The 56,959-nt window shown below is 64.1% G+C and carries 51 protein-coding genes and 1 tRNA gene (2 of these 52 cut by a window edge); 31 read left to right on the forward strand and 21 right to left on the reverse strand.

The genetic code is table 11. From position 1 onward, the window contains the following. The 5 genes in view from ACTXGA_RS02175 to ACTXGA_RS02195 are tightly spaced (at most 50 nt apart) and all read left to right on the forward strand, a layout consistent with a single transcriptional unit that may run on beyond the window. Positions 1-66, forward strand: partial view of an OmpA family protein gene (locus tag ACTXGA_RS02175; protein WP_443391470.1) — the 3' portion only. The gene continues 420 nt to the left of window position 1, outside the view; the window shows 66 of its 486 coding nt (coding positions 421-486); the start codon falls outside the window, past its left edge; it ends in the stop codon at positions 64-66. Beyond that, entirely contained in the window at positions 63-749 is a 687-nt protein-coding gene (locus ACTXGA_RS02180; protein WP_443391471.1) for a hypothetical protein, read from the forward strand. Before ACTXGA_RS02175 ends, ACTXGA_RS02180 begins: the two co-directional genes overlap by 4 nt. A 50-nt stretch (positions 750-799) precedes the next feature. Continuing rightward, a complete protein-coding gene (locus ACTXGA_RS02185; protein WP_443391472.1) occupies positions 800-2,473 on the forward strand; it encodes an ABC transporter substrate-binding protein in 1,674 nt (557 codons plus the stop codon). Positions 2,474-2,484: 11 nt separating this feature from the next. Then, the gene (locus ACTXGA_RS02190; RefSeq protein WP_443391473.1) at positions 2,485-3,240 is read left to right on the forward strand and encodes a VWA domain-containing protein; all 756 of its coding nucleotides are present in this window, start codon (positions 2,485-2,487) and stop codon (positions 3,238-3,240) included. A gap of 3 nt (positions 3,241-3,243) precedes the next feature. Then, the gene (locus tag ACTXGA_RS02195; RefSeq protein WP_443391474.1) at positions 3,244-3,855 is read left to right on the forward strand and encodes a hypothetical protein; all 612 of its coding nucleotides are present in this window, start codon (positions 3,244-3,246) and stop codon (positions 3,853-3,855) included. A 6-nt stretch (positions 3,856-3,861) separates the two neighbouring features. Here ACTXGA_RS02195 and ACTXGA_RS02200 read toward each other — a convergent pair whose 3' ends face one another. Next, complete coding sequence (locus tag ACTXGA_RS02200; protein ID WP_443391475.1) at positions 3,862-5,280, reverse strand: RtcB family protein; 1,419 nt, start codon at positions 5,278-5,280, stop codon at positions 3,862-3,864. A gap of 566 nt (positions 5,281-5,846) precedes the next feature. Continuing rightward, positions 5,847-7,403, reverse strand: a complete 1,557-nt coding sequence (locus tag ACTXGA_RS02205; protein ID WP_443391476.1) for a vWA domain-containing protein — start codon at positions 7,401-7,403, stop codon at positions 5,847-5,849. 175 nt (positions 7,404-7,578) lie between these two features. Between ACTXGA_RS02205 and rtcR the strand changes: the two genes are divergently transcribed. After that, a complete protein-coding gene (gene rtcR, locus ACTXGA_RS02210) occupies positions 7,579-9,165 on the forward strand; it encodes an RNA repair transcriptional activator RtcR (protein ID WP_443391477.1) in 1,587 nt (528 codons plus the stop codon). 70 nt (positions 9,166-9,235) lie between these two features. On the opposite strand, the gene ACTXGA_RS02215 is transcribed toward rtcR, so the two are convergent. Genes ACTXGA_RS02215 through ACTXGA_RS02230 form a run of 4 tightly spaced genes read right to left on the reverse strand, consistent with a single transcriptional unit; the run spans position 9,236 to position 13,404 of the window. After that, positions 9,236-10,078, reverse strand: a complete 843-nt coding sequence (locus ACTXGA_RS02215) for a glycosyltransferase family 2 protein (RefSeq protein ID WP_443391478.1) — start codon at positions 10,076-10,078, stop codon at positions 9,236-9,238. Positions 10,079-10,091: 13 nt separating this feature from the next. After that, the gene (locus ACTXGA_RS02220; protein ID WP_443391479.1) at positions 10,092-10,586 is read right to left on the reverse strand and encodes a hypothetical protein; all 495 of its coding nucleotides are present in this window, start codon (positions 10,584-10,586) and stop codon (positions 10,092-10,094) included. Next, a complete protein-coding gene (locus tag ACTXGA_RS02225; RefSeq protein ID WP_443391480.1) occupies positions 10,580-11,851 on the reverse strand; it encodes a nitric oxide synthase oxygenase in 1,272 nt (423 codons plus the stop codon). The genes ACTXGA_RS02220 and ACTXGA_RS02225 overlap by 7 nt, the downstream gene beginning before the upstream one ends. Beyond that, on the reverse strand, positions 11,851-13,404 hold the full coding sequence (locus ACTXGA_RS02230) for a B12-binding domain-containing radical SAM protein (RefSeq protein ID WP_443391481.1): 1,554 nt from the start codon (positions 13,402-13,404) through the stop codon (positions 11,851-11,853). Before ACTXGA_RS02230 ends, ACTXGA_RS02225 begins: the two co-directional genes overlap by 1 nt. Positions 13,405-13,871: 467 nt before the next feature. Here ACTXGA_RS02230 and ACTXGA_RS02235 point away from each other — a divergent pair, with 467 nt between their 5' ends. Continuing rightward, entirely contained in the window at positions 13,872-14,876 is a 1,005-nt protein-coding gene (locus ACTXGA_RS02235; RefSeq protein ID WP_443391482.1) for a glycosyltransferase family 2 protein, read from the forward strand. A 257-nt stretch (positions 14,877-15,133) separates the two neighbouring features. Here the strand turns inward: ACTXGA_RS02235 and ACTXGA_RS02240 are convergent. Beyond that, positions 15,134-15,220: transfer RNA gene (locus ACTXGA_RS02240), tRNA-Leu, on the reverse strand. A 98-nt stretch (positions 15,221-15,318) separates the two neighbouring features. Between ACTXGA_RS02240 and lipB the strand changes: the two genes are divergently transcribed. After that, positions 15,319-16,161 carry a lipoyl(octanoyl) transferase LipB gene (gene lipB, locus ACTXGA_RS02245; protein ID WP_443391581.1) on the forward strand — a complete coding sequence of 281 codons (843 nt, stop codon included), beginning with the start codon at positions 15,319-15,321 and terminating at the stop codon, positions 16,159-16,161. 175 nt (positions 16,162-16,336) lie between these two features. Here the strand turns inward: lipB and ACTXGA_RS02250 are convergent, their stop codons facing one another. Then, positions 16,337-16,543: a hypothetical protein gene (locus tag ACTXGA_RS02250; protein WP_443391483.1), complete on the reverse strand. Its 207-nt coding sequence runs from the start codon at positions 16,541-16,543 to the stop codon at positions 16,337-16,339. Between the two features lie 231 nt (positions 16,544-16,774). Here ACTXGA_RS02250 and ACTXGA_RS02255 point away from each other — a divergent pair, with 231 nt between their 5' ends. Continuing rightward, a complete protein-coding gene (locus tag ACTXGA_RS02255) occupies positions 16,775-17,359 on the forward strand; it encodes a rhodanese-like domain-containing protein (protein ID WP_443391484.1) in 585 nt (194 codons plus the stop codon). Between the two features lie 81 nt (positions 17,360-17,440). On the opposite strand, the gene ACTXGA_RS02260 is transcribed toward ACTXGA_RS02255, so the two are convergent. Next, positions 17,441-17,647: a DUF1127 domain-containing protein gene (locus tag ACTXGA_RS02260; RefSeq protein WP_443391485.1), complete on the reverse strand. Its 207-nt coding sequence runs from the start codon at positions 17,645-17,647 to the stop codon at positions 17,441-17,443. A 352-nt stretch (positions 17,648-17,999) separates the two neighbouring features. Here ACTXGA_RS02260 and ctaD point away from each other — a divergent pair, with 352 nt between their 5' ends. After that, the gene (gene ctaD / locus ACTXGA_RS02265; RefSeq protein ID WP_443391486.1) at positions 18,000-19,673 is read left to right on the forward strand and encodes a cytochrome c oxidase subunit I; all 1,674 of its coding nucleotides are present in this window, start codon (positions 18,000-18,002) and stop codon (positions 19,671-19,673) included. Between the two features lie 73 nt (positions 19,674-19,746). Further along, positions 19,747-20,307 carry a hypothetical protein gene (locus ACTXGA_RS02270; protein ID WP_443391487.1) on the forward strand — a complete coding sequence of 187 codons (561 nt, stop codon included), beginning with the start codon at positions 19,747-19,749 and terminating at the stop codon, positions 20,305-20,307. A 46-nt stretch (positions 20,308-20,353) separates the two neighbouring features. Here the strand turns inward: ACTXGA_RS02270 and ACTXGA_RS02275 are convergent, their stop codons facing one another. Beyond that, complete coding sequence (locus tag ACTXGA_RS02275; protein ID WP_443391488.1) at positions 20,354-21,970, reverse strand: hypothetical protein; 1,617 nt, start codon at positions 21,968-21,970, stop codon at positions 20,354-20,356. Positions 21,971-22,148: 178 nt separating this feature from the next. On the opposite strand from ACTXGA_RS02275, the gene ACTXGA_RS02280 reads away from it, so the two are divergent. Both ACTXGA_RS02280 and ACTXGA_RS02285 read left to right on the forward strand, forming a co-directional pair. Next, positions 22,149-22,643 (forward strand): DUF2244 domain-containing protein, encoded by a 495-nt coding sequence (locus ACTXGA_RS02280; protein ID WP_443391489.1) that lies wholly within the window; start codon positions 22,149-22,151, stop codon positions 22,641-22,643. Between the two features lie 13 nt (positions 22,644-22,656). Next, positions 22,657-23,601: a hypothetical protein gene (locus tag ACTXGA_RS02285; RefSeq protein ID WP_443391490.1), complete on the forward strand. Its 945-nt coding sequence runs from the start codon at positions 22,657-22,659 to the stop codon at positions 23,599-23,601. A gap of 141 nt (positions 23,602-23,742) precedes the next feature. On the opposite strand, the gene ACTXGA_RS02290 is transcribed toward ACTXGA_RS02285, so the two are convergent. Then, positions 23,743-24,204, reverse strand: coding sequence for a GatB/YqeY domain-containing protein (locus ACTXGA_RS02290; RefSeq protein WP_443391491.1), 462 nt, complete (start codon positions 24,202-24,204; stop codon positions 23,743-23,745). Positions 24,205-24,388: 184 nt separating this feature from the next. On the opposite strand from ACTXGA_RS02290, the gene carA reads away from it, so the two are divergent. Then, the gene (gene carA, locus ACTXGA_RS02295) at positions 24,389-25,540 is read left to right on the forward strand and encodes a glutamine-hydrolyzing carbamoyl-phosphate synthase small subunit (protein ID WP_443391492.1); all 1,152 of its coding nucleotides are present in this window, start codon (positions 24,389-24,391) and stop codon (positions 25,538-25,540) included. 135 nt (positions 25,541-25,675) lie between these two features. Next, entirely contained in the window at positions 25,676-27,562 is a 1,887-nt protein-coding gene (locus ACTXGA_RS02300; RefSeq protein WP_443391493.1) for a glycosyltransferase family 2 protein, read from the forward strand. A gap of 113 nt (positions 27,563-27,675) precedes the next feature. On the opposite strand, the gene ACTXGA_RS02305 is transcribed toward ACTXGA_RS02300, so the two are convergent. Next, positions 27,676-28,326: a GntR family transcriptional regulator gene (locus ACTXGA_RS02305; protein WP_443391494.1), complete on the reverse strand. Its 651-nt coding sequence runs from the start codon at positions 28,324-28,326 to the stop codon at positions 27,676-27,678. A 102-nt stretch (positions 28,327-28,428) separates the two neighbouring features. Here ACTXGA_RS02305 and ACTXGA_RS02310 point away from each other — a divergent pair, with 102 nt between their 5' ends. The 3 genes from ACTXGA_RS02310 (at position 28,429) to ACTXGA_RS02320 (ending at position 30,664) form a co-directional block, all read left to right on the forward strand. Next, positions 28,429-29,085: a pyrimidine 5'-nucleotidase gene (locus ACTXGA_RS02310; protein ID WP_443391495.1), complete on the forward strand. Its 657-nt coding sequence runs from the start codon at positions 28,429-28,431 to the stop codon at positions 29,083-29,085. Positions 29,086-29,209: 124 nt separating this feature from the next. Next, positions 29,210-29,416: a hypothetical protein gene (locus tag ACTXGA_RS02315; protein WP_443391496.1), complete on the forward strand. Its 207-nt coding sequence runs from the start codon at positions 29,210-29,212 to the stop codon at positions 29,414-29,416. A 54-nt stretch (positions 29,417-29,470) separates the two neighbouring features. Next, a complete protein-coding gene (locus tag ACTXGA_RS02320; RefSeq protein WP_443391497.1) occupies positions 29,471-30,664 on the forward strand; it encodes a UbiH/UbiF family hydroxylase in 1,194 nt (397 codons plus the stop codon). A gap of 164 nt (positions 30,665-30,828) precedes the next feature. Here the strand turns inward: ACTXGA_RS02320 and ACTXGA_RS02325 are convergent, their stop codons facing one another. The 4 genes from ACTXGA_RS02325 to ACTXGA_RS02340 all read right to left on the reverse strand — a co-directional run bounded on the left by ACTXGA_RS02325 (position 30,829) and on the right by ACTXGA_RS02340 (position 33,504). After that, a complete protein-coding gene (locus tag ACTXGA_RS02325; RefSeq protein ID WP_443391498.1) occupies positions 30,829-31,953 on the reverse strand; it encodes an aminotransferase class V-fold PLP-dependent enzyme in 1,125 nt (374 codons plus the stop codon). Between the two features lie 131 nt (positions 31,954-32,084). Beyond that, positions 32,085-32,429, reverse strand: a complete 345-nt coding sequence (locus ACTXGA_RS02330) for a hypothetical protein (protein WP_443391499.1) — start codon at positions 32,427-32,429, stop codon at positions 32,085-32,087. 164 nt (positions 32,430-32,593) lie between these two features. After that, the gene (locus ACTXGA_RS02335) at positions 32,594-33,052 is read right to left on the reverse strand and encodes an Lrp/AsnC family transcriptional regulator (RefSeq protein WP_443391501.1); all 459 of its coding nucleotides are present in this window, start codon (positions 33,050-33,052) and stop codon (positions 32,594-32,596) included. Further along, positions 33,049-33,504 carry an Lrp/AsnC family transcriptional regulator gene (locus tag ACTXGA_RS02340; RefSeq protein WP_443391502.1) on the reverse strand — a complete coding sequence of 152 codons (456 nt, stop codon included), beginning with the start codon at positions 33,502-33,504 and terminating at the stop codon, positions 33,049-33,051. Before ACTXGA_RS02340 ends, ACTXGA_RS02335 begins: the two co-directional genes overlap by 4 nt. A 136-nt stretch (positions 33,505-33,640) precedes the next feature. Between ACTXGA_RS02340 and ilvC the strand changes: the two genes are divergently transcribed. The 4 genes from ilvC (at position 33,641) to ACTXGA_RS02360 (ending at position 39,772) form a co-directional block, all read left to right on the forward strand. After that, positions 33,641-34,663, forward strand: a complete 1,023-nt coding sequence (gene ilvC, locus ACTXGA_RS02345) for a ketol-acid reductoisomerase (protein ID WP_443391503.1) — start codon at positions 33,641-33,643, stop codon at positions 34,661-34,663. Between the two features lie 392 nt (positions 34,664-35,055). Then, positions 35,056-36,462: a calcium-binding protein gene (locus ACTXGA_RS02350; RefSeq protein WP_443391504.1), complete on the forward strand. Its 1,407-nt coding sequence runs from the start codon at positions 35,056-35,058 to the stop codon at positions 36,460-36,462. Between the two features lie 156 nt (positions 36,463-36,618). Further along, positions 36,619-38,184 (forward strand): calcium-binding protein, encoded by a 1,566-nt coding sequence (locus ACTXGA_RS02355; protein ID WP_443391505.1) that lies wholly within the window; start codon positions 36,619-36,621, stop codon positions 38,182-38,184. A gap of 181 nt (positions 38,185-38,365) precedes the next feature. Further along, the gene (locus tag ACTXGA_RS02360; protein ID WP_443391506.1) at positions 38,366-39,772 is read left to right on the forward strand and encodes a calcium-binding protein; all 1,407 of its coding nucleotides are present in this window, start codon (positions 38,366-38,368) and stop codon (positions 39,770-39,772) included. Between the two features lie 489 nt (positions 39,773-40,261). On the opposite strand, the gene ACTXGA_RS02365 is transcribed toward ACTXGA_RS02360, so the two are convergent. Continuing rightward, positions 40,262-42,064: a serine protease gene (locus tag ACTXGA_RS02365; protein ID WP_443391508.1), complete on the reverse strand. Its 1,803-nt coding sequence runs from the start codon at positions 42,062-42,064 to the stop codon at positions 40,262-40,264. Positions 42,065-42,246: 182 nt separating this feature from the next. Here ACTXGA_RS02365 and ACTXGA_RS02370 point away from each other — a divergent pair, with 182 nt between their 5' ends. From ACTXGA_RS02370 to ACTXGA_RS02405, 8 genes are all read left to right on the forward strand, one after another. Then, positions 42,247-43,176, forward strand: coding sequence for a glycine--tRNA ligase subunit alpha (locus ACTXGA_RS02370; protein ID WP_443391509.1), 930 nt, complete (start codon positions 42,247-42,249; stop codon positions 43,174-43,176). Between the two features lie 148 nt (positions 43,177-43,324). Further along, positions 43,325-43,840 carry a DUF6446 family protein gene (locus tag ACTXGA_RS02375; protein ID WP_443391511.1) on the forward strand — a complete coding sequence of 172 codons (516 nt, stop codon included), beginning with the start codon at positions 43,325-43,327 and terminating at the stop codon, positions 43,838-43,840. Between the two features lie 83 nt (positions 43,841-43,923). Beyond that, positions 43,924-44,781: a DUF1206 domain-containing protein gene (locus ACTXGA_RS02380; protein ID WP_443391512.1), complete on the forward strand. Its 858-nt coding sequence runs from the start codon at positions 43,924-43,926 to the stop codon at positions 44,779-44,781. 185 nt (positions 44,782-44,966) lie between these two features. Further along, positions 44,967-47,189, forward strand: a complete 2,223-nt coding sequence (gene glyS / locus ACTXGA_RS02385; RefSeq protein ID WP_443391513.1) for a glycine--tRNA ligase subunit beta — start codon at positions 44,967-44,969, stop codon at positions 47,187-47,189. 97 nt (positions 47,190-47,286) lie between these two features. Continuing rightward, positions 47,287-47,736 carry an MAPEG family protein gene (locus ACTXGA_RS02390; protein ID WP_443391514.1) on the forward strand — a complete coding sequence of 150 codons (450 nt, stop codon included), beginning with the start codon at positions 47,287-47,289 and terminating at the stop codon, positions 47,734-47,736. An 11-nt stretch (positions 47,737-47,747) separates the two neighbouring features. After that, positions 47,748-48,359, forward strand: a complete 612-nt coding sequence (locus ACTXGA_RS02395) for a VOC family protein (RefSeq protein WP_443391515.1) — start codon at positions 47,748-47,750, stop codon at positions 48,357-48,359. Positions 48,360-48,440: 81 nt separating this feature from the next. Further along, complete coding sequence (locus ACTXGA_RS02400) at positions 48,441-49,124, forward strand: TerB family tellurite resistance protein (RefSeq protein ID WP_443391516.1); 684 nt, start codon at positions 48,441-48,443, stop codon at positions 49,122-49,124. A gap of 8 nt (positions 49,125-49,132) precedes the next feature. Further along, complete coding sequence (locus ACTXGA_RS02405) at positions 49,133-50,143, forward strand: endonuclease/exonuclease/phosphatase family protein (protein ID WP_443391517.1); 1,011 nt, start codon at positions 49,133-49,135, stop codon at positions 50,141-50,143. Positions 50,144-50,383: 240 nt separating this feature from the next. Here the strand turns inward: ACTXGA_RS02405 and ACTXGA_RS02410 are convergent, their stop codons facing one another. Then, complete coding sequence (locus tag ACTXGA_RS02410) at positions 50,384-51,766, reverse strand: tetratricopeptide repeat protein (RefSeq protein WP_443391518.1); 1,383 nt, start codon at positions 51,764-51,766, stop codon at positions 50,384-50,386. A 121-nt stretch (positions 51,767-51,887) separates the two neighbouring features. After that, positions 51,888-53,525: a hypothetical protein gene (locus tag ACTXGA_RS02415; RefSeq protein WP_443391519.1), complete on the reverse strand. Its 1,638-nt coding sequence runs from the start codon at positions 53,523-53,525 to the stop codon at positions 51,888-51,890. Between the two features lie 302 nt (positions 53,526-53,827). Between ACTXGA_RS02415 and ACTXGA_RS02420 the strand changes: the two genes are divergently transcribed. Beyond that, positions 53,828-54,217, forward strand: coding sequence for a hypothetical protein (locus ACTXGA_RS02420; protein ID WP_443391520.1), 390 nt, complete (start codon positions 53,828-53,830; stop codon positions 54,215-54,217). Between the two features lie 12 nt (positions 54,218-54,229). Here ACTXGA_RS02420 and ACTXGA_RS02425 read toward each other — a convergent pair whose 3' ends face one another. Continuing rightward, positions 54,230-55,777 carry a Ppx/GppA family phosphatase gene (locus ACTXGA_RS02425; RefSeq protein WP_443391521.1) on the reverse strand — a complete coding sequence of 516 codons (1,548 nt, stop codon included), beginning with the start codon at positions 55,775-55,777 and terminating at the stop codon, positions 54,230-54,232. Between the two features lie 114 nt (positions 55,778-55,891). After that, positions 55,892-56,959, reverse strand: the 3' portion of a protein-coding gene (locus ACTXGA_RS02430) for a flagellin N-terminal helical domain-containing protein (RefSeq protein WP_443391522.1). 231 nt of this gene lie beyond the right edge of the window; only the last 1,068 of its 1,299 coding nucleotides appear in the window; its start codon lies off the right edge, out of view; the stop codon is at positions 55,892-55,894.

The raw sequence follows: 56,959 nt of genomic DNA on the forward strand, positions 1-56,959 counted from the left end.
GAAAGCGACCGTGCCTATCAGGCAGGCCTCGCCCGGGTGACGCTGGATTGGCAGGTGCGCCCATGAGCGTCTACGAGACCGCCGCCAGCGGGCGCAACGTCTCATCCCGCGCGCCGCTGTTGCCGACGCTGCTGATCCTTGGTGCGGTGCTGGTCGCCGGGCTGGTCTATCTGACCTTTGTGCGCCTGCCGATCTGGTTTCCCTATTCGCATGTGATCGTGGCCTTCGTGCTGGGCCTGCTGCTGTCACTGGGGCTGTTGAATCTCCTGCCTTCGCAAAGACTGCATTCGGAGGCCACGCTGCTGCGCCACGCCTTTGACCAGTTGCACGGGGCGCAATCGGGCCGCCATGCCACCGCGCTGGCCACGGTGATCGAAACCCATGACCGCGCCCGCCGCGTTCGCGCCATTGCCCCCGGCACGCAGGAGGACATCCAGACCCTGCTGATGCAGACCGCCGACCGTTTCGATGCTCTGGCCAAAAGCCTGTTCTACGCGCCGCAGGAACTGCCCCGCGTGCAGACCGTGCTGTCGCGCTCGGAACTGGTGGTGGAGGCGATCGAAACCCACGGCGCCCTGCGCGCCCGCGCCGGTGATGGCAAGGATGTCGAGGCCAGCCGCGCCCACCTGCGTTCCAGCATCGAAAGCCTGCATGCCGCGCTGGACAGCGTCGAGGCCCGCGCCATCACCTCTTTGCTTGAAAAGGTTGAGGTGGCATCATCCACGGCAGAGACCCTTTTGCGCCGCTGAGCGCCCTGAATTTACGGGACCCGTTCCCCGACCAAGACGAAGGACTTGTTATGAAAGCACTCATTCGATCCGCAGCGCTGATGCTGACCGTGGTGATCGGTGCCACGCCCGCGCTGGCCGAAACCGGCGACCCGCTGGCCGAGGTCATCTCCAGCCCGGTCCGGGATTGTTCTGGCGGCACGGCGCAGAAAATGCCCCTGATCGCATGGGGCGCGGACGGCGTCGTCGTCCATGCCAACGGCCAGTCGCTGTCACCGAAATCCGGTCTCCTGCGGGACGCCGGCTGGGAGCTTTCGCTGTCGGTCAAGGACAACTTTGCCGGACAGGTCGAGGATTACCTTGCCTGCGACACGCCCTTCCTGCGCGGCACGCTGGGGATGCTGATGGCCGCCGCCCCGGTGACAGAGGCCGACCCGCGCACCGAACAGATCGTCTTTTTCAAACACAGCTGGTCCGCAGGTGACGGAATCGTGGCCGCCGACGGCATTCAGCGGCCCTCGGACCTCAATGGCAAGCGCATCGCCATTCAGGCCTATGGCCCGCATGTCGATTTTGTCGGCCGCGTGCTGTCGGACGCGGGCCTCAGCTTTGACGACGTCACGGTTGTCTGGGCCGAGGGCCTGACCGGCGACGGCGACACACCCGCCAACCTGTTTGCCGACGGCAAGGCAGACGCCGCCGCCGTCATCCTGCCCGATGCGCGCTTTCTGACCTCTGACGGCACCGTGGGCACAGGCGCCGAAGGGTCGGTCAAGGGATCGACCATCCTGATCTCGACGCTGGAGGCGACATCGGTTGTGTCGGACTACATCGCGGTGCGCGCAGACTACTTCGACGCCCATCAGGACGAGATTGCAAAACTGGTCAACGTGCTGTTCCGCGCCGAGGAACAGATGCGCGCCTTCATGGCCGAAGAAGGCAATTCCGACCGCGCCGCAATGGCGCAACTGATGGCCGATGAATTCCTTGGCGGCCTGCCGCAGGAAGAGGGTGTGTTCCTCTGGATGGATGCCATCACCGACGGCTGGTCGGGCAATGCCCGCCACTTTGCCGACGCATCTGACCCGCGCCGCTACTCGGTGCTCAGCACCGAGGTCGCCACCTCGTTGCGGGGCGCGGGCATGATCGGATTCCCCTATGAACTGACCACCGCAGAGTGGGATTACACCACGCTGACCGATGGGCTGAACAACCTCGACGACCGTCAGGTTGCCGCCTTCAATCCCGAAAAGGCCGCGCAGGCCGTCAACCGCCTGCGCCGCACCGGGCAGCTGGACGCCAATACCAAGATCGACTTTCAGGTCTATTTCGAGCCGGACACCCCGGATTTCCCGATGGACCTCTATGCTGATGATTTCGAAGAGATCCTGCGCCTTGCCTCTACCTATTCCGGCGCGATCATCACCGTCGAGGGCCACGCCGATCCGCTGCACTTTCTGCGGCGCCAAAAGGATGGCGCCGCCAAGTCCGAATTGCGTGGCATCCGCACCTCGACTCAGAACCTGTCGCTGCAACGCGCCATCGCCGTGGTCGACGCGCTGGAACGATACGCCGGCGAAAATGGCATCCGGGTGATCCGCGATCAGTTCATCGTCGATGGTGTCGGCATCTCCAGCCCGGCCTTCAACCCGCCAACCACGGAATCCGAATGGCGGCAGAACATGCGCGTGGTGTTCCGCGTGCTGACTGCGCAGGCCGAAGCCACAACCTTTGACCCGCTCTGAGGGGGGCTGACATGGGAAAAGCCAAGAATGCAGCTTTCGCCGTCGCGGGCATCATAGCCGTCAGCGCCTTTATGGTGGCGCAGAACATGGGTGGCGACGACACCTATGTCGCCTCCAGCGCGGACATGGGAGAGGTGGACTGGGCGGCGATTTCCGTCTGGCCGCCGCTGATCGAGGTGCCGGATGTGGAAAGCATCCCGGACCCCGACCGCATCTTTACCATGATCGTGCTGGATGATTCCGGGTCCATGGGATCGGATCTGGAACAGGCCAAGGCCGCCGTGATGCAGACCATCAAGATGATGGACCCGCAGGACCGTGTCGGCGTGCTGGCGCTGAACGCGGGGCTGGTGCTGCCGATGACCTCGGTAGAGGACGCCAGCCTGACCCTGTCCAACAGCCTGCTGCCACTGCGCCCCACCGGCAGCACGCCGCTTGGCCCCGCCCTGTCGGCGGCGCGTGACTTCCTGTCGGCGGAGGCCGCGCGCGCGCGCTCTTTCGGGACCTACCGGATCATCGTCACCACTGACGGTGCGGCGGATGATGCGGACCGCCTGATCGCAGAGGTCAAGGAAACCGTGAACAACACGCCCATACAGGTCGCCACCATCGGCATCGGCATCGGGCGGCGGCACGTTCTGAACGCCGAGGGCAGCACCAGCTATGTCGCCGTCGATGACGTCAGCAAGCTGGGCGAGGCGTTGCAGGCCGTGGCGGCGGAAAACGCCAGCTTTCAGCCGATCACGGCCTTCGAAGGGGACAAGTAGGACATGGGCCGCGCGCTGCTGGAATGGGACGAATGGAACCCCGGGCTCGACACCGACGACATGACCCTGGCCCAGGTGCTGGCCACCCTGCCCGCGGCCGATGCCGAGGATGTGCCGGAGATCATCCGCAAGTACGAAAACCCCGAAAGCCCGGACGCCCTGCCCGGCGCGATCAGCCTTGCCCGGCATGACTGCATTCATGTGATCCTTGGCCGTGGGCTGCACGTGCAGGATGAGGCCTTTGTCATCGGGGCCACCATGGGTGCGGCCTCTGACATCACAGATGAGGCGGTGGATACCTTCATCCACGTCTCGACAACGCTGTATCCCAAGGTCTGGCAGTTCAAAGCCGAACACATCCCCAGTTACCGGCTGGGGGTGGGGTTTTCCGTCGACAACCTGCCGAACAAGGATCTGCACCTGATCCCCTTCGAGCACGAGCCCTGGCAATCCATGACCGTGCGCGCCATCCGCAAGGAGTTGGGCATCGTCAAGGAAGAGCTGCGCGCCTATTTCCGCAAGGCAGAGCTGCTGGTGCCCGGCACCCGCGCCTCACGTCGGCTGGACACCTCGGCCCACCGGCGCGACCAGTCGCTGCGCCCCAACGAGGACTGAAGCGGCTCAGCGCCGCTTCTTGCCTTTCTTCTTCCAGAACGGCGGCACGTCGCCCGCCATGATGCAGCCATAGGGATCGATGTAATCCTCGATCTCGGCCAGCCCGTACTTGCCGATCTGCGCCACCACGCTCTCCGCGTCCTTGTAGCTGGACGGCAGTTCGGAGGCGTCCACACCGCCCGCGTGGAACCGGATGTCCAGCCCCTCGGTTTCGGCCTCCAGCATCTGCTCGGGCGTGACCGATCCCATGCGCCGGATGTGTTCAGAGCGCGAAAAGTTGCGCCCTGCCCCATGCGGACTGAACCCAAGGCCATGCCCCGCATCCTTGCCCCGCGCCACCAGAACCGGCTGCGACATGTTCAGCGGGATCAGCGTCAGGCCGCTGGCATCCGGCGCATAGTCACCCCAGGCCGGGGTCGCGCCCTTGCCGTGATAATACAGGTCGCCCCGCTTGAAGACGAAGTTGTGCTCATTCCAGAACCGGTCGCCCACATCCGCCCGCGCCGCCGCAACGGCGGCATCATGGATGCAGCTATGGTTCGCCTTGGTCCAGTCGCGGATCACCTGCAGGGCCGCCCAATAGTCGCGCCCCTCTTCCGTATCCGCCGGGATCCAGGCGTTCTGTTTCAGCGTATCGGGCGACAGTTCCTTGCGATAGCGTTCCGCCACGGCCATCCCGGTCTTGTACAGCACCGCCCCCGGCCCACGAGAGCCGTGATGCGTGACAATCGCCGTGCGCCCGGTCTTGCGCGAGCGTCCGACAAACAGGAAATGGTTGCCGTCGCCCTGTGTGCCCATGTGCTCTTCGGCCATGCGCAGCGACTTCGGGTTGTTCAGGAACGGGTTGGCGTGAAACCCCTCCATGAGGTCGGCAGACACCTCGATCCGGTCCCCCGCGCGGCGCCCGCCCGGCCCGAAATGCGTGACCGACTGCGCCGCGTCCAGCACCGCCTTGGGGTCCGCATCGCCCAGATCGGTGATCATGACGGAACAACAGATATCCGCCGAATGCATCCCCGGATGGATCGCGTTGCGCGCGGCGGCCACTCCGCCCACCGGGATCGTGCCCACCGGCCCCGCCGGACAGGCGTCCGGCATGATGGCCCCGGCCTCTATCGTCGGCGTGCGCATCAGCGCGCGCATGGTTTCGCGCACCTTGGCAACGTTGTCCTCCTCATCCGGGTGGGCGACGTCGATGTTTTCCTCGAATGTCAGTTCTCCCGGAGCGCGAAGGTCCAGCGTCACGGGCTCTGGCGGGATATCCCCCTCCAGTTCCTGCCGGATGCGCACAAGGCCAAAGCCCTCGGCGCGCATCGCGTTGGCCTTTTCCAGCAGCGTCGGAAACTGCTTGCCCGGGCGGTGCCCCCATTCCTTGAGGTGGTCGCCGGTCACGGGGTCAAAATCTTTTGCGTCGGTCATCATCATCAATCTTCTCCTGTAAAGGGACCTGGCGACAAGGGTGAAGAAACGAACCCGGGACCTGCCCCGCAGAACCGAAGTCCCGCGTTTGCCATATGGGCACCGGCAAGGAGGGGAATCGAACCCGCTCGGTTACCCCGGAAGTGTGGAGCCATGTAGTTCCTTCGGCATTCGCCAGGGTCTGTGCTTTCGTTCAAGGTCAGGAGGACAAGGGGGTGCGAGGGTTGTAATTTTGAGTAACAAGGAGCCCCGCAGGCATTCCTCCCGCAAATTGGTCGGGGATGGGGGGAAGCCCCCTCATCCCCAAGGGTGTCCCGGCGACAAATGGGTGGTGAAACAAGACCTGCTCTACCTGACTGAGCTACGCGGCCATATGGTTGGCGGCCACGACGGGATTCGAACCCGCGACCTGGGCGTTAACAGCGCTGTAGTTCCACCGGCATTCGCCGGGACAAAATTCCTTTCCTGTCAATTCCAAGGTGGGTCAGGCGGACAACTGAATGACGAGACAGCGACATTATCCAAAAATGTAGTCCCGTCGGCATTCCGCCTGACCCTTTGTTATCGATGCGTCAGATCTCGATCTTCTCGATCTCGCGCACCCAGTTTTCGGCACCTGTCCGGCCCTTTGCAAAATCCGCGATCCGGTCAAAGACCGCGTCCGAGAACCCGCCGATGTTCAACACGTCCTCACGTGTCTGCGCCTGCGTCGTGCCGTAAGGCGCGATGTCGATGCAGACCAGTTTGGCCTTCGGGTTGCGCCGTTTCAGCGCCTCCCATTCCGCCATCATCGCGGTCGACTGACGCCCGGTCCCGGCATCGACCCAGGACTGGTTATCAGACACGAAAACCACCAGGTCCGGTGCCGCGCGGCGCTGATTCAGCAACCTCAGCGGCGCAGAACAGTTGGTCCCGCCCCCGGCCAGCTTGCACAGGCGTTCCGCGTTGGTCAGGACCGTGTCGCGCGGGTTTAGACGCGTTTCGCGCACCTGCACCTCGAACGGCAGAACCTGGCACTTGCGGTTCACCCGCATGAAGGCCGCCGCGACCAGCGCGGCCACATCCACGTGACGCACGGCAGAGCTTGCGCCCTTGCGATACCCCGTCACCGGCCACGTCATCGACGCAGAGACGTCCGGGCAGATCACCACCTCTCCGGCCACCTTCGGCACATTGCGCACTGCCCGTTCCATGGCGTCATGCAACGCATCCACGATCTCGCGCGGCAACTCCGGGGCCACGTTCTGCGCCGCCACCATCATCTGGTAGGGAAAGGCGCGGGCCTTGGAGATTGCGACCGGGTCACGCAACAGCGCGGCCACATGATCCACCGTCTCCGCCTCGGCAAAGACGCCGTGACGCAGGAAGGTGTTCAGGTTCTGACGCACCATCTGCCAGGAACCGGTGCGCGCCATGCGCGCCCAGTGATCCGTGGTCAGCGGCAATTGCGTCAGCATCTGGAACGGCACATCCGGCAGCGGACCATCACGGCCTGCGTCAAAGGTCATCCAGTCCCGAACCGTCTCCGGCAACAGGGCCACATCGCAGGGACGCCCGATGATCCAGGCAAACAGCGCCTCGCGGCGCGCATCCGCCGGTTTCGGGTGAACCATCCTGATCACATCCGCCAGCGACGGATCGTTGCCGATATTGGCGCTCAGGATCGCCCGGTCCGAGGCCGCGTTCAGCCAGTTCTGCACCATCGCCTTCGGCGCAGACCCCAGCGACTTGCGCCCGGTCTGGCCCGAACGGACAATCTGCACGAAGGTCCGCAGCATCTTGCCATGCGTGATCACCCGGCCAAAGACCGCCCGGAACAGCGCCGGATCGCGCCGCGCCAGCACGGCCAGCAGCACCGCCGGCATGTCCTTCATGTACCCCTTCTGGCGGGCATAAACCGCCGTTTGGGCAAGGAACTCCGGTTCGACCTTGTCGGCCAGATCGATCACGCGGGTCAGTTCATCCTGCGCCGACTGGTAGAACATGCCGCCGATCGTGCCGGTGGCCGCCAGTTGCGCGAAGGCATGGGCATCGGTGTAGGCAAAGGCCGGCGCGCCTTCGGCGTTCCGCGTGGTTGCCTTGGGCAGCAACCGGCCCCGCATCGATGCAAACACGGATTTGTTTGCCATTGCTCTGTTCCTTCATTGTTGGTGAGGATGTTTTGCCATGACAAAGGGAGGCACCCGAAAGAAATCGAAAACCGGCGCAAGTAGCTGAAATAAGTGAACAATATGCGATCTTGCGCAAAGCTTTACCTGAATATACGATACATCATTATCGTAATTTATCACTTTGGATAGCCACTTGAAAAACGTCGTCCTCGGCTTCCTCGGAACGCAGCTCGACATGGGCAAGAATCGCCGTTGGAAGCCCACGGTCAGCCTTGTCACGCACGATGGTTTCGCGGTCGACCGGCTGGAGATCCTCTATGACATGCGGTTTCAGCGTCTGGCCGGGCACGTCCAGAAAGAGGTGCAGGCCGCGCGCCCCGAAACAGAGGTGCTGCTGCGCAATCTGGACCTGTCCAACCCCTGGGACTTTCAGGAGGTCTATGGAAAGCTCTTCGACTTTGCCCGCGGCTACGGCTTTGACGAGGACCGCGAACGCTATCACGTCCATCTGACTACCGGCACGCATGTGGCCCAGATCTGCTGGTTCCTGCTGACCGAAAGCCGTCACCTCCCCGCCCGCCTGCTGCAGACCGGCCCTCCCGGACCGGAAGAAACGCAGGCCCGGATGGACGTCATCGACCTCGACCTCAGCCGATACAACGCGCTGCAGCAACGGTTCGATCAGCTGTCGCGCGAATACAGCGACCAGTTGAAAGGCGGGATCGAGACCGCCAACCCCGCCTATAACGCGCTGATCGACCGCATCGAGTTGGTGGCCAGCAACTCGGACGAACCGATCCTGCTGCTGGGGGAAACCGGCACCGGCAAGACGCAACTGGCCGAACGCATCCACACGCTGAAACTGGACCGCCGCCGGGTGAAGGGCCGCATCGTCCACGTCAACTGCGCCACCCTGCGCGGGCAGGATGCGCTTGCCACGCTCTACGGTCAGCGGCGCAGTTTCACAGGACAGGCAGGCACCGAACGCAGCGGCCTCTTGCGCGAGGCGGACGGCGGCGTGCTGTTTCTGGACGAACTGGACGAGCTGGGCCCCAACGAACAAAGCATCCTGTTGCACGCGATCGAAACCGGGCGGTTCTACCCGCTGGGATCGGACCATGAGGTCAGCAGCCGGTTTCAGATCATCGCGGGCGCCAACCGCGACCTGCGCGCGCTGACGGCAGAGGGAAAATTCCGCCCCGACCTGCTCGCGCGCCTGAACATGTGGAGCTTTCGCCTGCCCGCCCTGCGCGACCGGCGTGAGGATATCGAGGCCAACCTGATCTTTGAACTGGCCCGCGCGGAAAAGGATCTGGGCATCCGTGTCGGTTTCAACACCGATGCGCGCGACACCTACCTGCGCTTTGCCCGCGACCCCGCCACCCCATGGCCCGGCAATTTCCGCGATTTCGGCGGCTCGATCCGCCGCATGTGCGTGCTGGCCCCGCGCGGCCGGATCACGGCGGCGATGGTCGATGAAGAAATCGCTGCCCTGCGGGACGACTGGATGCGCGCGCAATCGGACCATGACCTGCGGCTGGTCAGCGACGTGCTGGGGGATGCCGCGCAAGAGATCGACCCCTTCGACCTCGTGCAACTGGCGCATGCCATCCGCACCTGCCGTAATGCCAGCAGCCTCAGCGCCGCCGGACGCACCCTGTTCGCGGTCTCCCGCAGCAGACGCACCACGACAAACGACGCCGACCGCCTGCGCAAATACCTCGCCAAATTCGGGTTGGACTGGGACAGCGTCTCTGCCGCGCCAATGCCCCCGCGCTGACCAGGTCAGACAGCGCGGAAACAGTTTTGCATGCCCCGGCCCTCAAACCTCGCCAAAACCCGAAACCGTATCAGGCATTGCCCGTATCAACCGCCCTGTCCGGCACCCAGGTCGATAGGCCCGCATCCGTCCGTGCCGTTCGAGCGAGAAGCCGCGCTGCGACAAAGGCCCAGGCGCCCGGCGCTGTTCCCGGTCGCAGCATCTGGTGCAGCAAGTCCGAGCGTTGCCGATCTGGCCTTGGCGGGCTGAGACCAAGGTGGGCCAGTTCGGCCTCCCCCTTCAGCCAGCGCGCGCGCATTCTGACCCAGCCTGCAAACGTCCTTGGCATGCCGATGGTCGCCGAGGCCTCGTGGACAATCAATTTGCGTCCGCTTGGCACGGTGGCAGAGATAAAAATATCGTCGCCGGTGATTTCGGGCCAGCGGTCCCACAGGCCGCGCGCCGCAGCGGACAGACCGATCGCATTCGAGAAAGCCGTCGTTTGCGCATGCGGCAAGGACATCCAGCAGGCACCGATCCGCGCAGACAAGGGCGATGCCCCGGTTATGTCAAAGCGCAGCCTTGGCGCCACAAGATCAGCCACGCCGGAAAAGAGCGGCTGCATCAGATGGGCAAGATCGCCCGGGTTCATCCATGTATCCGCGTCGAGATAAAGGCGCGGATACAACCCGCCCATGGCATCATCTCCGGCTTGCAGGGCCGCTGTCTTCCCGGGGTGGGTTAGCTCGATCACCTCGGCCGCAGGCCCGGCAAGGCGGCGGATGATGCCGGGGCTGTTGTCGCTGCAGCCGTTGCAGACCCAGATAATCCGCGCCGGTTGTCCCTTGGTCGCGGCCAGCAGTCTGGGCACCGTCCTTGGAAGAACCGCAGCTTCGTTACGGACAGGGACGACAATGCCATAGGCGGATTTCAAGATGACTGCGCCTTCATTCTTTGGGATTGGTCAACAGAAATGCGGCGCTGGCCAGCAGCAAGAGCGCACTGAACGCCGCCATCCAGCCATCGACCACAGGCGCGATAAAGGCCGCCAGAATGATCATCGCCAGTTGCAAACCAAGGAACACCCCCTTGGTCGAGATCATCCAGCGCGCCCCAAGCAGCCTGCGCGGCCTGTTCGCAGGCAGCCACCCCTCCCATCCGCTGCCGCCGTCACCACTGTCGATAGTCAGCAGGTAATCCTTGATCTGCTTGGTGCGGATACCGTGATGACACCATTGAAGTGCCGCGCCCAGTCCGACCGCCCCATGCACGGCCGCCGCCGCCCAGACCATTCCCGGCAGTGCAAGCGAAACCGCGGCGAATGCGGTAAAGACGGGCAACGACACGATCAGCAGAAGGTTCTGCAAAAGAATGCGCAGGGCCAGTTCACGGCGCAGTACGGGCACATCCGACGATGCAATTGATGTGGCGCTTTCTACCATGGCATCCGCCTCCAGATTTTCAAGCGCCGCCTCAGGCGATCGGCCCACATCGCCGGGCGCGACTGGTAATGGTCGCCGAACCACGGCATCAGGCGCAGGCCATCGCCGCCGCGATCCCGGTAGAAGTTCGGGACCGGGTGAAAATTGCGCATCCGGAGATGGAAAACCTCGCAGGCAGAGGCGGCTTGCGGGGGCACGATCCAGCGCCAGTCAGCCGCCACCCGCCGCCCCTGGGCCTGTTCGCGCCCATGGAAGGCCATGAACTGATCGGAGGCCGTATGATGGTCGACGATCGTCACACCCGCTGCCTTGTAAGAGTGCAGCACCGCGCGGTTCAACTCGGTCAATGTCGTGTCCCGCCAAAGACCGTGCGCGTCCTTTGGAACGTTCAGGGCGCGCGCCGCCTCCGGCAGCAGGTCATGGCGCCGGACATCGGCAAAATTGCGGGATGCGATCTCGGTGCCCATGTAGAACCCGTTGAAGGGCGCACAGGGGTAATCAACCCCGCCTATGGTCAAGATCATGTTGCTGACCATCGGGACGGCGTACCACTTCAGGTCCAGCGCGGTCAGCCCGTCCTGATGCGGATGTCGTATCGCGACCTCCTGTATCGCCCCGTCCGGCAGGTGGCACAGGTGACGGCGGTCGGAACTGTCTCGCAGGATATAGGGCAACAGGTCGAACCGGCCCGGTCTCTCCGGGGGCGCCCACCCCATCGAAAGCGCGATCCGCGTGGCCTCAAGGTTCTGGCGATCCCCCAGCACCTTGCCGTCCGGCCCCTGATGGCAGGCGTATTGCGTGATCTGCGGGCTTTCGATCCAGGCCGGCGGGTACGCCCCTCCGGCAGATGCGAAGATCGAGATCGTGGACCGGACCCGGCCACCACTGAAAGCATCGCCAAGATGGCGCGAAATCTGGTCCTGAATTGCTTCGGGCCCGACCGTGTCGCGGCAATCCACGACGTCGAGGCTTTCCCAAAACAGGCGCCCGATGCAGCGCCCCGTATTGCGCCATGCCAGCCTTGCACCATAGGCCAGCTCTTCGGGGGTGTGCCAATAGCTATCCCCCCGGTTCAGCTGACGGCGGACGTCTGACCAGCGCGACTGGCGCAGCGCCTTCCCTGCCCCGCAGGCATCGTGAAATGCATTCAGAAAGGCGCGGGCTTCTTCCTTGCGCTCCATCGGCGTCAGGCGGCGCAACCGCCGTCCGAGGGGACTGGCCGATGCGGCATCGCCATAGCGGGCCCTCGACAGGAGGCGCCGCATTACATCAGCCCGTCGAACTGCCGCGCGGTGTCGCGCAGGGGACGCCGGTTGATTTCGTAGACCAGTTTCAGCGTGCGCGCCTTCGCCTTTCGATATTCCGCCGTTCGCGCATTCGGATTGCGATAGTTCGCCCTTGCGCGCCTGTGATCCATCGACGTCACGCGCAGGCCCGCATGCTCATCGGCCTTCGTGTTCACCGCGTCCCAGATCGGTGTGCCTGAATAGATGCTAAATGCGTTGAATCGCACCCTGTCCAGATAAGGGGCGTGTTCTTCGAGGAACTGCGAGGTCGCTGCCATATCGGCGGCCGTCTCTCCGGGAAAGCCCTTGAACATCGTACAGCGGACCGACAGGCCGGCGGCATGGGCGTCCCGGATGAACGCAGAGTTCCTTGCGACCGACGACCCCTTCCGCATCGCGTCCAGCAGAGGCTGGCTGCCGCTTTCCAGCCCGAAGGAGATGCGGCGCATCCCGCCTGCCGCCGCAGCCTCCAGATCGGCGCGGGACAGGCCGTTGTCCTGACGGTTGTCGACGTGCACGGTCCCGATCCATTCCGCCCCCTGCACATAGCGCCCGATGCCCTTGGCGATGCCCCGGATCATGCCCGGCCAGGAATTCAGCTTGAGATCGAGAAACAGGAAGTTCGTCGTCTCGTGCCGGCGGGCCTGTTCCTGCATTTCCAACAGCACGTTTTCAACGCTGCGCGTCCGGAAACTGCGCCCCGATACAGAGATCACGTCCGAACAGAACAGGCATTTGTCCCATTGGCAGCCCCGTCCGGTCATCATCGGCACGATGCGGCCGGGATACCGATCCCATGGGAAATCGGTGAAATCGGGCATCGGGGTCTGGTCCAAACGGTGCAGAGGTTTGGCCACGACCGACCGCCGCCCATCGGGCAGAGCCACGCCGGGAAAGGCCAGCGGATCGTTCCCACGGCACATGGCCTCGACCAGATCGGGCAGGTCGCGGTCGACCTCGGCACCGACCACCGCAGATACCCCGTCGATCCGGCGCCATGTGTCGGCGACTTCTGGCAGATTGAACATCGGGCCGCCCAGCACCACGGGCACGCTCTGTGCTCGTGCCATCTTGGCAATGGCGGCAACACTGTTGAAGTGCTGCAGATAGGCAGAGATCAGGATGGCATCGGGCTGCATCGCAAGCGCCTTGCGGATCTCGCGCAGCACCAAGGGATGCGCGCGTTCGACCCGGATGGTTTCCAGCCGCCTCAGACCATCGCGTATCTGCAGAAACGGCCTCAGGTCCGAAAGATGGATACGGCGCCGGAAATGATCGATCAGCGTTTCCTGCCGCTCGCGTTGGGTCGCCGGGACGTCATGGGCCAGCGGGCACAAGACATCCACGCGATGCCCCCGGCCACGCATCGAGGCCACCAGAAGCCCGACGGCCAAGGTGGGAAAACTGGAGAAATTGTTCAGATCAACGATCAGAACACGCAACCCAGAGGAGACTTTCACATGTGGCGTCGGAACGTAATCGCTTGTCCGCGCCGGCCGCAACACACGCAAAGGCCGGTTGAAATCCTTCATGAATTTAGCCTGTTAGCAAATGAATTGGGTTTATTCTCTATCTGCAAAACCTACCGCGTCAAGAAACGCCGTTGCGCCGTTTTGCTGGGAGAACCTGCGAACCCTATGCTGCAGGGGTTTTGACCTCCATGGGCCTGCGAAGAATTTGACTGCCACTTGACCACCACCCCTTTTGCCGGTCATTCTGACGTGCGATTACCCCGGGCGGACCGGCAAAAGCTCTATTGAAGACGCATGATTCCTGACAATATCCACCCCCTGCCCATTTGCGATCGAATGCGGCCACAAGATCCGTCGCACCGACATCCACGGCCACAATTTTATCCACCTCTGGTTGATGACCCGCTTGATTGCCGGCCTCGGGCGCATCCGGCAAAAGCTTGCTTTTTGTTGCAGTCCCGCCCCTGCGCGCCCCGGTCAGGGAGTGACGCCTCGGCCTGGATCTCGGTTCAACCCAACTGCGACTCATGACTGTGAAAAGCGCACCACGCCCGGGGCGCGGCCACGGTGATGGAGGGCAACGCAGGCCTGACCTGAGCGTGATCATCGTCAGCCACCAGACCTGCGCCCTGACGCTGCGTGCTATCGACGCCGCCCTATCCCAGAGCGGTCCCAGCCTCGAAGTGATCGTGGTCGACAATGCCTCCAGCGATGGAACTGCGGCGGCGATCACCCGCCGCTTTCCCCAGGTGCGTCTGTTCGCGCAGGACAGCAACCTGGGCTTTGCGCGGGCCAACAATCTCGCGGCCAAACAGGCTCGCGGGCATTTCCTGCTGCTGTTGAACCCCGACACAGTGGCCCAGCCGGGTGCCTTTGCCGAAATCACCGATTTCGCCCGTCAGAGACCCGAGGCGATGATCTGGGGCGGGCGCGTGCTCAGACCCGACGGAACCAACAGCCCGCGCTCCGGCGCCCGGCGTCCGACCCTGTGGTCCGTGATCGCGCAGGCGGCCGGTCTCTCCGCCCTCTGGCCCGCCTCGCCGCTCGTCAACCCCGAGGCCATGCCGGGCTGGAACCGCGACGAGATACGCGAGGTCGATATCGTGATTGGCTGTTTCCTTCTGATACGCCACGATGACTGGGGACGGCTTGGCGGGTTCGATCCAGCCTATTTCATGTTCGGCGAAGATCTCGACCTGTGCCTGCGCGCGGCCCATCTGGACGCGCGCCCGGCCATCACGCCCAGTGCCACTATCCTGCACGAGGAAGGCGCCTCGCAGCAATACGCACCCCGCGAAGTCCAGATCCTCGCCGCCCGCATCCGGTATCTGCGCCAACACCTACCGCGCTTTCAACGGGCCCCCGCCGTCTGGGCCGTCCGGCTTGGCGTCATCCTGCGGCTGGCGTGCTATTCCCTTGCGGCCCCGTTTCCCGCGCATCGGTCCAGACTGGCCCGGATGCCATACGTATGGGCCAAGCGAGAGCTGTGGTGGAGCGGCTACCCCGATCTGACAGAACCCGCCTCATCCTGAACTTCTGCGCCCGTCGCTTTCATCAGACAGGGCAGCATGGTGAACGCCGCGAGTATTTCCGGCGCGACGTACGATCTGGACCATCAAGAGGGATTCTTTTTTGTCTGGAGCGATGCGGTGAGACCGCTTTCAAGAAGCTATCCAGCGATAGAAATCGCCAGAACAATTACAGCCAGCATGTGGCAAGGAAAAGTGGGGAGAAATTAAGTCCCAAGCAACTCTTCACCACTGTATGTAAGAGAGTTCCCTCGGGAACTTGGTGCGGTCGAGAAGACTCGAACTTCCACGGGTGTTACCCCACAGCGACCTCAACGCTGCGCGTCTACCAATTCCGCCACGACCGCACTGTCCTGACTTGGTGACGCGCTCTCTACCGAAGCGGACGACGGATGTGAAGAGGAAAAACGCGCTTCTTTCCGGCTGCCGAACCTTCGCCCCTGCAATGGCCCCGGACCTTCCCAAACCCACCGCCAATCTGGCGCTTCGCGGCGAAGTCCATTATATCCACCTCGGGCCGGGACACGGCAGACGCGCACCGCCCCGCCCCTTTGCGGCGGCGCCCGGCACGGCACAGGACAGGGAGACGGGGCACCGCGCCCCGGACGCACGGATGGAATGGAAGATCAGCGACGGCCTGACCGACTACGATGAGGCGCTGGCCTTCATGGAGGCGCGCGCCGCCGCCATCGCAGAGGGCAAGGCAGAGGACTGCATCTGGCTCCTGGAGCATCCGCCGCTCTACACCGCCGGTACATCCGCCCGTCCGCAGGACCTGAAAGACCCCGACCGCTTTCCGGTCCACACCTCCAAACGCGGCGGGCAATATACCTATCACGGTCCCGGTCAGCGCGTCGTCTATGTCATGATGGACCTCAACCGGCGCGGCCGCGACGTGCGCTGCTTTGTGCAGGATCTGGAAAACTGGGTGATCGCCACCTTGGCCCAGTTCAACCTGACCGGCCATATCCGTGAGGGCCGCGTCGGCGTCTGGATTGAACGGCCCGACCGCCCGCGCCTGCCAAACGGCGCAGTGGCCGAGGACAAGATCGCCGCCATCGGCATCCGCCTGCGCAAATGGGTCAGCTTTCACGGCATCTCGATCAACGTCGAACCGGATCTCAGCCATTTCGACGGCATCGTGCCCTGCGGCATCACCGATTACGGCGTGACCTCACTGGTCGATCTCGGCCTGCCGGTGACGATGGACGATCTGGACGTGGCGCTGCGGGCGCAGTTCGATGAGGTCATGCTTTCGCCGGAACGGACCTGCGCCACCGGCACCTGAGGCCCCCCGGCCCGGAACAGCGATTCACAGCCTCTCGGCACCCCGAAACGACGTCGGGGGGCCAAGATGGCCCCCCGGGGGCCGATCAATTGCCCCGTCTTTGGTCTTAAATGCTCTGGTACTTTCAAATCGTCCCGTCCGGCGCGGCCCGTGAGGGGCGGACCGCGCCGTGTATTCAGAGTTTGCCGGAAAACACGTGCAGCAGGATGTCGTCGCGGGCGATGCCACGCGCGGCCAAGGCACTGTCCGACAGCGCCCGCAGTTCCTCGACCCGGGCCGTGCGCTGGCGATAGCGGCGGTCAAAGGGCGTGTCGAACAGGCGCGCCATACGCTGGCGCAGGGTGATGCGGCTGGAAACAAAGCTGTTGTCGAAAAAAGCCATTTTAAATTCCCCCTCCAGGTGCAGCAGATGCCCCAAACCTAGAAAAAAGCGCGGCCTCCGGACAGTCTGGTAAGCCCCACCTAGGGAATTCCCGACCTGATCGCTGGCCGCGCGCACAGGGCGGCATCCGCCGCACGATCCCACCTCCAATCCCCTTATTTTGATCGGGATCAAGGCCGGGTCCCGTCGCGTCGCGCAACCTGATTTCAGTGTTGGAGAGGAGGTTCAAAAATGAAAACGATCATGACAGCAATGGCCGCCGCCCTGCTGGCTTACCCGGCCTTTGCCGCTGATATCACATCCGGCGTCACCGCCGCAGATGTGCCGGAAAAGGAAAGGACAACGCTGGGTCTCTACCTGACCTCTCAGGAAGCCGCGGCGGCGCTTTCGGCCAATCCGGACATTGTCTTTGTCGACGTGCGCGATCCGGTCGAGGTGATGTTTGTCGGCCATCCCGATCCGGTCGATGCCGTGGTGCCCTTTCGCTTTGTGTCCTACACCTACAACGCCAAGCGCGGGGCCTACGGGATGGACCCGAATCCCGGCTTCGTCGATGAGGTGAACGCGGTGATGGAGCGACTTGGCCGCAGCCCGTCCGATCCGGTCTTTGTCAGTTGCCAGACCGGCGGTCGTACCGCGCGCGCGGTCGATGCGCTTGCCGCTGCGGGATACACACAGGTCTACGCCCTCTTCGAAGGGATCGAAGGCGACCTGAACGCTAAAACGGGCCGCAGGGACATCAATGGCTGGAAAAATGCGGGCTTGCCATGGTCGTACAAGCTGACGCCCGAGGTGGCCTGGCACCCGCCGAAATAACGCGCGGGGATCACGGCCTTACCCTATCAACCGTGCGGGCGCGGCCTTACCCGCGCCACACGGTTTCCAAAGGGGTCGGTATCAGTCCGCGCCGGAAAAGACGTGGAACAGGATATCCTCGCGGGCAATGCCACGCGCCGCCAATTCGCGGTCGGACAGTTTGCGCAGGGCTTCGATTTCACGGGTACGCTGGCGATAGCGGCGGTCGAACGGCGTGTCGAACAGGCGCGACAGGCGCTGGCCAAGGGTTGCCTTGGTGCTGGTAAAGCTGTTGTCGAAATAGGCCATCTTGGTATCCCCGTCTGGTGTCTCTTGCGGCTCTGGCAGCGAGCCGTTCGTTAGGAAAACGCTACTTGCGTGAATAGGTTCCGGTAAGTCAGGCATTCCGGACCACCGCCCGGCCCTCGCCCGGCCCATTCAGCGATATGGCAACCCGTATCCGGCGATACATGGGGAAAACACGGGCGGCGTGCTCACCTGCCTCACGCAGTGTTCAAGCCTCTGCGACAAAAAGGTTTGATCTGCGTCAAATCCTGCCATTGCCGCCCCTATGGTCACATTCTAAAACGTGAACTGAACATTGGGCGCGGGCGGATTCCCTCTCCGCGCTCTCTGCATAGGGATCAGCAGGAGGCAACCAATGGCAGACGCCGCCATTCACGGCCACGAGCATGAAGACAACCGGGGGTTCTTTACCCGCTGGTTCATGTCGACGAACCACAAGGACATCGGGATTCTCTACCTGATCGTCTCGGCTCTCGCAGGCTTCATCTCGGTGGCATTCACCGTCTACATGCGGCTCGAGCTCATGGAGCCGGGCGTGCAGTACATGTGCATGGAAGGCATGCGCATGTTCCCGACCGCGGTCGAGAACTGTACCCCCAACGGACACCTCTGGAACGTGCTCATCACCGGCCACGGCATCCTGATGATGTTCTTCGTGGTCATTCCGGCCCTGTTCGGCGGTTTTGGCAACTATTTCATGCCGTTGCAGATCGGCGCGCCGGACATGGCGTTCCCGCGGATGAACAACCTGTCGTTCTGGCTGTACGTCGCGGGCACCACTCTGGCGGTCTGCTCGGTCTTCTCTCCGGGCGGTAACGGTCAGCTTGGGTCCGGCGTGGGCTGGGTTCTGTACCCGCCGCTGTCGGTCAAAGAGGCCGGCATGTCGATGGATCTGGCGATCTTCGCGGTGCACGTTTCGGGTGCCTCGTCGATCCTTGGTGCGATCAACATGATCACCACCTTCCTGAACATGCGCACCCCGGGCATGACCCTGTTCAAGGTGCCGCTGTTCTCGTGGTCAATCTTTGTCACCTCGTGGCTGATCCTGCTGTCGCTGCCGGTTCTGGCAGGCGCCATCACCATGCTGCTGACGGACCGCAACTTCGGCACGACCTTCTTCGATCCGGCCGGTGGCGGTGACCCGATCCTCTACCAGCACATCCTGTGGTTCTTCGGTCACCCCGAAGTGTACATCGTGATCGTGCCCGGCTTTGGCATCATCAGCCACGTCATCGCGACCTTCTCGCGCAAGCCGATCTTCGGCTACCTGCCGATGGTCTGGGCGATCATCGCGATCGGCGCACTGGGCTTTGTCGTCTGGGCGCACCACATGTACACCGTGGGCATGTCGCTGTCGCAGCAGAGCTACTTCATGCTGGCAACGATGGTCATCGCGGTCCCCACAGGGGTCAAGGTGTTCAGCTGGCTGGCGACGATGTGGGGCGGCTCGATCGAGTTCAAGACACCGATGCTCTGGGCCTTCGGCTTCCTGTTCCTCTTCACCGTCGGCGGCGTGACCGGCGTGGTGCTGAGCCAGGCAGGCGTGGACCGTGCCTATCACGACACCTACTACGTGGTTGCGCACTTCCACTACGTGATGAGCCTTGGCGCCGTGTTCGCGATCTTCGCGGGGGTCTACTTCTACTTCCCCAAGATGTCCGGACGCATGTACTCGGAGTTCTGGGGCAAGATCCACTTCTGGACCATGTTCATCGGTGCGAACCTGACCTTCTTCCCGCAGCACTTCCTGGGCCGTCAGGGCATGCCGCGCCGTTACATCGACTATCCGGAGGCCTTCGCCACCTGGAACTACGTCTCGTCGATCGGCGCCATGATCTCCTTCGCTTCGTTCATCCTGTTCTTCGGCATCATCATCTACGCCGTGACACGCGGCACCCGCGTGACCGAGAACAACCCGTGGAACGAATACGCGGATACGCTGGAATGGACCCTGCCCTCGCCGCCGCCCGAACACACGTTCGAGCAGCTGCCGAAGCAGGAAGACTGGGACAAGGGCCACGCGCACTGATCCCGGCTCCACCGGAGACCAAAAAAAGGCCCCGCCATCTGCGGGGCCTTTTCACATAGGAGGGGGACCTCTCATGATCTTGTACTACGCCCTGCTATTTGCGCTCGCCATCATCCCATGTGCCCTGGCCGGCGCGCAACGCTGGCCACATGTGCTGGTGTTCTGGACCGTCGGGGTGTCGCTGGTGTTGGCCATTCTGGTGGTCATGGGCGCGCCGGTGGTCCCCCGCATGGCGGTCGCGTCCGGCCTGATTGCCCCGCAGGATCCCGAAATGCTGCAACCGGTCTTCATGCGCAACGCCATGCTGACGGTGATCGGTGCCGCGATCTACGTGGGGCTGGCACAGATGCAGGCCTTGCGGATGCCACATGCGCTGGCGCTCCTGATGCTCGGCACGCTTTACCTGTTCACGCAATACGACCTCCTCTTTCCCGGTGACACCACGATAATTGCCGACCTTCCGGTGGATGTTCAGCAAGCACTCGGCGACGATTTCGCCCAGCGCGTGGCCGAGCAGCACGCCCAGATGAAACAGGCGATCCGCATCACCAGTTTCCTTGGCATCGCAGGCTACCTCAGCCTTGCGGCCTACCAGATCTGGCTGCGCCTCACCCGCGGCCCCGCCAGAAACTGAACCGAAGGCCCTGCAACCCGCAGGGCGTTCAACCGGGCCGCCCCTGTCACTCGCGCCACTCGTAGATGTAGCGATAGCAGCCCACCTGCTGCGCTGTGGCCTTGATCTGGAACCGGGGCACGCCCTCGGCGCTTAGGCCGCCACCATATGCCTTGTCCGGCGCCACCATCAGGGCCTTGCCGCTGCTCAGGGTGGCCCCGTCCCATCGGATCTGGACCTGTCCGCTTTCCTCGCTCGGGATCACCGACACCCGCGCGGCCGTGCCATAGCCACAGACCGTGTCCGAGGTGTCGGTCTCGAAAAAGAGGCGCCCCTCCCCCCAGTCGCCGCCGAAACGCCCGCTGAGATCGGCGGAAATCTCATAGCTCTCGCCGGGGATCAGGTAGGGCGGTGGCACGGTCCAGCCGTAGCTGACGGAATAGGGCGGCCACGGATCACCACATCCGGGCTTGCTGTTGCTATAGCTGGCGCGGCCGTTCCCGATCTTGCCGGTCTCGATGTAACACTCATGCGTGTTCAGCGCGCGCAGCGTGCCGAAATGCGCCACCAGCTGCCAATGCCCGCCCGCCCCGGTAGGTGCGGTCGTGACCGGCGTCACCGGCGTGCAATCGGTGCTGCCCGGCGGGCAATCGGCAGGGGTCAGCGGCCCCTTGGGGCGGGTCAGCGCCGCACATTGCCCGCCAATGATCGGCGCGGTGTAATGTGTCAGCGCGGCCTTCTGCACCCGCGCCTTGGCCAGGTCCTGCAAGGCCATCTTCAGGTTTTCCTCGCGGGTCTTCCAGACCTCGGCGATGGTGGCCGCGCGCCGGGCATGGGCCGCCGCCTTGGCGTCGAAAAAGCCGTTCTCGATCTCGATCCGCTTCAGCACGCTGACCCGGTCCTGATCGTCGTAGTAACGGGCGTCTCCCAAAGCCTGCCGCAGCTTGTGGCGCGCCACCTCCCAATCGGACTGCGCGGTCTTCAGGTCCATCTCCAGCGCATTGTCCGCCCCGGCCAGCCGCGCCTGCGCCCACCGCTCGGTCGAAATGACCCATTCGCTGGCCCGTTCGATCTGGTGATCCAGCCGCCCCTTCGCATGCGCCAGTTGCTCCGCGTCCCACCCGGACCGCAGACTCAGGTCCACCGCCTTCTGCACCCACAGATCACGGTTCGCGCGCACCATGGCGTTGCTGGCCTCGACAAAGGCGTCGTAGGTCAGCAGCCCCTTGTTCGCCAGATCAACGCCCTGCCACAGCGTCTCGCCCCAGCCCCAGGCAAGCTGCTTCAGGACATTGCCCTCATCCGGTTGCAGCCAGACCGCGCCAAGGTTGCCCAGCAGGCCAGAGTCATAAAGCCGCCCGGCCATATCGGCGAGATCCGGCACCCGGTGGGCATCCAGAAACAGCGCCAGCCGCACCGCCTTGGTACAGTCATCGCCGCCCGCCCCCTCAACCAGCGACAGCGCCGTCTGGATATCGCGGTGCAGATAGGCATCCGTATCCGACACCAATGGCATCATGTGGCTGCCATCGCGATAGCCCATCAGGATCACCCGCAGGGCGTTCTTGTCCTGAAAGACGTCCGCTCCCGCCCCGGTTCCCGCCGCCAGAAACAGCGCCGTGACACAGGCCGCCCGCCGCCCTCCTGCGGTCAGGACCGCTTTCAGACCATCCATCTCCGTCATGGCTCCCCTCCCATTGGCTGGCATCAGTCTAACGCGCAGGCCCGGCCCGGCCTTGACCTGCCGCAAAGCGGCCCACACCACCTGCCAAGGGGGCCGCGTTGACCCGGCGCTATTCTGCTGTATATCCGCAAGGGTGATTGAATGGCCGGCGCAGGACCGGTGCTTTTCATAGGGATCAATGCCTTACCACTGGACCACGCTGCCGCGTCAGACCACGCAGGAAATCCGGCTCTGGCCGCACAACTCGCTCTCGGCCGAAGGCTTTGCGGCGATGATCCTCGGTTTTTTCCTGCTGGCCTCGATTCCGCTCTACAGCGTGATCGGGACGGCGGTGCTCTGGGGGCTCTTGCCCTTCATGCTGGCGGCCACGGCGGCGCTTTACTACGCCCTGCGGCGCAATCAGCGGGACCGGCAGATCCTCGAAGTGCTGACCGTCACGCCAGAGGTGACGCATCTGACCCGCACCAATCCCAAAGGTGACCGGCAGGACTGGGAAAGCAACACCTACTGGGTCAAGGTCTCGCTGCATGAAACGGGGGGGCCGGTGCCCTTTTATGTCACACTGAAGGGCAATGGCCGAGAGGTGGAAATCGGTGCCTTTCTCAGCGAAGATGAACGCAAGGCGCTTTACGGTGACCTGACGGACGCGGTGCGCCGCGCCGCCCAGCCCTGAGGAGACAGGCAGCATGGCCCAGGCGCCCGCAACCCCGAAATGGCACCGCGCCGCGATGCGACTGTCGGCTGCGCTCGGGCGCGACAACTGGCTGGAACGGCTGACCCCCGCCCCGTCAGAGGCCGCCGCCCTGCGCCTGCGCGACGCGCTTGGGTCCCGTGTGCCGCCGCTGCGCAAGCAGGTGGTCTTCCTCATCCCGCTGGTCGGCCCCGACAACGTGGGCGACTGGGAGGCGGTCGAGGCGCGGCTGGGCGCGACGCTGGACTGCTTTCTGGCGCAGGACGATCCGCATTGGCAGGCGGTGATCTGCTGCCAGACACGCCCCGCCCTGCCCGACGACCCGCGCATCACCTATCTGCCGTTCGAGGCCCCGGAACCGGGCAACGACAAATGGATGAAACTTGCCGCGCTGACCGAGCATCTGGACCGGATGGACCTGCCGCCCGCCTATGTCATGAGCTTCGACGCCGATGACCTGCTGCGGCAGGGCACCGTGCGCGAGATGCTGCGCCGGCAGGCGCCGGGCGGCTACCTCGTGCAATCGGGCTATGTCATGGACGATGCCACCGGGGTGATCGCGCTGGCGGATGCGCCCAGCCCGCGCCAACCCCTGCGCAAACCCTTCTGGAAGCTCTGCGGCTCTTGCGCGGCAGTGGCCCATGACCCGGACCTGCCGCAAAGCAGCGCCTTCCTGCAGGCCATGACCCAGCACGAACACCGCATGTTTCCCTACCTGGCCGCCCTCGCCGGGCGCCCTCTTTCACCGCTCTCGCAACCTTCGGTGCTCTATGTGCTGAACCATGGCGAGAATTTCGGCGCGCGCCGCGGGCGCGTCAGCTTCAAGACCCGCTTCGTCGAACGCTTCCGCATCGACGATCCCGCGATGCTGGCCGAAATCGCCGACGGCTTCCCGGCCCCGGACAGCGCCGAGGACGACCGGGCCGAAACCACCGCCTAGGCAGCCAGCGCGCCCCCTGCTTCCTTGGTCATGAAATTACCCTCGGGGGAGCCGCCGCAGGCGACGGGGGCAGCGCCCCCTCCAACCGATCCAACCCGGACAACGCTTGAGCAGATGTCCGGCGGCGCTCCCTGCGGCCCCTCAGGCCGACAGGCGGTCCTTCACGCGCGGACCAACCGCGCCGAAATCCATCTGGCCGGTGTACTTCGACTTCAGCACGCCCATCACCCGGCCCATGTCGCGGATCGAATCCGCGCCGACCTCGGCCAAGGCCGCGTCGATGGCAGCGGCCACTTCCTTGTCGCTCAGGGCGCGCGGCAGGAATTCCTCGATCACCCCGATCTCGGCCTCTTCGCGTTCGGCCAGATCCAGCCGCCCGCCCTCTTCATAGCTCTTGGCGCTCTCACGCCGTTGCTTGACCATCTTGCCAAGGATCGCCAGCACCTCGTTGTCGCCAACGCCGGTTTCGTTGCCCTCGGCGCGGGCGGCGATGTCGCGGTCCTTGATGGCGGCGTTGATCAGGCGCAAGGTGGTCAGGCGCTCCTGCGCCCGGTCCTTCATCGCCTGTTTCACCGCTGCGTTGACCTTTGCGCGCAGTTCCATGAGCTTTATCCCCTAAAGCTTGTGTCTGAACACGGGACCGTATCGCACACCGCCCTCTGTTGCAAGCGCAGCAATTTCTGCCAAGCCCATGATTTCCTTATGTTATTGTTTTTGCACGAACACTTGACCCGACCCGCGCCGCGCCTTAGGTTCCGGCCAATTTGCCGCCATCCGGAGATCTGCCATGCCTGCTGCCCACGCACGCCCGACCGCCTGCCTTGCCCTTGCCGATGGCACGCTCTTCTATGGTACCGGCTTCGGCGCCACCGGTCAGACCACGGCGGAACTCTGTTTCAACACCGCCATGACCGGCTATCAGGAGATCATGACCGATCCCTCCTACGCCGGTCAGATCGTCACCTTCACCTTCCCGCATATCGGCAACGTCGGCGTGAACCCCGACGATGATGAGACCGGCGATCCGGTCGCGGCGGGCATGGTGGTCAAATGGATGCCGACGCACAGCTCCAACTGGCGCGCGGCGCAGGAACTGGGCGACTGGCTGGCGGCCCGTGGCCGCATCGCCATCGGCGGCATCGACACCCGCCGCCTGACCCGCGCCATCCGGCAGCTGGGCGCGCCGCATGTGGCGCTGGCCCATGACCCCGATGGCAACTTCGACACCGACGCGCTGATCGCCGCCGCCCGCGCCTTTCCCGGCCTCGAAGGGCTGGACCTCGCGCTGGATGTCACCTGTCAGCAAAGCTACCGCTGGGATGAAATGCGTTGGGCCTGGCCCGAGGGCTACCAGCGCCAGACAGAGCCCAAGCACAAGGTCGTCGCCGTGGACTACGGCGCCAAGCGCAACATCCTGCGCTGCCTCGCCTCGGCAGGCTGCGACGTGACGGTTCTGCCCGCCACCGCCACATTTGATGAGGTCATGGCGCATAATCCCGATGGCATCTTTCTGTCCAACGGTCCCGGCGATCCGGCGGCCACCGGCGCCTATGCCGTGCCGATGATCCAGCGCCTGCTCAACGACACGCAGCTGCCGATCTTCGGCATCTGCCTCGGCCACCAGATGCTGGCGCTGGCGGTGGGCGCCAAGACGGTCAAGATGAACCACGGCCACCACGGCGCCAACCATCCGGTCAAGGACAACGACACCGGCAAGGTCGAGATCACCTCGATGAACCACGGTTTCGCGGTCGACAGCCAGACCCTGCCGCAGGGCGTGCTGGAAACCCATGTCTCGCTGTTCGACGGATCGAACTGCGGCATCCGCCTTGCGGATCGCCCGGTGTTCAGCGTGCAGCACCACCCAGAGGCCAGCCCGGGACCGCAGGACAGCTTTTACCTGTTCGAACGCTTTGCCGCCTCGATGGATGCCGCCTGAGGCGGAAATCGGGAAAAAAACCCGGCGTATTAACGGTTTGGAGGCACCCTGCGGGCACAATACCCGCAGGGCTTAACCCTTCATTTACCAAATCGGTGTCAACCTCTCGCTAACCAAGGTTCCGCGGGAGACCGAATGTCGGAGCATCGCCTCCATCTGGCCGAGGCGACCCTCGCCCAGGCCAAGGCCCGCAGGGGCCAACCCATCAGCCACATCCTGATGGAGGACGGCAGGGCCACGCCCTCCGCCGTCCTGCGCGCCATGGCAGAGGCAGAACGCCTTGGCCAGCCGCTGCCACGGGTCATCACCGCCGATGCCATCGCCTCGCGGCAGGACGTGCTGGAGGCGCAGGCACAACATTACGGCGCGCTGGTGCTCAACCGCGCCGACAGCCCGCCAGATCCTGCCCTGTCACAGGCCCTGCCCCCGGAGTTCTGCCTGCAACACGGGATCCTGCCGTGGATGCGGGTGGGCGACACGCTGCTGCTGGCCACCTCGCGGCCAGAGGATTTTGCGGCCCTCCTGCCCCTCCTGCCGCCGGACGTCGGCCCTGTGGTCATGGCGCTGGCGCTGGAGTCCGATATTCACGCCGAAATCTCGGCCCGCGCCGGGGCCGCGCTGGCCGAAGCGGCGGAAACATGGGTCCCGGATGAGAACAGCTGCCGGGACATGGGCACCATTACCCCCGCCCGGCGCATCATGGCGCTGGTCGCCGGGCTTGTCTTTGTCGGGCTGCTCATTCTTGCCCCACAAATGTTGTTCGCGGGCGCTCTGGCGCTGGCGCTTGGCTCGCTGATCCTGTCACAGGGGCTGAAACTGGTGGCTCTTGCCGCCCTGCCGCGCCGTCGCACGCCGCCGCCCGCGCAACTGCCCGCCGACCCGCCGCTGGTCTCGATCCTCGTGCCGCTGTTCCGCGAAGAGGATATCGCTCACACGCTGGTCGAACGGCTCTCGCGGCTCACCTACCCCAAGGCGCTGCTGGACGTGGTTCTGGTGCTGGAGGCAGAGGATGCGCTGACCCGCGCCACGCTGGCCCGCACCGATCTGCCGCCCTGGATGCGCACGGTCACCGTGCCGCCGGGGCGCGTCACCACCAAACCGCGCGCGTTGAATTACGCCCTGCGCTTCACCCGGGGCGCGATCGTGGGCATCTACGATGCCGAGGACGCCCCCGCCCCGGATCAGATCACCCGCATGGTCGAACATTTCGACCGCGCCCCGCCAGAGGTCGGCTGCCTGCAGGGGGTGCTGGACTATTACAATCCGCGCGCCAATTGGCTGTCGCGCTGTTTCACCATCGAATATGCCAGCTGGTTCCGGGTGCTGCTGCCCGGTCTTTCGCGTCTGGGCTTTGCGGTGCCGCTTGGCGGCACCACGGTGTTTTTCCGGCGCGGGGTGCTGGAAAAGGTCTGCGGCTGGGACGCCCACAACGTGACAGAGGATGCCGATCTGGGCATCCGCCTTGCGCGGCATGGCTTTCGCACCGAACTGGTGCCCACCGTCACCCGCGAAGAGGCCAACAACCGCTTCTGGCCTTGGATCAAGCAACGCTCCCGCTGGCTCAAGGGCTATGGCATCACATGGTGGGTGCATTCGCGCAGGCCGCTGCGGCTCTGGCGTGATCTGGGGCCACGGCGCTTTGTCGGCTTTCAGCTGCTGTTCCTGACCACGCTGGTGCAATTCATCTTCGCCCCGGTGCTCTGGTCCTTCTGGCTGATCCTCGCCGGTCTGCCGCATCCGCTGGACCCGGTGATGACGCCCGCCATGGTGCTGAAACTCACCGCCGTCTTCCTCAGCGCAGAGGCGATCTCCATCGTGGTCGGCCTCGCGGCGCTGGCGCGCTCTCCGCACCGGTTCCTGATGCCCTGGGTGCCGACGCTCTTTGCCTATTTCCCGCTGGGCACGGTGGCCATCTACAAGGCCCTGTGGGAGACCGTGCGCAACCCCTTCTACTGGGACAAGACACAGCACGGTCGCTCCGCCCCGGATGCCCCCGGCGCCGATGTCCCGCCCGAAAAATAGGCCCGGCTTTGGGGCCCATATCCTAACAGAACATGAACTTGCGCCTGTAAGTTATTGATTCTGCATTCCCCCTAAGCTGTCCACGCGTGGACACAGCCCAGGGAGCCACTCCGTCAGGCCGACCGATGCTCCGCATTGTCCTGCTTCAGCCGGGTGATGAAGGCCACCGAAATATGGTCCCTCAGGGCGCTATAGGCCGCCTCTTCATCGCGGGTCGAAATCGCATCCACAATCGCCTTGTGCTCGGCCAGCGCGATCTCTCCCCGCCCCTCCGCCGCCAGCGACGTCGTCGCCATCAAGGCCATCGAGCGATAGACCAGATCCAGCTGCTGCACGAGGTAGCGATTGTGCGAGGCAAGGTGGATCATCCGATGAAACCGCCGGTTCGCCCGTGCCATCGCCGGCGGATCCTTCAGCAGCGCGCGATCCTCCTCGATCATGTCATACAGGACGCGCACCTCCTCTTCGGTGGCGTGCCGCGCCGCCAGCCGCGCCGCCAGCCCCTCCAGCTCGGACCGCACCGCATACAGCTCGGCCATCTGGTTGTGATCCAAAGAGGCCACGATCAGCGACCGCCCGTCCCGCGCCAAAAGCGACTGCGTCTCCAGCCGCTGCAACGCCTCCCGGATCGGCGTGCGCGAAACGCCAAAGCGGTCCGCCAGCTCGCTCTCGACCAGCCGGTCGCCCGGACGATAGACCCCCTGGTCGATTGCCTCGAGGATCATCGTATAGGCATCTTTCTGCACCGGCTTCACCTGGGCCATCCGCCCCTCCCTTGCGTCCATCGCGCAACGATAGACGCTGGACTGTTGCAGGATCAAGCCGCAGCAATTGCCGCAGCCCCGCAGGCGGCCTAGCTAGGGCACATGACACGCAACAGCCTCGCCGACAATTTCGCCCACGTGCGCACCTGGGTCTTTGACCTGGACAACACGCTGTATTCTCCGGCCGTCCGCCTCTTCGACCAGATCGAAGTCAAGATGACCGACTACGTGATGCGTGCCACAGGCGCCCCCCGGACAGAGGCAGAGCACCTGCGCAAGAGGTATTGGGCGGACTACGGCACCACGCTTGCGGGCCTGATGACCCACCACCACGTCGACCCGGAACACTACCTCGAAGAGGTGCATGACATCTCCTTCGACGCGCTGACCCCGGACCCGCACCTGGCCGAGCTGATCGCGGAACTGCCCGGCCGCCGCATCGTCTACACCAACGGCAGCGCGCCCTACGCCGCGCAGGTCCTGCGCGCCCGCGGTCTGGCGCCGGCCTTTGACGCCGTCTACGGCGTGGAACATGCGGATTACACACCGAAACCCCGGGCCGAGGCCTTTGAACGGGTCTTTGCCCGCGACGGCGTCACCCCCAATTCCGCCGCGATGTTCGAGGACGACCCGCGCAATCTCGCCGCCCCCCATGCCATGGGCATGCGCACGGTTCACGTGGCGCCCGAACCTGCCCCCGCCCCGCATATCCACCATCACACCGACGACCTGACCGGCTTTCTGCGCGCCTTGCGTTGACCTGCCGGACAGGCGTCCCGGCGCAATTGCTTCACAAAAGATCCATCCGGCATGCGTCAATTCGCAGGTTTTCGCTGCGTCGCAGCATGCTATTTCCTCCCGCAGATAAACAGGAGATATGACGATGTCCGCACCCGAAGCCACTGCCGCCACCCAGTTGCCCAAAGCAGGACTGTCCGACGAAAAGCTGGCCTATCTGATCGCCGTCCTGCTGGTCGTATTCGGCGCGGCAATGACCGTGCTGTTCGGCCTGCCGGGTCTTGCCATGACTGCCCTGGCCTTGGTGCCGGTGATGTACGTGGTGCTGATCCTGATTTCGGTCGGAAAGTAAGCCGCATGGTCCCCGCCCCGTTTGCGCCCTAGATAGGCGTGAAAGGAGCAGGCCATGGACTATGACATCATCATTTCGGGCGGCGGCATCGCCGGTCTGACCGCAACCGCCGCCTTTGCCTCTGCCGGGTTCCGGACGCTCTGCGTAGATCCCGCCCCGCCGGTGACCGAACGCAACGTCGAAGGCGCCGACCTGCGCACCACCGCCTTTCTGCAACCGGCGCAGGCCTTTCTCGAAGAGATCGGCATCTGGCCGCGGCTGGCCGCACACGCGATGCCACTGCAGGTCATGCGCATCGTGGACGCGGGCGGACCGGTTGCCGAACCCCGCGTGATCAAGGATTTCGAGGCCGAGGACATCTCGGACACGCCCTTTGGCTGGAACCTGCCCAACTGGTTGCTGAGGCGCGAAATGGCGGCGCGGCTGGGTGAACTGGACAAGGCTGAGTTTCGCCCCGGCACCGGCACAACCGCGCTTTTCACCCGCGAGGGCGAAGCCCGCGTTTCCCTGAGCGATGGCACGCGCGCCAGATGCCGCCTGCTGATCGCCGCCGATGGGCGTGCCTCTCCCATGCGACAGGCGGCGGGCATCGGTGTCCGCACCACCCGGTTCGGTCAAAAGGCGTTGGCCTTCGCCGTGACCCACCCGATCCCGCATTGCAATGTATCGACCGAGGTCCATCGCACCGGCGGCCCCTTTACCCTTGTACCACTGCCGGACCTCGATGGCCGCCCCTGCTCGGCCATTGTCTGGATGGAAGACGGGCCCCGGGCGCAACGCCTGTTCTCGCTGGACGAGGCGGAGTTCGAACAGGAAATGTCCGAGCGCTCCTGTCACCTCTTCGGCCCGCTGAAACTCGCCTCGCGCAGGACGATCTGGCCGATCATCGCACAAGAAGCAGAGCGGCTCAGCGCGCAACGTATGGCACTGGTGGCCGAGGCCGCCCATGTCGTCCCGCCCATCGGTGCGCAGGGTCTGAACATGAGCCTGAAGGATATCTCGGTCTTGCGCGACCTTGCCCTGGCCCGACCAGAAGGTCTGGGCGACAGGCAGATGCTGGATGCCTACCACGGCGCCCGCATCGGCGACATTCGCGCCCGGGTGGCCGGAATCACCGCCCTGAACCGCATTTCGCAGATTTCGGCGGAACCGCTGCGCGATATCCGGGCGAAAGGGCTGGATGCCCTCTACAGCCTGAAGCCGGTGCGCAAATCTCTGATGCAATTGGGCCTGGGTGCCGGCGGCTAGACCGGAGGGGGGGGCTCTGCCCCCTCTGTCGCGCCACGGCAGGGGGTCGCTCTTTCGCCCGGCCCTGATGGCGGGTGCGCGCCCCACTTTCTTTGGGTTCTCAAATACTCTCGGGGGAGTCGACCGCAGGGAGATGGGGGCAGAGCCCCCATCCCCGCTTTGCCTTAAAGCACCTGGTCGACCACCCCGCGCAGACGGGCCACCGTGCCTTCGACGTCATAGAGCTTGTCCAAACCGAAAAGCCCGATGCGGAACGTGGAAAACTCTGGCGGCTCGTCGCATTGCAGCGGCACGCCGGCGGCGATCTGCATGCCTTTGGCGGCAAAGGCCTTGCCGGTCTTGATCTCCGGATCGCCCGTGTAGCAGACCACCACACCCGGCGCGCCGTAGCCCTCGGCGGCGACGGATTTCACGCCCTTCTCGGCAAACATGGCGCGCACGGCATTGCCCAGCGTCCATTGCGCCTCCTTGAGTTTGCCAAATCCGTAGTCGCGGGTTTCCAGCATGGTGTCGCGGAAGGCGCGCAGCCCGTCGGTGGGCATGGTGGCGTGATAGGCGTGGCCGCCATCCTCATAGGCTTTCATGATCTGGTGCCACTTTTTCAGATCGACCGCGAAGCTGTCCGAGGTGGTCTCTTCCATGCGCGCCACTGCGCGCTCGGACATCATCACCAGACCGGCACAAGGCGTGGCGGACCAGCCCTTTTGCGGGGCAGAGATCAGAACGTCGACGCCCAGCGCCTTCATGTCGACCCAGATGCAGCCCGAGGCGATGCAGTCCAGCACCATCAGGGCGCCCGCCTCATGCGCCGCCTTGGCCATGCGCGCAATGTAGTCATCCGGCAGGATCACCCCTGCAGAGGTTTCCACATGCGGGGCAAAGACCACGTCCGGTTTGACCTCGGCGATCTTGGCTTCGACCTCTTCGATCGGGGCCGGGGCAAAGGGTGCGTCCAGCGCGTTGCCCGTGCGCCGCGCCTTCATCACCGTGGTTTCGCCAGCAAAGCCGCCCGCATCAAAGATCTGCGACCAGCGGAAGGAAAACCAGCCGTTGCGCACCACCAGCACGTCCGCGCCACGCCCGAACTGCCGCGCCACCGCCTCCATGCCATAGGTGCCGCCGCCGGGGACCAGCGCCACGGCATCGGCGTTGTAGACCTCTTTCAGCATGCCGGAGATGTCGCGCATCACCTGCTGAAAGGCGGCGCTCATGTGGTTCAGCGAACGGTCGGTGAAGACGACCGAGAATTCTTCCAGACCCGTCGGGTCGATATCGTCGCGCAAGGCCATGTCGGATCCTCCATGTTTCCCCCGTTGCTAGCCCGTCGCGCGCGCGGCGGAAAGCCCGACCGCACCTGCCGGGCACAAAAAAAGGCGGCGCAAGATGCGCCGCCCGGGGTGTCTGAAGATCCGGCAGGGGATCAGTAGGTGCCGGTCAGCGCCTGTTTGCCTGCGCTGGTGACAGAGATCGCATCCCCTGCACGGGTAAAGGTAAAGTGGTAGCCCGGGGCGCCCGGCAGGCCATAGGTGACCGTCTGGCCATCCTGCAGGTCCATCACGAGTCGCGCGGGTTCCTTGTTCTTGGGGCCGGTGACATAGGAGGCGACGACGCGATAGTCGCCCGCTTCCTCGACCAGATAGACATTCATATCGACCGCACCCTCGCGCAGGCTTGCGCCGGATTGGGTTGTGGTCACGGTGACGTCGTCGGCTAGGGCGGCGCCAGAGGTCGCGGCAATCAGGGCCGCGGCAAGGATCGGTTTCATCTTAGTCCTCTTGGCATTCAACATTCAGCGCGGGTGGAGTACCCAACCCGCTTTTCACTGACTGCCCAAATATGGTGCAATAACGGGACGCCACCATGGCCAAATATGCATAGCCGCCATGAGTTGCCTGCCATGCTGCTGGCAGGTCCCTGCCGATCCTCTGCCTACCCCAGCGGGCCGGGCCGCCGTTCTTCGCTGAGCAGCACGTTGGCATCAAGGTTGCCGACCCCCGGCAGGGTCATGATGCGTCGCCGCAGCACGCGCTCAAAGTCCGACAGGTCCCGCGCGACCACCCGCAGGCGATAGTCATAGGCTCCCAGAACGTGCTCCACGGTCTGCACCTCGGGGATCGCTGAAACCGCGCGTTCGAAATCCTCCAGGCTGACGCGGCCCTTTGTGGCCAGCTTGACCCCCAGAAAAACCGTCACGCCAAATCCCAGCGCCGCGGCGTCCAGATCCAGCCGCGCGCCACGAAAGACCCCCGCCTCGCGCAGCCGCTTGATGCGCCGCCAGCATGCTGGCTGGGACAGGCCCAACTGTCGCCCCAGCGCCCCGGCCGAGGCCCCCGCATCCTGAGCCAGCGCGCGCACCAGTGCGCGATCCGTATCGTCAAGGTCGATCACAGCGGCAGCGCCTCCTGTTCCTTGACCCGCGCCACGTGCATCAGCGCCTCGATGTCGGAGATATGAGGCAGGGTCAGCAGGTCTTGGCGATAAAGCTGTTGGTAATGCGCCATGTCGCGCGCGATGACCGAGAGGCGCACATCCACCTGCCCCAGAAAGGTCTGGATCTCCAGCACCTCTGGCACCTCGCGCGCCGCGGCGATGAATTCGTCGAAGGCGCGGCTCTGGGTCTTGTCCAGCGTCACGCGCAGTGACACCTCGACCTCATAGCCCAGCATGCGCCAGTCGATCACACCGCGCACGCCCTTCAGCACGCCCGAGGCGCGCAGCCGTTCCAGCCGCCGCGCAAGGGTGGAGGCCGTGACCCCGGCCCGATCGGCCAGCGCGCCGCCGGGCATCTCCGGCTCTGCCATCATGTGGCGCAGAATGCGCCGATCCGTATCGTCCAGCATGGTTTCCCCACACATTCGCCATTGTGCGAATGAATTTTTCCCTTATTGGGAAAAACGGCCGAAAAACGCAACCACTCTCACGCCGCAGGGCGTAGGTTGCCCGCCAGAACAACAAGACCAAGGAAGGAGCGCCACCATGCGCGTTTACTATGATCGCGATTGCGATGTGAACCTGATCAAGGACAAGAAAGTCGCCATCCTGGGCTACGGCAGCCAGGGCCACGCCCACGCGCTGAACCTGCGCGACAGCGGTGCCAAGAACGTCGCCGTCGCCCTGCGCGAAGGCTCTGCCTCGGCCAAGAAATGCGAAGCCGAAGGCCTGCAGGTCATGGGCATCTCCGAAGCGGCGGCCTGGTGTGATGTGATCATGTTCACCATGCCCGACGAACTTCAGGCGGACACCTACAAGAAATACGTGCACGATCACCTGCGTGAAGGCTCTGCCATTGCCTTTGCCCACGGCCTGAACGTCCACTTCGGCCTGATCGAGCCCAAGCCCGGCGTCGACGTCATCATGATGGCGCCCAAGGGCCCCGGCCACACCGTGCGCGGCGAATACACCAAGGGCGGCGGCGTGCCCTGCCTCGTGGCCGTTCACAACGATGCCACCGGCAAGGCGCTGGAAATCGGCCTGTCCTACTGCTCGGCCATCGGCGGCGGCCGTTCGGGCATCATCGAAACCAACTTCCGCGAAGAGTGCGAAACCGACCTCTTCGGCGAACAGGCGGTTCTGTGTGGCGGTCTGGTCGAACTGATCCGCATGGGCTTCGAAACCCTGGTCGAGGCCGGCTACGAGCCGGAAATGGCCTATTTCGAATGCCTGCACGAGGTGAAGCTGATCGTGGACCTGATCTACGAAGGCGGCATCGCCAACATGAACTACTCGATCTCGAACACCGCCGAGTACGGCGAGTACGTGTCCGGCCCGCGCATCCTGCCCTACGACGAGACCAAGGCGCGGATGAAGGCGGTTCTGACCGACATCCAGACCGGCAAGTTCGTGCGTGACTTCATGCTGGAAAACGCCGTTGGCCAGCCGTCGTTCAAAGCGACGCGCAAGATCAACGACGAACACCAGATCGAAGCGACCGGCGAAAAGCTGCGCGGCATGATGCCGTGGATCTCCGCCGGCAAGATGGTCGACAAGTCGAAGAACTGAGGCGGTCCGGCGGGCGCAGGCCCGCCGCCCCACTCTGCAAAACGCCCCCTTTGCGGGGCGTTTTTTTGTGCGGTCGCCCCCTGTCCGGTCGGACCCATCGTCGGTCAGGCGACCGTGTCATGCGACGGTTTCATCGACGCAGGCAACCGTGAGGGACGTGTCACCGGCCGGCCAGCGGACACTTTCGGTCCATGCCCAAACCCGTCACAAAACCGGATTTCTTCCCCCGCCCGCAAATGTGGTAAGATCCGGCTACGCCATCCGAAATGCCACATTTGCGGGCACGGGCTGGTAATTCGTATCTCCGCCGATGGAGCGGTTTCTATTTTTTCTGAGCAGCCTTGGCGCGCCTGGTTTCGGATCAATTTCATTGAATCGAAAGGACAATTCCAATGGCTGACTTCACTTTCACCGGGTTCTCGACCACGGCGCAGACCCTTGTGGGCAATGAAACAGGAATCCTGACCGATCAGGATGCGAACCTTGTTGTCAACGGTGACGCCGTATCTTCGACGGTCGGAACCAACTATCTGTACGTGAACGGGTCCATCGTCGCGCACACAAATTCAACCGCCAATGCCGTTGATCACACCGGCGCCAGTTTCTACGCCTTCGTCGGGCCAACCGGCACGGTCTCCTCTCTGGAAGACGACACCTTTGACATCCGGGGAACCAGCACCTTCCTGCTGATTAACGATGGCACCATCTTGTCCTATGAGGATGCCATCGATTCACGTGTGACTGACGGCAACGGGATCAACCGCCTCGTCAACAGCGGCAAGATCATTGCCCAGTCCGATGCTGTGGTGTTCGACGGAGGCAGTGCGGCCCAGTATATCTCGAACTCCGGCACGATACAGGGCGGCGACTATGGGATCTGGTCCAACTGGCGAAGTACCGCCTCGACAGGAACGACCTTCCTGAGCAACACCGGGACCATCTCGGGGCAGAGTGGCTCATATACCACCAATGTCGGCGCCGGTGCTGACAACATCTTCAACTCCGGCATCATGGAGGGTGACATTACCACCGGAACGGGTGCCGATCGCTATGAAGGGCCCGGAGTGTTACGCGGAACCCTGTTCGCCGGTGCCGGCAATGACACGGCCGCGGGCGGCGACGCCACGGATGTGTTCAGGGGCGGCAACGACAACGACCTTCTGGTCGGCCGTGGCGGTGACGACAGCCTGAACGGCGACAGCGGGCTGGACACGATCCTTGGCGGGCAAGGCAACGATGAAATCGACGGCGGCAATGACAATGACACCCTGAATGGCAATTCGGGCGACGACACCATTCTGGGCGGATCCGGCAATGACATTCTTGTTGGTCAGGACGGCAGCGACGTTCTGGAGGGCGGCAACAACGATGACACGATGGACGGCGGCAATGGCGACGACATCCTCGAAGGCGGCAGCGGGAATGACATCCTGCGCGGCCGCGCGGGCGAAGATGATCTTGCCGGGGGTCTGGGGCGTGATTATCTGACCGGCGGGCAAGATGCAGACAACTTCGTCTTTCGCGCATTGGCCGAAACCGTGGTTGGCGCCAACCGTGACCAGATCCTCGATTTCGAACAGGGCGTTGACCTGATCGTCGTGGCGGGTCTGTCGCCGGGTGTGTTCGAGTTCCGCGGCACCGCCGCCTTCGCGCCCTCGGGCAACTCCGAGTTGCGGCTGATTGAGACGGCCACCGGCTCGACCATCGTTCAATTGGACGCCAATGGTGACGGCACGGCCGACGCCGAGATCCGGGTGGGCGGCGTCACCGGCCTGACGGCGGATGATTTCGTGCTGTAACCTCCCTGCCCCGTGACCACCTGCGTCACGGGGCAAATCACAACTATTGACCGACAAAATCTATTAATGAAAAGTTAACCCGCGCGGACAACGCAGGCAAAGAATGTCTGCATCAACAGATTTTCGAACCAATTACATCACAAGGAAACCAATAAAATGGCTGACTTTTTACGCACCAGCGTCACAACCATTGCCCAGACACTGAACGGCAGCGAGTCTGGACTGATCACCCGTCTTGGCGGAATTTACTCGGATACCACGGCGGCGGTCACCGCCACCTCCGGCACCAACTGGCTGACCAATGACGGCTATATCTACACCTATAACAGCGGCAATGCGGCCATCAACGCCGATGGCGGCGTGTTCGAACTGCTGAACGGCCCGGACGGCGTAATCAGCGCCGAAAACCCCTCCTCCGGCACCATCGACATGAACTTGTCCACACTGGGTCAGATCGTCAATCACGGGACCATCTATTCGTCGAACGGCAATGCAATCGACTTCCTCGACTCTGATGGCGGTGCCAATTTCCAGCTGACCAACTCGGGCAGCATCACGTCTCAGGATAACAACACGGTCGATGTAGATACGGGCACCGGCTATATGTACATCTCGAACTCTGGCGAAATCGTCGGCGAAGGCAACGCCCTCACCCTGGCAAACGACGTATCCGACACGTCAAACCATGTCCTCATAAACTCTGGCAAGATCACAAGCTTGGCGTCTACCGCAGTCCTCTTCAACTTTGGTGACCCTGGCGGTGCACAGATCAGCAATTCCGGCACAATCAGCGGCTGGGTTGGCGCTCTTTCTACCAGCCGTGCCACCGACGTGCGGCTCAACAACTCTGGCCTGATCGAACACAACGGCACAATTGGCCAGGCCATTAATTTCGAAGGCGGGAATGACCTGATCCGGAACTCCGGTACGATCCTGGGGGATAGCCGTCTCGGGGCGGGCACCGACACATATGAGGCCAGCGGCGGTCTGGCCATCGGCACGGTCTTTGGCGAGTCTGGCAATGACACCTTGTCCGGTGGCGATGCGGCCGACATTCTGGACGGTGGCGGCGACGACGACAAACTGGTCGGGCGCGGCGGCGACGACGTGCTGGACGGCGGCACCGGCAATGACTTTATCCTTGGCGGCTCCGGCAATGACGACATCGACGGCGGCACCAACAACGACACGATGAATGGCAATGCTGGCGACGACACGATCTATGGCGATCTCGGCAACGACATCCTTGTCGGTCAGGACGGCAGCGACTTTCTGGATGGCGGCGGCAACGACGACACCCTCGACGGCGGCAACGGCGACGACATCCTAGAAGGTGGTGACGGCAACGACATCTTGCGCGGTCGCGCCGGTGAGGATGATCTGGCCGGTGGTCTGGGGCGTGATTTCCTGACTGGGGGCGAAGGTGTCGATAACTTTGTCTTCCGCAGCACTGCGGATGCTGGGATTGGTGCCAACCGTGACCAGATCCTTGATTTTGAACAGGGCGTCGACGTTATCATTGTCGCGGGCCTGTCGCCGGGCGTGTTTGAGTTCAAAGGCACAGCCGCCTTTGCCCCGTCCGGCAACCCCGAACTGCGCCTGAACGAAACCGCCACCGGATCCACCATCGTACAGATCGACAACAACGGCGACGGCACCATCGACGCAGAGATCCGCGTTGGCGGCGTCACCGGCCTGACGGCGGATGATTTCGTGCTCTAAGACACATTCCGCCCGGTAAATCGGTTAAAACTTGCCATAAAACGGCGAAAAAGGCACATTTACCGGGCGAAACCTGTTGCGTGGTTAGGTGCTAGGCAAACAAATTTATAAAATACCTCTGGACGGCACTAAGGCCGCCAGTCCCTTTCGATCATTTTCGCTTTTTTTTCAGGAGTTACAAATGGCCAGCTTTACCCTTACCGGTTTTTCATCCGCCGCCCGCACGCTGACAGCTGCGGAATTCGGGATCGTCACCAAAGACGCGGAACTTGTCGTCACTACCGGTGACGCGATCACCGCAGATGGGTCGCATTTCCTGACGCTGAACGGCACGGTTCTGGCGCACAGCTCCAGTTCGTACAACGCGCTCGATTTTGACGGCGACAGCGTCAATCTCTTTATCGGGCCGGACGGCTTTGTCTCGGCGGCAAATGGCGACACACTGAGCATCAATGCCACAGGCGCCGTGCGTATCCAGAACGCCGGCACACTCATGTCCGGTGAGGACGCGGTGGATGTGCGTGATACCGACGGTGCGATTAACGTCAGCATGAGCAACTCTGGCACGATCATCGGCGAATCCGACGGCGTAAATCTGGACGGCGGCACTGCCTCCATATCCCTTGTCAATACTGGCACGATCATGGGGCAAGAGGGCTACGGCGTCTACATGAACTGGCAGAGCGGATCGACCGGTGCCACGCTGCTGCGCAACACCGGCACGATCACCGGCGACAACGGCAGCTTTAACGCCTCTGCCGGGACAGGTGTGAACACCATCATCAACGACGGTGTAATGAACGGCAACATCTATCTGGACAACGGAAACGATGTCTATCAGGGCGGCGGCGGCAGGGTGTCGGGCACCGTCTATGGCGACGAAGACAATGACCTGCTGGCCGGTGGCGCCTTTTCCGACAATTTCGACGGCGGGTCAGGTGACGACACGCTGCTGGGGCGCGGCGGCGACGATATTCTGGACGGCAGCAGCGGCAATGATTTCATCCTTGGCGGGGACGGCAACGATGAGATCGAAGGTGGGTCGAACGACGATACGCTGAACGCCAATTCCGGAGACGACACAATCCTTGGTCAGGGCGGGAACGACATCCTTGTCGGTCAGGATGGGTCGGACTACCTCGAAGGCGGGCCGGAAAATGACACCATGGATGGCGGAAACGGCGATGACACGCTGGAAGGCGGCGACGACAACGACATCCTGCGGGGCCGCGCCGGTGAGGATGAACTGGCCGGTGGTCTGGGCCGCGATTACTTGACAGGCGGTCAGGGTGCCGACAGCTTTGTCTTCCGCAGCACTGCGGATGCTGGGATTGGTGCCAACCGTGACCAGATCCTTGATTTTGAACAGGGCGTCGACGTTATCATTGTCGCAGGCCTGTCGCCGGGCGTGTTCGAATTCCGCGGCACAGCCGCCTTTGCCCCGTCCGGCAACCCCGAACTGCGCCTGAACGAAACCGCCACCGGATCGACCATCGTTCAGATCGACAACAACGGCGACGGCGTGATCGACGCAGAGATCCGTGTCGGCGGTGTCACCGGGCTGACGGCGGATGATTTCGTGCTGTAACCGCCCCTGCCCTCTGCGCCGCTGTTGAGCGGCGGTTTGGGCCGGATCCCTGGCCAGCGACGCCGCCGCAAAGGCTCACCCGCTGTCAGGAGAGGGAATGCACAAAGGGCACCGAAGGCGGTGCCCTTTTTCGTCACTCCAAGTCAGGTCTTGGACAGGACGGATATCGTGGGCCGGGCTGCGGGGCGCACCGCACGCCGGTGCAAGACAAGGTTAACCGCCCTGCGGCAAAACCCTTGGCGGTCGACCTCTGGCGTTTTCCCAAACGCCTATGAAACCCGGATCAGCGCCCCTCCCTCGGGGTCCGTTCGATCTGCGCAGAACGGGGCGGAAACGCCCCCATCGGGCCGGGATTGGCACCCCGGCGCAGGCGATCCTTTTTCCGGTGGCCGCCGGTTTAATCATTCCCCACTCGGGGCATATCCCGAAAACGAAAACCGCCCCGGACCGTCAGGACCGGGGCGGCAAAAGGCGTGGCTATTGGCGCGCTTACCAGCAGCTGACCAGCACGGTCATCTCGGCGGCCTGCGCGGTCAGATCCTCGGGCGCAAGCGGCGTCACCCCCCCGCGCGACACCGGCTGAATGCCGTTGTTGCGCAGGAATTCGAGGATCAGATCGCCATCGGCGGCAAAGCTCACCTGCTCCGGCAGCACACGTCCGCCCTGCGCGTCCTTGGGCAAGAGCAGGCCCAGAACGGTGCCGCCCGTGTCGAAGACCGGACCACCCACATCGCCCGGCATCGCCGACAGCGCCAGCCGCTTGACCCGCTCCTCACCGGCCAGACCGCGCAGGTCTTCCAGCGTGCCAAAGGTCAGCGTCGGCGCGGTCAGAATCCCACCAAAGGAGAAACCGGCCACCGCAACCTCGGACTGCAGGCGAATGTCACCGTTGCGGAACTGCGCCACACGCGACGGGGCCAGACGGTCCACCGGGGTCAGCACCGCGATACCAAGATCCGGATCGGAGGCCAGAAGGCGCATGTCATGCACGCCGTTCAGCGTGATCCGCTCACAGCTGTCCACCAGCGCCGAAGAGGTCACGACCGTACCCTGCGCCTCGACGAAAAAGCCCGAAGCGCTGGCCTTCGCCTTCCGCACCTTCAGCCCCGAGACAAGATCCACGGACTGGCCGTCATCGGTGACCAGCGCCGGGTCAAGCACCCCGTCGATACGGGCATAGCTGTCCTGCATCCGCTTGAGCACACGGCTGCGGCGTTCCTCATCGCCTGCGGGCCAGACAAGGCCAAAGCCCTTGATCTCTCCGCCGCGCAGGCCGACCTCGAAATGGGTCACGATCCGGTCGTTCTCACCGGTCAGCAGGAACCCCTGCCCGTCCCGCTGGCGCTCGCCCTCGACCGGAACAATCTCCAGCGTCTGCATGATTTCATACAGCCCGTTCAGCGCGGCGCGGTCGCCCGGCTGGCTGACCATAAGGACGCGCGCGGGGATGTCGGTCGACGGCTTGAACAGCGCAAAGGGCGCCTCGTAGCGGTCAAAAGCCACCACGCCCAGCGGCACTTCCATCTCGATGCCGGCATTGCTGTCGCGCACCATCTGCAGGTCCATGCCGTCCAGCACCGCATTGTACTGGCGCAGCAATTCCGCCCGCTGCCCGGTGGTCAAAACACCGGTCGGGTCAAATTCATTGGCCTCCTGCCAGCGCGACATGGAGGCCCGCGTGCCGGGACCAAAGGCGCCGTCGATGCCGCCATCGTAGAAACCGGCCCATTTCAGCGCGATCTGCAGCATGTCCCGTTCCGCACGGGTCAGACGGGCCTCGGATTGGCGCGCCTCCTGCACGGTTTCTTCGGGGATGACAGGCTGCGCCGGGGCGGCCACCACCTGCGGATCAGGCTGCGGATCGGGCGTCGGGACAACCTGCGGCTCGGGTGCGGCCGGCTGCGGCGCGGGATCGGGGGCAACCGACACCAGCGGCGCCGTGCCGCGCTGTACGCCCACCGGCCAGAACTGCTGACCAAAGGCGCGGTCCACCTCGATATAGCTGTCCGCCGGGATGCGCCGCGCCTGCAACAGCTCCGTAAGCCGCCGCTGCGCATCGCCGCGCCGGTATGGGCCCAGCGCGATTCCGTACCATCCGCCCCCCAGCGAAAATCCATTCACGTCATCCAGCTGACCGGCGTACTCCCGCGCGCTGGTCTGCGCACTGACCAGAGAAGTTCGTGCCTCAAGCTGAATATAGACGACATCATCGCCTGCCGCCGCATCCTGGGCCAGAACGGCCCGGGTGGTCATCACCACCGCGACGAAGACTGCAATGAGCTTTTGTATCATGGGTATATCTGACCCTCTGCCCTTGAAAACTGCACCTTATCCACCGACCGAGTCTTAGCAGAGAACCGGGGACATGCACGCCAAAAAGCCCGTGATCGGCGGTGCGCCCCCGCCGCCTATCAGATTGACCGCAGCCCCGCGCCGCCCTAATCAGGCGCCAATCGAAGGAGAGGAGCCGGGACATGGCCGAGACCCTGCAAAAACCGCGCAGCTTTCAGGAAATCATCCTGCGGCTGCAGACCTATTGGGCAACCAAGGGCTGCGCGATTCTCCAGCCCTACGACATGGAAGTGGGCGCCGGCACCTTTCACCCGGCCACGACCCTGCGCGCGCTCGGCTCCAAACCCTGGGCCGCGGCCTATGTGCAACCTTCGCGCCGCCCCACGGACGGGCGATATGGTGAGAACCCCAACCGCCTGCAGCACTATTACCAGTACCAGGTGCTGATCAAACCCAGCCCGCCGGACCTGCAGGCGCTCTACCTTGGCAGCCTCGAGGCAATCGGCATCGACATGGCCCTGCATGATGTGCGCTTTGTCGAGGACGACTGGGAAAGCCCGACACTGGGCGCCTGGGGTCTGGGATGGGAAGTGTGGTGCGACGGCATGGAAGTGTCGCAGTTCACCTATTTCCAGCAGGTCGGCGGCCACGACTGCCACCCGGTCTCGGGTGAGCTGACCTATGGTCTGGAACGTCTGGCCATGTACGTGCTGGGCATCGACCACGTGATGGACATGCCCTTCAACGATCCCGACAGCCCGCAGCCGCTGCTCTATGGTGACGTCTTCCGCCAGACCGAAGAGGAATATTCGCGCTGGAACTTCGACGTGGCCGACACAGAGGTCCTCTTGCGTCACTTTGAGGAGGCAGAGGCCGAAGCGGCCCGCATCCTCGCCGAACCGCATCAGGATCCCAAGACCGGCAAACGCATCGTCATGGCGCACCCCGCCTATGACCAGACCATCAAGGCCAGCCATATCTTCAACCTGCTGGACGCGCGCGGCGTGATTTCGGTGACCGAACGGCAGGCCTACATCGGCCGCGTGCGGACCCTGGCAAAGATGTGCGCCGACGCCTTCGTGCAGACAGAGGCCGGGGGATACGCCGCGTGAGCATCACCCCCCGCCCCCGGCCAGAGGACCGGAAAGACGGTCCCCTCCATCGCGGGGCACGGGTCTGCCTCCGAGGCTTCACACACTCTGACAAGACGCGGCGACACGGGCCTTTCGTCTCGATGAACCGCTGCCAAGAGGCCGCTGAATGACCGGAAAAATCATTGCCATCGGCATCGTCCTGATCGCCCTGATCTTCGGCGCGGTCGTCTATTACAGCCAAGTCTACCATTTCTACGAAGAGATCACCGCAACCGGCACCGATGACGTGATGCTGACCACGCTGGACGGGGACCGCGCCGCGATCCCCTATTCCGACTTTCGCGGCATCGACGCCGACAGCTCCCCGATCCGCTACCGCGCCTGTTTCACCACCACGCTGTCCCCGGCAGAGGCCGCAGAGCGCTTTGAACGCTACGAGGGCGCAGAGCCGCGCAACGCGCCCGGCTGGTTCGACTGTTTCGACGCAGAGACCATCGGTGACCTGATCGACGCCGGGCAGGCACAGGTCTTCACCGCAGAGCGCAACCTTGAATTCGGCATCGACCGGGTTGTTGCCATTGCCGATGACGGACGCGGATTTGTCTGGCACGAAATCAACGAATGCGGTGACAAGGCCTATGACGGCACGCCGCTGGGCGACGACTGCCCCCCTCGTCCCTGACGCAAACCGGCACAGCTGACACAAATCAGCGGGAACCCGCGGCCCGCTCGCGCGCTGTCTTGGCACAGAACAGGAGCGCGCAGATGTCCGACACAGCCCCCGCGTGGGTCACCCCCGTCATGCGCGCCGGCTATGGTGCCCGCGCCGCCACCTACCTGATCGTCGGCGCTCTGGCCTGTCTGGCGGCCTGGACGGGCGGTGCCGCGCAGGGCACAACCGACGCGCTCGCCGATCTCAAGGGACATCTCTGGGGCCTTGCAGCGCTCTGGGCGATCGCGCTGGGGCTCTTTGCCTATACGCTCTGGCGTCTTGTGGACGCCTGGATGGATCTCGATGACTACGGCCACGGGATCAAAGGCGTGATCGCACGCGCAGGCCTCGTGACCACCGGCCTGATCCACGGCGCCCTTGGCCTCTCGGCAGCCTCGCTCGCCCTTGGCGGCGCGCAGGGCCAGGGCGGCGCACAGAGCCTGACCCAGAAACTGATGACCCTGCCCCAAGGCCCGCTGATCGTTGGTCTCATCGGCCTCGCCACCCTCGGCGCGGGCGCCTATTACATCTGGAAAGGCGTGGCGGAGAAATACAAGGACCACATCCGCGTCACCCCCATGACCGAACGGCTCGATCCGATCCTCAAGGCGGGCTGCCTCGCCGAGGGCGTGATGATCGGCATCATCGGCCTGCTGATCCTCTTTGCCGCCCTGACCACGGATGCCAGCGAGGCGGGCGGCGTCGGCGAAGCGCTGCAACAGATCCGCGCCGTCACCTTCGGGCGCATCCTGCTGGGCGTCATCGGGCTGGGCCTGATCGGCTTTGCGGTCGAAAACCTGGTCGAGGCGATCTACCGCGTGATCCCACGCTGCGCCGGGCCGGATGTCATGACCTTCGCCCGCCGCGCCCGGCAAAAGGCCCGGGATAAACTCCGCGCCGCCACCGCCTGAGCCCGCCCCCCTTCTTTGGGTTTAAAAATACCTCGGGGAGCGCGAGGGGCTGGCCCCTCGCTGCCGTCCTCGCCAACCGCTGGACCCTCTGCCGTCGCTTAACCGCTTGCCGCCAAGCCTAGGGACGGGTACTCACCCGACGACCCCGCGCAGACGCGGATCTTCAGACTTCTGCTGGTGACACGATGCCCGACCTCCTGATCGAACTTTTCTCCGAGGAAATCCCCGCACGGATGCAGGCCAAGGCCGCCGAGGACCTGAAAAAGCTGATGACCGACGGTCTGGTCGAGGCCGGTCTGACCTATGCCGGGGCCGAAGGGTTTTCGACGCCGCGCCGCCTTGCGCTGACGGTGCATGGCCTGACAGCCGAAAGCCCCACCCTGCGCGAGGAACGCCGCGGTCCCAAGGTGGGCGCGCCGGACAAGGCGCTGGAGGGCTTCATGCGTGGCGCGGGCGTGACCCGCGACCAATTGGAAGAGCGCGCCGAAAAGAAGGGCAGCTTCTACTACGCAACCGTCACCACCCCGGGCCGCCCGGCGGCCGAGATCGTGGGTGAGGTGCTGGAAAAGACCGTGCGCGGTTTCCCATGGCCGAAATCCATGCGTTGGGGCGCAGGCACCCTGCGCTGGGTGCGTCCCCTGCACCGCATCCTCTGTGTCATGAGCGATGAACACGGCGACAGCGTGGTCGATCTGGACATCGACGGCATCAAGGCGGGCCAGACCACCGAAGGCCACCGCTTCATGGGCGACGGCGCTTTCGAGGTGACCAGCTTCGAGGATTACGCAACCCGGCTGAAACGCAACAAGGTTGTGCTTTCCGCCGAAGAGCGTGCCGAAACCATCTGGCATGACGCCACCAACATGGCCTTTGCTCAGGGGCTGGAGGTGGTCGAGGACAAGGGCCTCCTGCAAGAGGTCGCGGGGCTGGTGGAATGGCCCGTGGTGCTGATGGGCGAAATCGGCGAGGCTTTCCTGAACCTGCCGCCCGAGGTGCTGCAGACTTCGATGAAGGAACACCAGAAGTTCTTTTCGGTGAAGAACCCCGCCACCGGCCGGATCGAGAAATTCGTCACCGTCGCCAATATCGAAACCAAGGACCACGGCGCGACCATCCTTGCCGGCAACCAGAAGGTGCTGGCCGCCCGGCTGTCGGATGCCAAGTTCTTCTGGGAAAACGATTTGCGCGTGGCCAAGTCCAAGGGCCTGTCGTCCTGGACCGAACGGCTGGGCAACGTGACCTTCCACAACAAGCTGGGCTCGCAGCGCGACCGCATCGCCCGCATCACCGCTCTGGCGCGCGAAGTCGCGCCCATGGTCGGCGCGGATGCCGGTCTGGCGGCACAGGCCGCCGATGTGGCCAAGGCCGACCTGTCGTCGGAAATGGTCTATGAATTCCCCGAACTTCAGGGCCTCATGGGGCGCTATTACGCCGAGGCCGCCGGTCTGGACGCCGCCGTCGCCGCCGCCTGTCAGGATCATTACGCGCCGCTTGGCCCCTCGGACGATGTGCCGACCGCGCCGGTGTCGGTCTCCGTTGCACTGTCGGACAAGCTGGACACGCTGACCGGCTTCTGGGCGATCGACGAAAAGCCCACCGGATCGAAAGACCCCTATGCCCTGCGCCGTGCGGCCCTTGGGGTGATCCGGCTTGTGCTGACCAACGAGTTGCGCCTGCATCTGGACCGGCTGATCGACGCGCAATTGCTGCGCCACAAGATCGAAACCAACGGCGATGACGACGAGGACGAGTTGCGCGACGAATTGCTGGCCAATATCGCACAGCACGGCGTTTTCGGCTCTACCGTGCGCGAATTGCTCGACCATCTGAAAAAGAAACCCGCATGGATCGAACAGGTCGAGGCGCATACCCCCGACACCAGCGACGACCTCTTGGGCTTCATCCATGACCGGCTGAAGGTGCACCTGCGCGGCGAAGGCCTGCGCCATGACGTGATCGACGCCTGCCTTGCCATGCCGGGCAAGGACGACCTGACGCTGCTGGTCAAACGCGCCCATGCGCTGTCTGACCTGCTGAAGACCGATGACGGCGAGAACCTTCTGCAGGGCTTCAAGCGCGCCAACAACATCCTGACGCAGGCCGAGGAAAAGGACGGCGTCGAATACAGCTATGGCGCGGATGTGAAATTCGCCGAAACCGACGAAGAGCGCGCGCTGTTTGCCGCCCTCGACGCGGCCGAGGCCACAATCGCCCCCGCCATGACGGGTGAGGATTTCACCGCCGCCATGGAGGCCATGGCCGGTCTGCGCGCCCCTATCGACGCGTTTTTCGAGGCGGTGCAGGTCAATGCCGAGAACACCGTGGTGCGCCGCAACCGGTTGAACCTGCTGTCGCGTATCCGGCACACCTGTCTGCAGGTGGCGGACCTGACCCGCATAGAGGCCTGAGGTCCCGCCCCTTGGCGGGCCGGGGATTGGCGTATTTTCAAAGAGAAGAAGCCATAGGGAGCGCTACATTCCGAAACGGGGGAAAATCCTGATCGGCATGGCGCTTGGCGCGCTTTGGGGGCTGGGCGTGATCTGGCTTGGCCCGCTGTGGAAGGACGTCGGACTGGGTCTTGCGCTGGCGGTGGCGGGCTTTTGCGCCGGGCTGCCGATGCTCCTGATGATCGGGCGGCTGGCGCAGCGGCGGTTCTTTGATGATGCGGCGATCGACGGCGGGCCGCTGAGCGGCGGCGCCCGGATCGACGCGCGCGTGCTGGCCAATACGGTGGAGCAGATCCTGCTGGCCGCCTGCATCTGGCCGCTGGCCGGGCCGGTTCTGGGCGGCGGGACGGTGCTGACGCTGGGTGCCGGGTTTGGTGTGGCGCGGCTGGCCGTCTGGATCGGCTACCATCTTGCCCCGCCCTTGCGCGGGTTCGGCTTTGCGGCGACATTCTATCCCACCGTCTTCGCAGCGTTTCTGACGCTGTGGGAGGCGGTGCAGATATTGTGAGGCGCTGACGCATGTTGGAACTGGATCATATCGCCGTCGCAGGTGAAACGCTGGCCGAGGCCACCGCCTGGACCGAAGCGCAGCTTGGCCTGTCGCTGCTGCCCGGCGGGCGTCACGCGCGTTATGGCACGCACAACCGGCTGCTGGGCATGGCGCCCTACTACATCGAGGCCATTGCCATCGATCCCGAGGCCCCCGCCCCGCCGGATGCGCGCTGGTTCGGGCTGGACTATTTTCGCGGGCCTGCGAGGCTGGACAAGTGGATTTGCCGGGTCGCGGACATTGACGCGGCCATCGCGGCGCTGCCCATGGCCGGGCGGCGGGTGGATCTGGAACGCGACGGGCTGCGCTGGTCCATGGCGGTGCCGCCTGATGGGCGGCTGCCCTTTGACGGGCTGTTCCCGGCGCTGATCCAGTGGCATGTGGCGCGCCCGCCCGGCGACAGCCTGCCCCCCTCGGGCATCGCGCTGGACCGGCTGAGCGTGGCTCACCCCGAGGCCGCGGCCCTGCAGGCGCTTCTGGCGCCGCTGTTGACCGGTGCCCCGGTGGACTTCGTCAGCGCGGCCCGCCCTGGCCTGAGCGCCGCGCTGACCGGCCCTTCGGGCCCGCTGACCCTGCGCTGATCCGCCGAAACCCTTCGCAGATGCAGAAAAATCTCCCAATCGCCCCTGACAGTCACGCCGCATCCGCCTAGAATAGCCCCCATGTCGATCTGGACCCGCATCACCCAGGCCCTGCAGGCCCTGCGCTCGGGCGAAGGCCTTGCCGAGGTTTTCGCCAAACTGCGCACGCCGCCCGAACGCAGCGTCGGCTTCACCATCGCGGTGATCGCGCTGTCGGCCAAGATGGCCAAGGCGGACGGCCATGTGACCCGCGACGAGGTGACCGCCTTTCGCGAGGTGTTTCAGATCCCGCGCGAGGACGAGGCCGGCGCGGCGCGCGTCTTCAACCTTGCCCGGCAGGACGTGGCGGGGTTCGAGGATTACGCCCGCCGCATCGCGGGCATGTTCGGCGAAAGCTCTGGCACGCTGTGCGACCTGATGGAGGGGCTGTTTCACATCGCACTGGCCGATGGCACCTATCACCCGGCCGAGGATGCCTTTCTGGCCCGCGTGGCAGAGATCTTCGGCATGGACGAACAGCGGTTTCGCGCCCTGCGCAGCCGCTTTGTCCCCGATGCGGCACCCGATCCCTACAGCGTGCTGGGCGTCACCCCCGACATGCCGCTGGAGGATATCCGCAAGCAGTGGCGCCGGCTGGTGCGTGACAGCCACCCGGATGTGATGATCGCCCGCGGCGTCCCGGCAGAGGCGGTCAAGATCGCCGAGCGGCGCATGATCGACATCAACCGCGCCTGGGAGGAAATCTCGGCGCGCGAACCCGCCTGACCCCCGCGATGCGCCTTGCCACCTACAATGTCGAATGGTTCGACAGCCTGTTCGACGACAAGGGCCGCCCGCTGATCGACAACAAGCTGGGCGGTCGTTTCGAGGTGACGCGCGGCGCACAGCTGGAGGCGCTGAGCTACGTGTTTCGCCGCATCGACGCAGATGCGGTGATGATCATCGAAGCGCCCGACACCAACCGCCGCCGCTCCACCACCCGGGCGCTGACCGCCTTTGCCGAGGCGGCGGGACTGCGCACCCGCGCGGTGGCCACCGGCTTTGCCAATGACACCCAGCAGGAAATCGCGCTGCTGTTCGACCCGGACGAAATGCAGGTCCGCCATGACCCGCAAGGCGCCAAGGACGCGCCGCGCTTTGACTCCACCTTCCAGATCGACCTCGACATCGACAACCGCGCCGATACGGTGAGCTTCTCCAAACCGCCGCTGGAACTCCTTGTCGACACCGCCTCCGGCTCGCGGTTCCGGATGATTGGCGCGCATCTGAAATCCAAGGCCCCGCATGGCGCGCGCGGGCATGACGCGATCATGAAACTGGCCATCGCCAACCGCCGCAAGCAACTGGCGCAGGCGATCTGGCTGCGCCGCCGCGTCGCCGCCCATCTGGAGGCGGGTGAGGATGTGGTCGTCATGGGCGATCTCAACGACGGCCCCGGCCTCGACGCCTATGAGGGCCTGTTCGGCCGCAGCTCGGTCGAGATCTTGCTGGGCGCGGGTGAGGAAATCGCCAGACAGCTCTACGATCCGCACGCGACAGAGGCGCTTGAATTCAGGCTGGGCGCACATCCCAGCACCGCCCGCTTCCTGATCCACGACGAAGGCCGCTACCTGCAGGCCATGCTGGACTACCTGATGATTTCCGCCGGCCTGCGCGTCCGCGACCCGGCCTGGCGCATCTGGCATCCCTTCGATGACGCCGAATGCTGGCGGGACGAGGCGCTGCGCGACGCCCTGCTGGACGCCTCGGACCACTTCCCGGTCACGCTGGACATCGACCTCTGACCGCCGCGCGCCGCCTGTTTCTTTGGGCTTTCAAATACCCTCGGGGGTGAATTGGCCGCAGGCCAAGAGGGGGCAGCGCCCCCAGCTCTGCCGAAATCCGCCCCACCGGGTGCCCGGAAACGGGTGTCCGGCATCGGCAATCAGCTCCGCCCCCCCCCCGACAACAATAGCGGCACGACCCCCTGACAGAACCAATTTTCGGTCCCCCCCGAAACCGAAACCCCATCACCTCTTGATCCGTCAGTTCCCGGTTTCAAGAATGAGACCGGACACCTCTTCTGATCTCTCGAAGTCCGGGTCCAGGATCAGGACCGCCTCCAGGTGCATCCGCCCGGCCATGTCGTCACCCTGCTCCAGCAGGATCTTGCCAAGAAAATACCGGAGCCACACGTCATCGGGGTCAATCCGGATTGCGCTCGACAGCCGGGCCAGTGCCTCTTCCGTCTGCCCCGCATGGGCAAGCGCCATGGCATGTGTGCCGAAAACCGCCGCGTTGTTTGGCAGGCGTTCCAGGGCATAGGTCGCAAAGGACAGCGCCTCCTCCCGGTTTCCGCCGGATTTGATCAGCGCCATCGCAAGGTTGTTCGACGCCACGATATTTCCGGGATCGCGCCGGACGGCTTTCCGGTATCGGCTTAGGGCCGTGTCGACATCCCCCATCTTCTCGTCGATGAACGCACGGGCCACCAGAACTGGCGCGGTCTGGCTGTCTTCATCGATCGCATCGATCGAGGCCGCCGCCTCCTCCAGCAACCCCAGACGCAACTGCGCGTCGCTCAAGGCGATCCGTATCGCGTCATGGCCGGACGTGGCGCGTTCCAATGCGCGTTTGTACCACCACCGCGCGCCAATCTGATCGCCGATCTTCGAATGGAGACTGGCAAGACGCAACTCCGCCAGGGGCTGCGCGGGGTCCGCGGTTTCAGCCCTTTCAAAGCTGACAAGCGCCTGTTCGATCCGGCCTTCGTTGAACTGATGTGCGCCAAGGAAATCCCAGGTCATCGCGTGGTCTGGCGCGAATAGCGTTGCCGACAGATAGGCCTGCCGCGCCTTGTCCTGCTCACCCTTGAACTCGTAGAACCTGCCGAGGTTCAATTGCGGCACGAACAGCTTCGGCGCCAACTCGGCGGCCTTCTGATAGGCCCGTTCAGCCGTGGTTTCGTCGCGGTTGCGCATCGCCTGTTCGGCGAGGATGAGTTGGAAATAGGGGTTCTCGGAATGCGCTTTTCGCGCGGCCTCAAGTTGCTCTCGCGCCTCCTCAGTATCGCCCTTGCGCTGCAGCAGGAACACGCGCTGCACATCCCTCATGACCTCGGAGGGGGCGTAGATCGGGTTCAGCTGCGCCGCAGTATCCCATGCAGAAATGGCCTTTTCGGTCTCTTCAAGGTGGAAAAGAACCGTTCCCAGCGTGTGCCACGCCTCGGCATCCTTGGGATATTCCGCGACGATGGCGGAATAGCGTTTCTGCAGCGATTGAAGAGGCGTCTCCGGGGTCACGATCAGGTTTTGCGGCAGACCCGCAGGCGGGGCCGGAGACACCAAAAGATCGACGGTTGCGGCCTCGATTGCGCCGCCGATCATGAGCGCCAGCGAAAAGACAGACAATTTCAGGATACGTTTCAAACCATTCTCCGGGACTGAGGACGTTGATCGGGAATTGACGCAAAGCGCAGTTTCGCCTGCCACAAATCCCGGCCATCGTGCGACGGCCAGGATGCAGTTTTTCACCGTTTTTTTGGCGGCGTCAGGAGGTCTTCCTGTTGCGCCGACGTCCAATGCCGAACAGCATCAGGCCCCCGGCCCCCATCAGCCAGATACCGGCAGGCAGCGGAATCGGTGCCATCGGCTCAATGGTCGTCAGACGCAGATCCGACAGAACCGGTGTCGGAGATCCGACCGGCCCGGTCCGCGTGAGGGTCGCCCGCACCTGGGCATACCGCCCGAACAGGTTCAGGTCATCGACCTGAGAGAAGCTGGTCCAGGCCGCACCGGCAAGGTTTGCAAGGATGTCCGCCGTGCGAACCTCGACCACGATCCCCGTCCCGGTCGGGATGGTGCCCTCCGCTTCCTGGTTCCAGAAGATCTTGTCCCATTCCGTGCCCGCCAAGCCGGAGTCCAGCAAGGACAGCCAGGTTCCCGTCGGGTTCGTGGTACCTGAGACAACCGTGCCTGTCATATCGGAATAGTTGTAGGGATTGGCCCCGGCTCCCAGATCGACGGTCAGATCGACGGCATTGGTCGCCGGATCGATCCGCATCACGTTGCTGGAACTCAGGTTCGTGACCCAGACCTTACCGTTGCTGTCGACCGAAACCCCGGTGGGGAAGGCCCCGACAGAGATCTGCTGGATCACGTTGCCGTTGTTGTCCAAGCGCGTGACGGTATTCCGATTGCTGTTTGCGACCCAGATGTGGTCATCCGGCGTAACCGCCACACCCCGGCTCGCCGATCCCGATCCGGTGCCAAGCGCAAAGGTGCCGATGATGGCCCCCGAGGAGTCCAGCTTGGTTATGGTGCCGTTGTTGTAGTGGCTGTTCCAGATATTGCCCTGCGAATCCACGCCAAGCCCGTAGGACGGCCCGCCTGTCGCCACGAAGCCCAGGAAGGAACTGCCCGGGTCGGCGGCGTTTGTATCGTAGCGGGCGATGCGGGAATTCGACCAATCGGCGGACCACAGAATTCCGTTGCCGTCGATCAGCCCGCCGTAGCCGCCAGCGGCAACGGTGCTTGTGGTGCCGATCTGCGCTCCGGTATCGCCGTCGAGCTTCAGGTGTTGCCTGTTTCCAAGACCGCCCACCCAGACGTCATTGTTCGCGTCGATCGCAATCGTGCGGTTGTTGGTACTGTCCGTGCGCACATAGTGCAGGATGGCCGGATCGGTTGCGGTGGCGGTGCCGCCGCCGGTGTCCAACCCGCCTGCATTGGTCCATGCCCGCGCATCAAAGGTTCCGGCCGCGCCGGTTCCCGCGTTCCATACCCCTGTGGAGGTGCCCGGACCGGAGGCGCTCGCCGAAATCTTTGTCACCGAACCCTGAGGAAAGCCGGCGTTCCGGTTGCCGACCCAGACATCGCCGTTCTGGTCAACCGTCGTCCGGGACGGGTTCGCCGGTTGCCCGGACGGGGCGGTGTAGTACTCGCCCAGAACCGCAGCGTGGTTGTTGTTGCCAATCAGCCCGTCGTCGCCATCGTCGAAATCAGTGTTGATCCGGATGGCGGTGCCCCGCCCCGATGCCGCGACCCATATATGATCGAACTGGGTCGTGATCCCCGGATTCAACTGGATCTGATCGTCGGCCCCCGGAGGACCGCTGTTGGTACTGTTGTACGTCCCCAGATCCCAATCGGCGTCGTCCGTAAACTCAAAGCTTCCCGCATGGGCCATGCCCGCGGTGAGCGCGCATAGAGAACACGCTATCAACGTTCGTTTCATCTTCACGGGAATTCCCCCCAACCATTTCGTTTTAAATCCGCGAAAAAACGCGTGGATGGGGCCACCTCACCAGAAACCGTCGATCACAAAATAAGTTGTCGTGTCATCCACCCTTCGGACAGGGTATCCCGGGATTTCACATATTAAAATATGTATGTAAGATCACATATTAAAAGACCTATGTGACACCCGGAAGCGACAGGCATCACACCTCCCTCTTCTCAGGCCACCGCGCCGCGCCTATATCCACTGTCATGAAACAGATCGCCGCGCCCCTCATTGCCCTCACCCTTCTCGCCGCCCCGGCCTCTGCACAGGATCAGGACGACGGCCTGAGCCTGATGGAGGAAGGCACCCGCCTGTTCCTGCGCGGGCTGATGACGGAAATGGAACCGATGCTGCAGGAACTGGACAAGGCCGCCCGCGAGGCAGAGCCCTACCTGCGCGAGTTCTTGTTGGAAATGGGCCCGGCGCTTGGCGATATCCTCGAAAAGGTCGACGACTGGACGGTCTATCACGCGCCCGAAATGCTGGAAAACGGTGATATCATCTTCCGTCGCAAGGTGCCGCTGACGCCCGAAGATGAACAGCCAGAGATCAAGCCCGCGCCAAAGCCGGAGCCAAAGGAAAAGATCGACCTCTGAGGTCGGCCCGCCTCAGACCACGTCCATGCCCCAGCTGTCCGCGCCCAGTGCATCCGACAGCGATTTGAACCGCGACTCCGTCACCTCGCCGTAGATCGGGGCGGTGTCGGCGGTCAGCTGCAGACGCAGGTCGCGGGTCTCGGGATCCCATGTCAGGCGCGGGCCGGTGCCGTCGGTCTTCAGCGTCCAGAGCATCGCCCCGAACCGCAGCGCCTTGCCCAGAACTTCGGCCTCGTTCTGGTGTATGCCGTCCAGCAGCGCGTAGAGGTCCTCGAACCGGGTGCCCTCCCGCTTGTTGCGATAGCGGTGCAGCAGCGCCAGACCCAGATAGACCCGTTCCCAATGTTTCAGCCCGCCAAGGTTGGCGCGGGTGGCATTGTCGAAACAGACCTCGGCGCGGTAATCGGGATGGGCGCGCCAGCTGACGTCATGCAGCAGGCAGGCGGCATGGATCAGCCGCTTGCGCGAGGCGCTGGCCGCGGGAAACAGCGGCAGCACGAAATCATAGAGCGCCGCGCCAAATCCCGGCAGGCGGGCGTCCTTGGCCTCGGCGAAATGGCAGGATTCGATCAGCGGATCACGGTCCCGCAGCTTTTGCGGCATCTGCTCGTACAGCAGCCCCTCGCGGATGCCGTAGCTGGAAATCGCGATGTCGGAGGGGCCGAAGGTCTCGACCACCTGCGTCAGCACCTCGCCCGCCAGCGGGGCCAGCGCCATGCGGGTGCTCGAAATGCCGCAGGCCTTGCGCAGAGCTTCGTGATCTTCATGGGCCTCCATAAAGGCCAGCGTTTCGCGCACGGACTCGGTGTCCATGCGGTATTCATGCAGCACCTGCAGCGGGTAGTCGCGGCGGTACATGTCGATCTTGGCGATGGCGCGCCAACTGCCCCCGACAAGGAACAGCCGGTCCCGCTGGGTGCCCATATGCTCGGCCAGTGCCTTCATCTCGCGCCGGATCACCTTGTCCCGCGTCTTGCGCCCGCCGTCGAGGTCGCGCATTTTCAGCGGCCCAAGGGGGGATGTCATGCGGCGGCCGACCTCGCCATCGTGGATCTCGGCCAGTTCCATCGACGATCCGCCGATATCGCAGACCAGCCCGTAGGACCCGGGCCAGCCAAGCAGCACGCCCTGCGCCGACAGCCGCGCCTCTTCGGCGCCGTCGATGACCCAGACCTTCAGCCCGGTGGCGGATTCCAGCACGCGGCGAAAATCCTCGCCATCCTCGGCGTCGCGCATGGCGGCGGTGGCCACCACGGTCAGCGCGGGCAATTCCATGCCCTCGGCCAGTTTGCGGAACCGCAGCATGGCGCGCAGCGCGCGTTCGCGCCCCTCGGGGTTCAGGCGGCCGGTTTCGGCCATGCCCGCGCCAAGGCCGCAGAGGATCTTTTCGTTGTAGAAATAGGCCGGGCTGCGCGCGGCGCCGTCAAAGACCACCAGTCGGACAGAGTTGGATCCGATGTCCACCACGCCCACGCGGGACAGCGCCCGCGCCTTTGGATCGTCGAAAAGGGGCCGCCCGAACGGATCCCAGTGGCCGTGAGTATCGTCTTGTCCGTCCATGCGAATCCCGATCCGTTCCCTTCGGTTATCGCCCGCAGGGAACGGGGCGGTCAATCAAAAGGCACCAGCCCTAGCGCTGGGTAAATCCGCGCCACAAGGGCTGGTGCCGGGGGCTTAGCGGAACAGCGAAAGCAGCGCGCTGGGGGCCTGATTGGCGATGGAAAGCGCTTGAATAGCAAGCTGTTGCTGCACCTGCTGCGCCTGCAGTTTGGCCGACACCTCTTCGAGGTCGGCATCCACCAGCGTGCCGATGCCCGCCTTCAGGGCGTCCGACAGGCCACTGACGAACTCCTTCTGCGTGTCCAGTCGCCCCTCGGCCGAACCGAAGGCGGCGGCAGAGTCGATGGCGGTCTGGATCAGGCCTTCCATCTCGGTCAGGGCGGCATCCACCCCGGCCTGCGTGGTCACGTCGATTTCGCCCAGCGCCGCAAGACCGCCACCGATGGTGGTGGTGCTGTCGGCGGCATACTGGTTCACCGTGACCGAAAAGTTGTCACCGGTGCCTTCGGCGCCGGTAAAGGTGACCTGGTTGCCGGAAACGGTGGCTCCGATCGTGCCCTCGTTGCCCGATCCCAGATCGTCGGTGATGTACTGGTTGAAGGCCGCCGCCAGACCGGCGGCCACATCCGCCATGGTGTCGCCGTCGCGGGCCACATAGGCGATGTCATCGCGGCTGGCGGTGTTGGAGGGTGCACTGCCTCCCGTGGCGCTGATGGCCACCGAGAACCCGGTGCCCGCCGCCACGGTGGTGGTGGCCGATGCGCCAAAGGTGGTCGTACCGGTGGGGGCGGTCGCCGCGCCTGTCAGCGTGGTCGCCGCGCCGTCGCCCGCGCCGGTGATGTCATTGGCCGCGCCGGCAAACGCCGAAAGGCCCGCGCCGATGCTGGCCGCGCCCTGCCCCAGATCCTGCTTGGAAACGCGGATATCGCTGGAACTGACATCGCTCGCCGAGCGGTCGATGGAGGACAGAATATTGATCCCGCCCGATCCGGCGGTCTGATCGGTGTTGGTCAGCAGGCCCTGCCCGTTGAACTGGGCCGCGTTCACGATGGATCCGATCTGATCCCGCAGCGCCTCGATATCCATCTGGATCTTGGCCCGGTCGACGTTCTCCTCCTGGGCGGCAACGACCTTTCCCTTGATCTCGGTCAGCAGGTCGGTCACCGTCTCGGCGCCCTGCCG

This window comes from Antarctobacter jejuensis (assembly GCF_052266595.1).
Lineage (GTDB): Bacteria > Pseudomonadota > Alphaproteobacteria > Rhodobacterales > Rhodobacteraceae > Antarctobacter > Antarctobacter jejuensis.

Excerpts from the sequence above, each read along its gene's own strand:
- ACTXGA_RS02225 (WP_443391480.1), bottom strand. The coding sequence starts at position 11,851 with ATGCGGCGCCTCCTGTCGAGGGCCCGCTATGGCGATGCCGCATCGGCC.
- ACTXGA_RS02305 (WP_443391494.1), bottom strand. The coding sequence starts at position 28,326 with ATGGCCCAGGTGAAGCCGGTGCAGAAAGATGCCTATACGATGATCCTC.
- ACTXGA_RS02285 (WP_443391490.1), top strand. The coding sequence starts at position 22,657 with ATGGCCCAGGCGCCCGCAACCCCGAAATGGCACCGCGCCGCGATGCGA.
- ACTXGA_RS02400 (WP_443391516.1), top strand. The coding sequence starts at position 48,441 with ATGTCGATCTGGACCCGCATCACCCAGGCCCTGCAGGCCCTGCGCTCG.
- ACTXGA_RS02270 (WP_443391487.1), top strand. The coding sequence starts at position 19,747 with ATGATCTTGTACTACGCCCTGCTATTTGCGCTCGCCATCATCCCATGT.
- ACTXGA_RS02190 (WP_443391473.1), top strand. The coding sequence starts at position 2,485 with ATGGGAAAAGCCAAGAATGCAGCTTTCGCCGTCGCGGGCATCATAGCC.
- ACTXGA_RS02350 (WP_443391504.1), top strand. The coding sequence starts at position 35,056 with ATGGCTGACTTCACTTTCACCGGGTTCTCGACCACGGCGCAGACCCTT.
- ACTXGA_RS02300 (WP_443391493.1), top strand. The coding sequence starts at position 25,676 with ATGTCGGAGCATCGCCTCCATCTGGCCGAGGCGACCCTCGCCCAGGCC.
- carA (WP_443391492.1), top strand. The coding sequence starts at position 24,389 with ATGCCTGCTGCCCACGCACGCCCGACCGCCTGCCTTGCCCTTGCCGAT.
- lipB (WP_443391581.1), top strand. The coding sequence starts at position 15,319 with ATGGCCCCGGACCTTCCCAAACCCACCGCCAATCTGGCGCTTCGCGGC.
- ACTXGA_RS02280 (WP_443391489.1), top strand. The coding sequence starts at position 22,149 with ATGCCTTACCACTGGACCACGCTGCCGCGTCAGACCACGCAGGAAATC.
- ACTXGA_RS02275 (WP_443391488.1), bottom strand. The coding sequence starts at position 21,970 with ATGACGGAGATGGATGGTCTGAAAGCGGTCCTGACCGCAGGAGGGCGG.
- ACTXGA_RS02180 (WP_443391471.1), top strand. The coding sequence starts at position 63 with ATGAGCGTCTACGAGACCGCCGCCAGCGGGCGCAACGTCTCATCCCGC.
- ACTXGA_RS02325 (WP_443391498.1), bottom strand. The coding sequence starts at position 31,953 with ATGGCCTTGCGCGACGATATCGACCCGACGGGTCTGGAAGAATTCTCG.
- ACTXGA_RS02395 (WP_443391515.1), top strand. The coding sequence starts at position 47,748 with ATGTTGGAACTGGATCATATCGCCGTCGCAGGTGAAACGCTGGCCGAG.
- ACTXGA_RS02320 (WP_443391497.1), top strand. The coding sequence starts at position 29,471 with ATGGACTATGACATCATCATTTCGGGCGGCGGCATCGCCGGTCTGACC.
- ACTXGA_RS02315 (WP_443391496.1), top strand. The coding sequence starts at position 29,210 with ATGTCCGCACCCGAAGCCACTGCCGCCACCCAGTTGCCCAAAGCAGGA.
- ACTXGA_RS02230 (WP_443391481.1), bottom strand. The coding sequence starts at position 13,404 with ATGAAGGATTTCAACCGGCCTTTGCGTGTGTTGCGGCCGGCGCGGACA.
- ACTXGA_RS02340 (WP_443391502.1), bottom strand. The coding sequence starts at position 33,504 with ATGCTGGACGATACGGATCGGCGCATTCTGCGCCACATGATGGCAGAG.
- ACTXGA_RS02250 (WP_443391483.1), bottom strand. The coding sequence starts at position 16,543 with ATGGCTTTTTTCGACAACAGCTTTGTTTCCAGCCGCATCACCCTGCGC.
- ACTXGA_RS02425 (WP_443391521.1), bottom strand. The coding sequence starts at position 55,777 with ATGGACGGACAAGACGATACTCACGGCCACTGGGATCCGTTCGGGCGG.
- ACTXGA_RS02360 (WP_443391506.1), top strand. The coding sequence starts at position 38,366 with ATGGCCAGCTTTACCCTTACCGGTTTTTCATCCGCCGCCCGCACGCTG.
- ctaD (WP_443391486.1), top strand. The coding sequence starts at position 18,000 with ATGGCAGACGCCGCCATTCACGGCCACGAGCATGAAGACAACCGGGGG.
- ACTXGA_RS02380 (WP_443391512.1), top strand. The coding sequence starts at position 43,924 with ATGTCCGACACAGCCCCCGCGTGGGTCACCCCCGTCATGCGCGCCGGC.
- ACTXGA_RS02420 (WP_443391520.1), top strand. The coding sequence starts at position 53,828 with ATGAAACAGATCGCCGCGCCCCTCATTGCCCTCACCCTTCTCGCCGCC.
- ACTXGA_RS02405 (WP_443391517.1), top strand. The coding sequence starts at position 49,133 with ATGCGCCTTGCCACCTACAATGTCGAATGGTTCGACAGCCTGTTCGAC.
- ACTXGA_RS02255 (WP_443391484.1), top strand. The coding sequence starts at position 16,775 with ATGAAAACGATCATGACAGCAATGGCCGCCGCCCTGCTGGCTTACCCG.
- ACTXGA_RS02355 (WP_443391505.1), top strand. The coding sequence starts at position 36,619 with ATGGCTGACTTTTTACGCACCAGCGTCACAACCATTGCCCAGACACTG.
- ilvC (WP_443391503.1), top strand. The coding sequence starts at position 33,641 with ATGCGCGTTTACTATGATCGCGATTGCGATGTGAACCTGATCAAGGAC.
- ACTXGA_RS02310 (WP_443391495.1), top strand. The coding sequence starts at position 28,429 with ATGACACGCAACAGCCTCGCCGACAATTTCGCCCACGTGCGCACCTGG.
- ACTXGA_RS02185 (WP_443391472.1), top strand. The coding sequence starts at position 800 with ATGAAAGCACTCATTCGATCCGCAGCGCTGATGCTGACCGTGGTGATC.
- ACTXGA_RS02290 (WP_443391491.1), bottom strand. The coding sequence starts at position 24,204 with ATGGAACTGCGCGCAAAGGTCAACGCAGCGGTGAAACAGGCGATGAAG.
- ACTXGA_RS02205 (WP_443391476.1), bottom strand. The coding sequence starts at position 7,403 with ATGGCAAACAAATCCGTGTTTGCATCGATGCGGGGCCGGTTGCTGCCC.
- ACTXGA_RS02195 (WP_443391474.1), top strand. The coding sequence starts at position 3,244 with ATGGGCCGCGCGCTGCTGGAATGGGACGAATGGAACCCCGGGCTCGAC.
- ACTXGA_RS02415 (WP_443391519.1), bottom strand. The coding sequence starts at position 53,525 with ATGGCCCATGCGGGAAGCTTTGAGTTTACGGACGACGCCGATTGGGAT.
- ACTXGA_RS02260 (WP_443391485.1), bottom strand. The coding sequence starts at position 17,647 with ATGGCCTATTTCGACAACAGCTTTACCAGCACCAAGGCAACCCTTGGC.
- ACTXGA_RS02370 (WP_443391509.1), top strand. The coding sequence starts at position 42,247 with ATGGCCGAGACCCTGCAAAAACCGCGCAGCTTTCAGGAAATCATCCTG.
- ACTXGA_RS02330 (WP_443391499.1), bottom strand. The coding sequence starts at position 32,429 with ATGAAACCGATCCTTGCCGCGGCCCTGATTGCCGCGACCTCTGGCGCC.
- ACTXGA_RS02200 (WP_443391475.1), bottom strand. The coding sequence starts at position 5,280 with ATGATGATGACCGACGCAAAAGATTTTGACCCCGTGACCGGCGACCAC.
- ACTXGA_RS02365 (WP_443391508.1), bottom strand. The coding sequence starts at position 42,064 with ATGATACAAAAGCTCATTGCAGTCTTCGTCGCGGTGGTGATGACCACC.
- ACTXGA_RS02220 (WP_443391479.1), bottom strand. The coding sequence starts at position 10,586 with ATGGTAGAAAGCGCCACATCAATTGCATCGTCGGATGTGCCCGTACTG.
- ACTXGA_RS02390 (WP_443391514.1), top strand. The coding sequence starts at position 47,287 with ATGGCGCTTGGCGCGCTTTGGGGGCTGGGCGTGATCTGGCTTGGCCCG.
- ACTXGA_RS02235 (WP_443391482.1), top strand. The coding sequence starts at position 13,872 with ATGACTGTGAAAAGCGCACCACGCCCGGGGCGCGGCCACGGTGATGGA.
- glyS (WP_443391513.1), top strand. The coding sequence starts at position 44,967 with ATGCCCGACCTCCTGATCGAACTTTTCTCCGAGGAAATCCCCGCACGG.
- ACTXGA_RS02375 (WP_443391511.1), top strand. The coding sequence starts at position 43,325 with ATGACCGGAAAAATCATTGCCATCGGCATCGTCCTGATCGCCCTGATC.